The 57,671-nt window shown below is 73.5% G+C and carries 51 protein-coding genes and 1 pseudogene (2 of these 52 only partly in view); 35 read left to right on the top strand and 17 right to left on the bottom strand.

Features of this window, described 5'->3' with window-relative positions:
- The 10 genes from ACFPL3_RS18475 to ACFPL3_RS18430 all read left to right on the top strand — a co-directional run.
- A protein-coding gene (locus ACFPL3_RS18475; RefSeq protein WP_343938796.1) for a dipeptide/oligopeptide/nickel ABC transporter permease/ATP-binding protein crosses the window boundary here: on the top strand, positions 1–702 show its final stretch. The gene continues 1,017 nt to the left of window position 1, outside the view; the window shows 702 of its 1,719 coding nt (coding positions 1,018–1,719); its start codon lies beyond the left edge, outside the window; it ends in the stop codon at positions 700–702.
- On the top strand, positions 699–1,484 hold the full coding sequence (locus tag ACFPL3_RS18470) for an ABC transporter ATP-binding protein (RefSeq protein WP_343938798.1): 786 nt from the start codon (positions 699–701) through the stop codon (positions 1,482–1,484). Before ACFPL3_RS18475 ends, ACFPL3_RS18470 begins: the two co-directional genes overlap by 4 nt.
- A gap of 18 nt (positions 1,485–1,502) precedes the next feature.
- Positions 1,503–2,357 carry an alpha/beta fold hydrolase gene (locus tag ACFPL3_RS18465; protein ID WP_343938800.1) on the top strand — a complete coding sequence of 285 codons (855 nt, stop codon included), beginning with the start codon at positions 1,503–1,505 and terminating at the stop codon, positions 2,355–2,357.
- A gap of 86 nt (positions 2,358–2,443) precedes the next feature.
- A complete protein-coding gene (locus tag ACFPL3_RS18460; RefSeq protein WP_343938802.1) occupies positions 2,444–3,553 on the top strand; it encodes a sensor histidine kinase in 1,110 nt (369 codons plus the stop codon).
- A complete protein-coding gene (locus ACFPL3_RS18455; protein ID WP_343938804.1) occupies positions 3,553–4,239 on the top strand; it encodes a response regulator transcription factor in 687 nt (228 codons plus the stop codon). The genes ACFPL3_RS18460 and ACFPL3_RS18455 overlap by 1 nt, the downstream gene beginning before the upstream one ends.
- A gap of 138 nt (positions 4,240–4,377) precedes the next feature.
- A complete protein-coding gene (locus ACFPL3_RS18450; protein ID WP_343938806.1) occupies positions 4,378–5,610 on the top strand; it encodes a branched-chain amino acid ABC transporter substrate-binding protein in 1,233 nt (410 codons plus the stop codon).
- A gap of 6 nt (positions 5,611–5,616) precedes the next feature.
- Entirely contained in the window at positions 5,617–6,543 is a 927-nt protein-coding gene (locus ACFPL3_RS18445) for a branched-chain amino acid ABC transporter permease (protein ID WP_343938808.1), read from the top strand.
- Entirely contained in the window at positions 6,540–8,219 is a 1,680-nt protein-coding gene (locus ACFPL3_RS18440) for a branched-chain amino acid ABC transporter permease (protein WP_343938810.1), read from the top strand. The genes ACFPL3_RS18445 and ACFPL3_RS18440 overlap by 4 nt, the downstream gene beginning before the upstream one ends.
- On the top strand, positions 8,220–9,062 hold the full coding sequence (locus tag ACFPL3_RS18435; RefSeq protein WP_343938811.1) for an ABC transporter ATP-binding protein: 843 nt from the start codon (positions 8,220–8,222) through the stop codon (positions 9,060–9,062).
- Complete coding sequence (locus tag ACFPL3_RS18430) at positions 9,059–9,778, top strand: ABC transporter ATP-binding protein (RefSeq protein ID WP_343938813.1); 720 nt, start codon at positions 9,059–9,061, stop codon at positions 9,776–9,778. The genes ACFPL3_RS18435 and ACFPL3_RS18430 overlap by 4 nt, the downstream gene beginning before the upstream one ends.
- Here the strand turns inward: ACFPL3_RS18430 and ACFPL3_RS18425 are convergent.
- The gene (locus ACFPL3_RS18425) at positions 9,771–10,358 is read right to left on the bottom strand and encodes a LysR substrate-binding domain-containing protein (protein WP_379589439.1); all 588 of its coding nucleotides are present in this window, start codon (positions 10,356–10,358) and stop codon (positions 9,771–9,773) included. The two genes, ACFPL3_RS18430 and ACFPL3_RS18425, sit on opposite strands and share 8 nt — an antisense overlap.
- Here ACFPL3_RS18425 and ACFPL3_RS18420 point away from each other — a divergent pair.
- On the top strand, positions 10,290–10,484 hold the full coding sequence (locus ACFPL3_RS18420; RefSeq protein ID WP_343938849.1) for a hypothetical protein: 195 nt from the start codon (positions 10,290–10,292) through the stop codon (positions 10,482–10,484). The two genes, ACFPL3_RS18425 and ACFPL3_RS18420, sit on opposite strands and share 69 nt — an antisense overlap.
- Positions 10,485–10,540: 56 nt before the next feature.
- Here ACFPL3_RS18420 and ACFPL3_RS18415 read toward each other — a convergent pair.
- Positions 10,541–10,807: pseudogene (locus ACFPL3_RS18415) on the bottom strand (hypothetical protein); the annotation flags it as partial.
- On the opposite strand from ACFPL3_RS18415, the gene ACFPL3_RS18410 reads away from it, so the two are divergent.
- Positions 10,791–11,531: an isocitrate/isopropylmalate family dehydrogenase gene (locus tag ACFPL3_RS18410; RefSeq protein WP_343938815.1), complete on the top strand. Its 741-nt coding sequence runs from the start codon at positions 10,791–10,793 to the stop codon at positions 11,529–11,531. The pseudogene ACFPL3_RS18415 and the gene ACFPL3_RS18410 overlap by 17 nt on opposite strands.
- 106 nt (positions 11,532–11,637) lie before the next feature.
- Complete coding sequence (locus tag ACFPL3_RS18405) at positions 11,638–12,432, top strand: helix-turn-helix domain-containing protein (protein WP_343938817.1); 795 nt, start codon at positions 11,638–11,640, stop codon at positions 12,430–12,432.
- A gap of 9 nt (positions 12,433–12,441) precedes the next feature.
- Here ACFPL3_RS18405 and ACFPL3_RS18400 read toward each other — a convergent pair whose 3' ends face one another.
- Both ACFPL3_RS18400 and ACFPL3_RS18395 read right to left on the bottom strand, forming a co-directional pair.
- On the bottom strand, positions 12,442–13,782 hold the full coding sequence (locus ACFPL3_RS18400; protein ID WP_343938819.1) for an MFS transporter: 1,341 nt from the start codon (positions 13,780–13,782) through the stop codon (positions 12,442–12,444).
- Positions 13,775–14,821 (bottom strand): carbon-nitrogen hydrolase family protein, encoded by a 1,047-nt coding sequence (locus ACFPL3_RS18395; protein ID WP_343938821.1) that lies wholly within the window; start codon positions 14,819–14,821, stop codon positions 13,775–13,777. Before ACFPL3_RS18395 ends, ACFPL3_RS18400 begins: the two co-directional genes overlap by 8 nt.
- 387 nt (positions 14,822–15,208) lie before the next feature.
- On the opposite strand from ACFPL3_RS18395, the gene ACFPL3_RS18390 reads away from it, so the two are divergent.
- Genes ACFPL3_RS18390 through ACFPL3_RS18375 form a run of 4 tightly spaced genes read left to right on the top strand, consistent with a single transcriptional unit; the run spans position 15,209 to position 18,383 of the window.
- Complete coding sequence (locus tag ACFPL3_RS18390; protein ID WP_343938843.1) at positions 15,209–15,892, top strand: response regulator transcription factor; 684 nt, start codon at positions 15,209–15,211, stop codon at positions 15,890–15,892.
- Positions 15,889–17,070, top strand: a complete 1,182-nt coding sequence (locus ACFPL3_RS18385; protein ID WP_379589395.1) for a sensor histidine kinase — start codon at positions 15,889–15,891, stop codon at positions 17,068–17,070. Before ACFPL3_RS18390 ends, ACFPL3_RS18385 begins: the two co-directional genes overlap by 4 nt.
- Before the next feature lie 3 nt (positions 17,071–17,073).
- A complete protein-coding gene (locus ACFPL3_RS18380) occupies positions 17,074–17,343 on the top strand; it encodes an ATP-binding protein (protein ID WP_343938825.1) in 270 nt (89 codons plus the stop codon).
- Between the two features lie 32 nt (positions 17,344–17,375).
- A complete protein-coding gene (locus ACFPL3_RS18375) occupies positions 17,376–18,383 on the top strand; it encodes an amidohydrolase family protein (protein ID WP_343938826.1) in 1,008 nt (335 codons plus the stop codon).
- A gap of 87 nt (positions 18,384–18,470) precedes the next feature.
- Here ACFPL3_RS18375 and ACFPL3_RS18370 read toward each other — a convergent pair whose 3' ends face one another.
- On the bottom strand, positions 18,471–19,898 hold the full coding sequence (locus ACFPL3_RS18370) for an RNA polymerase sigma factor (protein ID WP_343938845.1): 1,428 nt from the start codon (positions 19,896–19,898) through the stop codon (positions 18,471–18,473).
- A 281-nt stretch (positions 19,899–20,179) separates the two neighbouring features.
- Between ACFPL3_RS18370 and ACFPL3_RS18365 the strand changes: the two genes are divergently transcribed.
- Entirely contained in the window at positions 20,180–20,995 is an 816-nt protein-coding gene (locus ACFPL3_RS18365; RefSeq protein WP_379589436.1) for an inositol monophosphatase family protein, read from the top strand.
- Between the two features lie 922 nt (positions 20,996–21,917).
- On the opposite strand, the gene cei is transcribed toward ACFPL3_RS18365, so the two are convergent.
- Together cei and ACFPL3_RS18355 are read right to left on the bottom strand one after the other, a co-directional pair.
- Entirely contained in the window at positions 21,918–22,580 is a 663-nt protein-coding gene (gene cei / locus ACFPL3_RS18360) for an envelope integrity protein Cei (protein ID WP_343938830.1), read from the bottom strand.
- Positions 22,577–23,686 carry a phosphotransferase family protein gene (locus ACFPL3_RS18355; RefSeq protein WP_343938832.1) on the bottom strand — a complete coding sequence of 370 codons (1,110 nt, stop codon included), beginning with the start codon at positions 23,684–23,686 and terminating at the stop codon, positions 22,577–22,579. The genes cei and ACFPL3_RS18355 overlap by 4 nt, the downstream gene beginning before the upstream one ends.
- Positions 23,687–23,934: 248 nt before the next feature.
- On the opposite strand from ACFPL3_RS18355, the gene ACFPL3_RS18350 reads away from it, so the two are divergent.
- On the top strand, positions 23,935–24,237 hold the full coding sequence (locus tag ACFPL3_RS18350) for a DUF4193 domain-containing protein (protein WP_075949968.1): 303 nt from the start codon (positions 23,935–23,937) through the stop codon (positions 24,235–24,237).
- 85 nt (positions 24,238–24,322) lie between these two features.
- Here the strand turns inward: ACFPL3_RS18350 and ACFPL3_RS18345 are convergent, their stop codons facing one another.
- Positions 24,323–24,802 (bottom strand): DUF3093 domain-containing protein, encoded by a 480-nt coding sequence (locus ACFPL3_RS18345; RefSeq protein WP_343938837.1) that lies wholly within the window; start codon positions 24,800–24,802, stop codon positions 24,323–24,325.
- A gap of 98 nt (positions 24,803–24,900) precedes the next feature.
- On the opposite strand from ACFPL3_RS18345, the gene dut reads away from it, so the two are divergent.
- From dut to ACFPL3_RS18325, 4 genes are all read left to right on the top strand, one after another.
- Positions 24,901–25,356: a dUTP diphosphatase gene (dut, locus tag ACFPL3_RS18340; RefSeq protein WP_343938847.1), complete on the top strand. Its 456-nt coding sequence runs from the start codon at positions 24,901–24,903 to the stop codon at positions 25,354–25,356.
- Positions 25,356–28,679 (top strand): DUF3710 domain-containing protein, encoded by a 3,324-nt coding sequence (locus tag ACFPL3_RS18335; RefSeq protein ID WP_379589393.1) that lies wholly within the window; start codon positions 25,356–25,358, stop codon positions 28,677–28,679. The genes dut and ACFPL3_RS18335 overlap by 1 nt, the downstream gene beginning before the upstream one ends.
- A 320-nt stretch (positions 28,680–28,999) precedes the next feature.
- Complete coding sequence (locus ACFPL3_RS18330) at positions 29,000–29,383, top strand: OB-fold nucleic acid binding domain-containing protein (protein ID WP_343945592.1); 384 nt, start codon at positions 29,000–29,002, stop codon at positions 29,381–29,383.
- A 91-nt stretch (positions 29,384–29,474) separates the two neighbouring features.
- Positions 29,475–30,068 carry a DUF3159 domain-containing protein gene (locus ACFPL3_RS18325; RefSeq protein WP_343945593.1) on the top strand — a complete coding sequence of 198 codons (594 nt, stop codon included), beginning with the start codon at positions 29,475–29,477 and terminating at the stop codon, positions 30,066–30,068.
- A gap of 11 nt (positions 30,069–30,079) precedes the next feature.
- Here ACFPL3_RS18325 and ACFPL3_RS18320 read toward each other — a convergent pair whose 3' ends face one another.
- Positions 30,080–30,736 carry a potassium channel family protein gene (locus tag ACFPL3_RS18320; protein ID WP_343945594.1) on the bottom strand — a complete coding sequence of 219 codons (657 nt, stop codon included), beginning with the start codon at positions 30,734–30,736 and terminating at the stop codon, positions 30,080–30,082.
- Between the two features lie 3 nt (positions 30,737–30,739).
- Positions 30,740–31,402, bottom strand: a complete 663-nt coding sequence (locus ACFPL3_RS18315; protein WP_343945595.1) for a potassium channel family protein — start codon at positions 31,400–31,402, stop codon at positions 30,740–30,742.
- Between the two features lie 69 nt (positions 31,403–31,471).
- On the opposite strand from ACFPL3_RS18315, the gene ACFPL3_RS18310 reads away from it, so the two are divergent.
- Both ACFPL3_RS18310 and ACFPL3_RS18305 read left to right on the top strand, forming a co-directional pair.
- Positions 31,472–33,523, top strand: a complete 2,052-nt coding sequence (locus ACFPL3_RS18310) for an APC family permease (RefSeq protein ID WP_343945596.1) — start codon at positions 31,472–31,474, stop codon at positions 33,521–33,523.
- The gene (locus ACFPL3_RS18305) at positions 33,520–34,680 is read left to right on the top strand and encodes a class I SAM-dependent RNA methyltransferase (RefSeq protein ID WP_379589390.1); all 1,161 of its coding nucleotides are present in this window, start codon (positions 33,520–33,522) and stop codon (positions 34,678–34,680) included. Before ACFPL3_RS18310 ends, ACFPL3_RS18305 begins: the two co-directional genes overlap by 4 nt.
- Here the strand turns inward: ACFPL3_RS18305 and ACFPL3_RS18300 are convergent.
- Entirely contained in the window at positions 34,670–35,866 is a 1,197-nt protein-coding gene (locus ACFPL3_RS18300) for an ROK family transcriptional regulator (protein ID WP_343945598.1), read from the bottom strand. The genes ACFPL3_RS18305 and ACFPL3_RS18300 overlap by 11 nt on opposite strands.
- Before the next feature lie 9 nt (positions 35,867–35,875).
- Positions 35,876–36,475: a TetR/AcrR family transcriptional regulator gene (locus ACFPL3_RS18295; protein ID WP_343945599.1), complete on the bottom strand. Its 600-nt coding sequence runs from the start codon at positions 36,473–36,475 to the stop codon at positions 35,876–35,878.
- 63 nt (positions 36,476–36,538) lie between these two features.
- On the opposite strand from ACFPL3_RS18295, the gene ACFPL3_RS18290 reads away from it, so the two are divergent.
- Together ACFPL3_RS18290 and ACFPL3_RS18285 are read left to right on the top strand one after the other, a co-directional pair.
- Positions 36,539–37,759: a macrolide family glycosyltransferase gene (locus ACFPL3_RS18290; RefSeq protein WP_425564229.1), complete on the top strand. Its 1,221-nt coding sequence runs from the start codon at positions 36,539–36,541 to the stop codon at positions 37,757–37,759.
- A gap of 49 nt (positions 37,760–37,808) precedes the next feature.
- A complete protein-coding gene (locus tag ACFPL3_RS18285; RefSeq protein ID WP_379589388.1) occupies positions 37,809–40,283 on the top strand; it encodes a Tex family protein in 2,475 nt (824 codons plus the stop codon).
- A gap of 87 nt (positions 40,284–40,370) precedes the next feature.
- Here ACFPL3_RS18285 and ACFPL3_RS18280 read toward each other — a convergent pair whose 3' ends face one another.
- Entirely contained in the window at positions 40,371–43,598 is a 3,228-nt protein-coding gene (locus tag ACFPL3_RS18280; RefSeq protein WP_343945601.1) for a bifunctional cytochrome P450/NADPH--P450 reductase, read from the bottom strand.
- A 244-nt stretch (positions 43,599–43,842) separates the two neighbouring features.
- On the opposite strand from ACFPL3_RS18280, the gene ACFPL3_RS18275 reads away from it, so the two are divergent.
- The 3 genes from ACFPL3_RS18275 (at position 43,843) to ACFPL3_RS18265 (ending at position 48,846) form a co-directional block, all read left to right on the top strand.
- The gene (locus tag ACFPL3_RS18275) at positions 43,843–44,796 is read left to right on the top strand and encodes a TIGR03557 family F420-dependent LLM class oxidoreductase (protein ID WP_343945602.1); all 954 of its coding nucleotides are present in this window, start codon (positions 43,843–43,845) and stop codon (positions 44,794–44,796) included.
- 168 nt (positions 44,797–44,964) lie between these two features.
- Positions 44,965–46,689, top strand: a complete 1,725-nt coding sequence (locus tag ACFPL3_RS18270) for a DEAD/DEAH box helicase (protein ID WP_343945603.1) — start codon at positions 44,965–44,967, stop codon at positions 46,687–46,689.
- Positions 46,690–47,496: 807 nt separating this feature from the next.
- Positions 47,497–48,846 (top strand): MFS transporter, encoded by a 1,350-nt coding sequence (locus ACFPL3_RS18265; protein WP_343945604.1) that lies wholly within the window; start codon positions 47,497–47,499, stop codon positions 48,844–48,846.
- 13 nt (positions 48,847–48,859) lie between these two features.
- Here the strand turns inward: ACFPL3_RS18265 and ACFPL3_RS18260 are convergent, their stop codons facing one another.
- Both ACFPL3_RS18260 and ACFPL3_RS18255 read right to left on the bottom strand, forming a co-directional pair.
- Entirely contained in the window at positions 48,860–49,567 is a 708-nt protein-coding gene (locus ACFPL3_RS18260; RefSeq protein ID WP_343945605.1) for a DsbA family oxidoreductase, read from the bottom strand.
- Positions 49,564–50,232, bottom strand: a complete 669-nt coding sequence (locus ACFPL3_RS18255) for a hypothetical protein (protein WP_343945606.1) — start codon at positions 50,230–50,232, stop codon at positions 49,564–49,566. Before ACFPL3_RS18255 ends, ACFPL3_RS18260 begins: the two co-directional genes overlap by 4 nt.
- Positions 50,233–50,305: 73 nt before the next feature.
- On the opposite strand from ACFPL3_RS18255, the gene ACFPL3_RS18250 reads away from it, so the two are divergent.
- Positions 50,306–50,905: a class I SAM-dependent methyltransferase gene (locus ACFPL3_RS18250; RefSeq protein ID WP_343945607.1), complete on the top strand. Its 600-nt coding sequence runs from the start codon at positions 50,306–50,308 to the stop codon at positions 50,903–50,905.
- Here ACFPL3_RS18250 and ACFPL3_RS18245 read toward each other — a convergent pair.
- Complete coding sequence (locus ACFPL3_RS18245) at positions 50,884–52,143, bottom strand: ROK family transcriptional regulator (protein WP_343945608.1); 1,260 nt, start codon at positions 52,141–52,143, stop codon at positions 50,884–50,886. The two genes, ACFPL3_RS18250 and ACFPL3_RS18245, sit on opposite strands and share 22 nt — an antisense overlap.
- Positions 52,144–52,159: 16 nt before the next feature.
- Positions 52,160–52,981 carry a shikimate dehydrogenase gene (locus tag ACFPL3_RS18240; protein ID WP_379589385.1) on the bottom strand — a complete coding sequence of 274 codons (822 nt, stop codon included), beginning with the start codon at positions 52,979–52,981 and terminating at the stop codon, positions 52,160–52,162.
- 36 nt (positions 52,982–53,017) lie between these two features.
- Between ACFPL3_RS18240 and ACFPL3_RS18235 the strand changes: the two genes are divergently transcribed.
- The 4 genes from ACFPL3_RS18235 to ACFPL3_RS18220 form a co-directional block, all read left to right on the top strand.
- A complete protein-coding gene (locus ACFPL3_RS18235; protein ID WP_343940145.1) occupies positions 53,018–53,755 on the top strand; it encodes an SDR family NAD(P)-dependent oxidoreductase in 738 nt (245 codons plus the stop codon).
- Positions 53,756–53,890: 135 nt separating this feature from the next.
- A complete protein-coding gene (locus ACFPL3_RS18230) occupies positions 53,891–55,174 on the top strand; it encodes a glycosyltransferase family 4 protein (RefSeq protein WP_343940147.1) in 1,284 nt (427 codons plus the stop codon).
- A complete protein-coding gene (locus ACFPL3_RS18225) occupies positions 55,171–57,300 on the top strand; it encodes an amylo-alpha-1,6-glucosidase (protein WP_343940149.1) in 2,130 nt (709 codons plus the stop codon). The genes ACFPL3_RS18230 and ACFPL3_RS18225 overlap by 4 nt, the downstream gene beginning before the upstream one ends.
- Before the next feature lie 99 nt (positions 57,301–57,399).
- On the top strand, positions 57,400–57,671 hold the start of the coding sequence (locus tag ACFPL3_RS18220; protein WP_343940151.1) for an ABC transporter permease. 598 nt of this gene lie beyond the right edge of the window; 272 of the gene's 870 nt are visible here — the first part of the coding sequence; the start codon lies at positions 57,400–57,402; its stop codon lies off the right edge, out of view.

Raw genomic sequence — 57,671 nt, 5'->3', positions numbered from 1 at the left:
ATGGCGATCGCCGGGTTGCTGGGGCCGGACGCGCTGGTCACGAGCGAGCGCCTGCACTTCAGCGGCATCGACATGACGCGCCCGCCGGGCCCCGCTGAGCGCCGCACGCTGGGCCTCGAGCAGGCGATGATCTTCCAGGACCCGCAGAGCTCGCTGAACCCGGCGCTGTCGGTCGGGCTCCAGCTGCGCGAGGCGAGCGAGACGCACGCGGGCACGTCCCGCCAGGACGCCGCCCGCCGCGCCGTCGAGAAGCTGCGGCTGGTGCGGATCCCCGAGCCGGAACGGCGGGTGCGCCAGCTGCCGCACGAGTTCTCCGGCGGCATGCGGCAGCGGGCGATGATCGCAATGGGCCTGATGGGCTCGCCGCGGCTGATCGTCGCCGACGAGCCGACCACCGCGCTCGACGTCACGGTGCAGCGCCAGGTGCTGCGGGCGCTGCGCGACGCGCAGCGCGCCACCGGCGCCGCGATCCTGCTGATCTCGCACGACATCGCGCTGGTCAGCGGGTTCTGCGACCGGGTGGTGGTGATGCGCGGTGGTGTGGTGGTCGAGGAGCTCGCCGCCGACCGGCTCCACGAGGCCCGCCACCCGTACACGCGGGGACTGATCGCGTGCGTGCCGGACCTCACCACCGACCGGGCGCGGCCGTTGCCGGTGTTGGAGGCGGCGGACGAGGAGCTGCTCGAGGGGGTGAAGGCGTGAGCGAGCTGGCGTTCCGCGGGGTGCGGGTGGCCTACGGCCGCGGCCGGGCGGCGCGGTTCGCCGTGGACGGCGTCGACCTCACCGTGCGGTCCGGCACCACGCACGGGCTCGTCGGCGAGTCGGGGTCGGGCAAGTCGACGCTCGCGCGGGCGGCGGTCGGCATGGCCCGCGTGGCGGACGGGACGATCACGCTCGACGGCACCGACCTCACCCGGCGCACACCGGTCCGGCGCCGGGTGCAGATGGTGTTCCAGGACCCCTTGGCCGCGCTCGACCCGCGGATGCCGGTGGGGGCGTCGGTCGCCGAGGGGTTGCTCGCCACCGGGAAGCGGCTCTCCCGGGCCGACCGCGAGGAGCGGGTGCGCGGGCTGTTCCACCGGGTGCACGTCGACCCCGGCCGGGCGGGGGAGCTGCCCGCGTCGTTCTCCGGTGGCCAGCGCCAGCGCATCACGATCGCCCGGGCCCTCGCCGCCGAACCGGCGGTGCTGATCGCCGACGAGATCACCTCAGCGCTGGACGTGTCGGTGCAGGGGGTGGTGCTCAACCTGCTGCGCGAGCTGAAGGAGGAGCTCGCGCTCACGATGCTGTTCATCTCGCACAACCTCGCCGTGGTGCGGTACGTCAGCGACGAGGTGAGCGTGATGCGCGCCGGGCGCATCGTCGAGCAGGGGCCCACCGGGACGGTGCTCGCCGACCCCGCCGACGAGTACACGCGGGAGCTGCTGCGCTCGGTGCCCCTGCTGGGGCAGGCACTCGACCTGGAGCCGTCCGATGCGGGATGACGTAGGAGGACCCACCCCATGCCGTACGCGAGAGCCGACGGGATCGAGATCTTCTACGACGTGGCCGGTGCCGCGGGCAACCCCGTCGTCGTGCTCGTCCCGGGTGGGGGTGCGCAGCTGATCGCCTGGCCGGACGGCTTCGTGGCGCTGCTGGTGGCCGCGGGTCTCCGGGTGGTGCGGGTGGACAACCGCGACACCGGCCGGTCGCAGCGGTTCGGCGGGCCCGAGGACCTGGACGGCGGCTACGAGCTGTCGGACATGGGCGACGACGTCGTGCGGGTGCTCGACCACCTCGGGGTGGCTGCCGGCCACCTCGTGGGTCACTCGATGGGCGGGATGATCGCGCAGGTGGTGGCGCTCGACCACCCCGGGCGGGTGCGCAGCCTCGGGCTGCTGTCCACGATCCCGGGGCGCGCGGGCGGCTACGTCCTGCACGGCGAGCGGCCGGAGCTCATGACGGTGCCGCGGCGGCGCACCCGCGAGGAGGTGGTGGCCGCCGCGGCGGACGCCTTCCGGCCGGCCGGGCCGCAGCGCTACCGCGTGCAGGAGGAGTGGATGCGGTGGGCGGCGGGCGAGGCCTACGACCGCGGCTACGCGCCCGAGGGGTTCGTGCGGCAGTGGGCGGCGCTGCGCCGCGCGCCGGAACGGCTGGAGCGGCTGCGCGGCGTGACCGTGCCGGCGCTCGTGCTGCACGGCCGCGACGACGACGTGCTGCACTGGCGTGCGGCGGTGGACACGGCCGAGGCGATCCCGGGCTCCGAGCTGCAGATCCACCCGGACATGGGGCACCTGGTCCCGTGGGAGCTGTGGCCCGACGTCGTCGCGGGGATCGCGCGCACCGCGCGGCGCGGTGAGGAGCTCGCGGCGCGGTGACCGGGCACGGAGTACCCCGCTCGGGGTAGGCCGGGATACCCCCGGCAGGCGGCGAGGCCGTGATCATCGCGCCCTAACGTTCATCCGTGCGCATCCACCAGACGGTTCTCACGGACGTCCTGTTCGCCGTGGTGCTGTCTGCGCTCGCCGTGGACAACGCGTCCCGCTCCGGTGCGCAGGGCTGGCTCGTGTACCTGGTGGCGGTGCTCGCGACGGCGCCGATCGCCGCGCGCAGGAGCATCCCCGTGCTCGCGACGTTGATCATGGGCGCGGCGCTGGCGGGGTACGGCCTGCTCGGCTACAGCAACGGGGAGGCCCCGGCGGGCGGGTTCGGGATCCTCGTCGGGATGTTCACCGTGGCCATGGTGCGGTCCCCGCGCGCGGCCCTGCTCACGTTCCTGCCCTCGGTGGCGGGGATGGCGGTCTTCCTCGGAACCGCGGGCGTGGTCAGCTGGTCGCTGCTGGTGCTGCCCACGCTGGTGCTGCTGGGCACGTGGGGGCTGGGCGACGCCACCCGGCGGTGGGCGCTGCGCACGCAGCTGATCGCCGCGCGGGCGGCGCGGGCCGTGGCCGACGAGCGGGTGCGCATCGCGCGGGAGCTGCACGACATCGTGACCCACCACATGTCGGTGGTGTCGTTGCAGGCCGGCCTGGCGCAGTACGTGCTGGACACGGACCCCGCGACGGCCAAGGTCGCGATCGGCGCGGCGGGGGACGCCGGCCGCCAGGCGCTGGCCGAGATGCGCCGCCTGCTCGACGTGCTGCGGGTCGACGACCTGCACGCCGAGTCGGGCTACCACCCGCAGCCGGGGCTGGCCGACCTCGACCGCCTGGTGGAGCACACCCGCAACGCCGGGCTCCCGGTCGAGGTCGTGGTGACCGGGCGGGCCCGCCCCCTGCCGCCGGGGCCGGACCTGTGCGCGTACCGGGTGGCGCAGGAGTCGCTCACCAACATCCTCAAGCACGCGGGCCCCGCGACGGCGCGGATCACGCTCGACTACGGTGACCAGACCTTCACCCTCTCCGTCAACGACGACGGCGCCCCGGCGCCCGCCAAGGCCCCGTCACCGCAGTCGCACGGCATCCGCGGCATGCGGGAGCGGGCCGAGCTCTACGGCGGGGTCCTCATCGCGGGGCCACGGGACCCACGCGGGTTCGGCGTGACCCTGCGCCTGCCGATCACCGAGGACGGTTGATGATTCGCGTACTCGTCGTCGACGACCAGGCTCTGATGCGCGGCGGGCTCGTCGCGCTGTTCCGGGCGGCGCCCGGGCTGGAGGTCGTCGGCGAGGCGGCCGACGGCGCCGAGGCCGTGACGCTCGCGGCGCAGACCCGCCCGGACGTGGTGCTCATGGACATCCGGATGCCGGTGCTCGACGGGATCGCGGCGATGCGCCGCATCCTGGCGGCCCCGGGGGACGCGCCGCGGATCATCGTGCTCACCACGTTCGACCTCGACGAGTACGTGTACACCGCGCTCGGCGAGGGCGCGTCGGGCTTCCTGCTCAAGGACACGCCGCCGGACCGGATCATCTCCGCCGTGCAGACGGTCGCGGCGGGCGACGTCCTGATCTCGCCGCGGATCACCTACCGGCTGGTCGAGGCGTTCGCCCAGCACCACCGCAACGCGGCCGCGGCCGAGGCCCACCTCGGCGAGCTGACCCCGCGCGAGACGGAGATCCTGCGCCTCGTGGCCAACGGCCTCACCAACGCCCAGATCGCGCAACGTCTGGTGCTCAGCGAGGCCACCGTGAAGACGCACGTCAAGCACACGATGGCGAAGCTGCACCTGACGAGCCGCGCGCAGGCCGTTGTCGTGGCGTACGAGACCGGCCTGGTCCTGCCCACATCACGCGGACGCGGCCTCCCCCGTTCGGGGTAGCGGCTCCACGAGTCCTACCTCGTTCGGGGTAGTGGATGTTCCCGTCTGGGTGGGGAGACCGCCACCGTTCACCCCTTTAGCGTCCTCGCCGCATCGGGCCGTACGCCCGGTCGGACAGATCGAGGGGACACAACTGCGATGAGTCGGACAAGAGGGGTCGCTGCCACCGGGGTGGTCCTGGTGGGGGCGATGCTGCTCGCCGCGTGTGGGACGAACCGGTCGGAGGGGGACGCCGGGGGTTCGTCGTGCGACACCAGCAAGGGCACGCTGGTGATCGGGATGATCGCGCCGATGTCGGGGGGACTGTCGGCGATCGGCCTCGGGATGCGCAACTCGGCCGACCTGGCCGTCGACGAGGCCAACGAGAAGTGCACCGTGCCGGGCTACCAGCTGGCCTTCCAGCCCGAGGACGACCAGAGCCTCCCGCAGATCGCGGCGCAGGCGGCCACCAAGCTCGCCTCCGACCCGGCGGTGGCGGCCGTGGTGGGCACGTACAACTCGTCCACCGCGCAGGCGGCGGCGCCGATCCTGGCCCAGCGGTCGATCGTGCAGATCTCGCCGGGCAACACCGGGCCCGCGCTGACCCGGGGCGAGCAGGCCGCCACCGACCCGAAGCGGCCGTTCCCGACGTACTTCCGGGTGGCGGCGAACGACCTCGTGCAGGGCCCGTTCGGTGCGCGGTACCTCGTGCAGGAGGCGGGCAAGAAGCGGATCGCGGTCATCGACGACGGCAAGACCTACGGCGTCGGGCTGGTCGAGAACTTCGTGACCGAGGCGGAGCGCCTGGGGGCGCGCATCGTCGCCCGGGAGAAGGTGGGGGAGAAGGACACCGACTTCTCGTCGACGATCGCCGCGATCCGCTCGAGCAGGCCGGACGCGGTCTACTACGGCGGGGAGTACCCCGCGGCGGGCCCGCTGTCCAAGCAGCTCGCGGAGGCCGGCCTGGACATCCCGTTGATGGGCGGCGACGGCATCGCCGACCCGCAGTACATCGAGCTGGGCGGGCGCCCCGGTGACTTCGCGACGAACATCGGCGCCCCGGTGGAGTCGCTCCCGAGCGCGCGGGCCTTCGTCGACGCGTACGCCGCTGCCGGCTACCCCGAGCCGTCGAGCGCGTACGGGCCGATGACGTACGACGCGACGAACGTGATCATCCAGGCGCTGGCGGGCGTCGTGGAGGACGGCGAGCTCGACGACGCGGCCCGGGCCGGGCTCATCGACGCCGTGCAGCGCACCGACTACTCCGGGGCGAGCGGGAAGGTGGCGTTCGACGAGTTCGGCGACACGACGAACAAGGTCCTCACGGTCTCCACGGTCGAGGAGGACGGGTTCGTCCCGCTGGACACCGGGGTGTTCGAGCCCGCGAGCTGACCGGCGGTGTCGACACTCCTGTCGCAGATCGTGAACGGCCTGGTGCTCGGGTCGCTGATCGGGCTGATCGCACTGGGCTACACGATGGTCTACGGCATCATCCAGCTGATCAACTTCGCCCACGGCGAGGTGTTCATGGTGGGTGCGTACGGCGGGCTCGCCATCTCCACCTACCTGTTGCCCGCCGTCCTGCAGCAGCAGTGGTGGCTCGCGCTGCCACTGCTGCTCGCGGGGGGCGCCGTGATCTCGGGAGCGGCGGCGGTGGCGATGGAGCGGTTCGCCTACCGGCCGCTGCGCAACGCGCCCCGCCTCGCCCCGCTGATCACGGCGCTCGGGGTGTCGGTCGCGTTGCAGGAGGCGGTGCGGGTGTTCTACCCGGGCGCCTTCTCGCCGCTGCCGTTCCCGCGGGTGTTCCTCGAGGGCGCCTACGTCGTGCCGATCGGCGACGGCGTGCCCGTCCGCTACAGCGGACTGCTGATCATCGTGGTGTCGGTGGTGCTGTCGGTGGCGTTGCAGCGGTTCGTCGACCACTCCCGGCAGGGCCGCGCGATGCGCGCGATCGCGCAGGACCGGGACATCGCCCGGCTGATGGGCATCGACCCGGACCGGGTGATCGTCACGACGTTCGCGCTGGGCGGCGTGCTCGCCGGGGTGGCAGGCGTCCTGTACGGGACCGACCTGGGCTTCGTCAACATCGACATCGGCTTCCAGACCGGGATCTTCGCGTTCACCGCCGCCGTGCTCGGCGGAATCGGGAACATCCGGGGCGCGGTGGTCGGCGGGATGGTGATCGGGCTGGTGAAGACGCTCGGCGGGCAGTACCTGCCGGGCGGCACGGCCTACGACTACGTCTGGATCTTCGTGGTGCTGATCGCGGTGCTGGTGTACCGGCCGCAGGGCTTCTTCGGCGAGCCGGAGCGGGTGCGGGCATGATCGCCACCCCGCTGCGGGTCGCGGGCGGCGTGCTCACCGTCGCCGGCACGTACCTGCCCTGGGCCACCTTCGTGCTGAACGACGGGGCGTACCCGGCGAAGGCCACCCTGGAGTTCTTCACCGAGCCGTTCGGCGTCACCGGCTACCGGGCGCACCTGCTGGCCCTCGGGGTCGCCGTGGTGGTGTTCGCGCTGGTGACGGTTCCCGGGCAGGGGCGGATCCTGCGTGCGCTCGGCGTCGGCGTCGTCGCGGTCAGCGCCGTCAACGGCCTGTGGATCACGGTGGCGGGCGGCGGGCTCGGCGCCGTCACCGTGTCCGACGCCGACGTGGCGTTCGGGGCGCCCGTCGCGCTGGCCGGCGGCGTCCTGGTTCTCGTGGCCGGTGGGCGCGGCCCGCAGGAGGCCGTCCCGGCGTGGCGCCGGCGGTTGCCGCCGTGGTGGGAGCGGCTGATCCTGCTGGGCGTCTTCGTCCTCCTGCTGCTGGTGGTCTCGGCCGTGCTCACCAGCGGCGGGCAGGGCGGCGCGGCGAACGTGTACGCGGGCGCGGTGTTCCTGTCGTTCCTCGCCGCGGCCGGCGCGGGGATCGGCGCGCTGCACGCGTCCGGGCTGGCGTCGTGGGTGGCGGCGGTGTCGGAGCGCCACCGCGGGTTCAGCGTCGGGGTGCTGCTGGCGTGCGCGCTCGCCCTGCCGTTCACCGGGGCGGGCACGGAGTACTGGATGACGGTCGCGGCGAACATCGGCGTCTACGCCGCGGCGGCCATCGGGCTGAACATCGTGGTGGGGCTGGCCGGCCTGCTCGACCTGGGCTACATCGCGTTCCTCGGCATCGGGGCGTTCGTCGCGGCGAACCTCTCCGGTGCGGCGGCCGCGCGGGTGGGCGTCGAGCTGCCGTTCCCGCTCGTGATGCTCGTCAGCGCGGTGGTGGCGGGGTTCTTCGGCGCGATCGTGGGGTCGCCGACCCTGCGGGTCCGGGGCGACTACCTCGCGATCGTCACCCTCGCCTTCGGCGAGATCTTCGTGCGGTCCGCCCAGAACGACATCGGCGGCCTGACCGGCGGCTCGAACGCCATCCCCGGCATCCCGCCGCTGTCGCTGTTCGGCCACGGCTTCGACGAGCGGCTGGCGCTCGGCACCGTCGAGGTGGCCGCGGGCGCGGCGTACTACGTGCTCGTCGTGCTCGTCGTCGCCGCGGCGATGCTCGTCTTCGCCAACCTGAAGGACTCCCGGCTGGGCCGGGCGTGGATCGCGATCCGGGAGGACGAGGACGCGGCCCGCGCGATGGGCATCCGCACCGGGCAGGTCAAGATCCTCGCCTTCCTGGTGGGCGCGATGCTCGCCGGGCTGGCCGGGGCCTTCTACGCGCACAAGACGGCCACGGCCTCCTACGAGAGCTTCCGGTTCATCGAGTCGGTCACCCTGCTCGCCGCCGTGATCCTCGGCGGGATGGGGACGATCCCCGGTGCCGTGCTCGGCGCGTCGATCCTGTTCGTGCTCCCGGAGAAGCTGCGGGAGTTCTCCGACTACCGGCTGCTGCTGTTCGGGATCGCGCTGATCCTCATCATGCGGTTCCGGCCGCAGGGCCTGGTGCCCGACGTCCACCGGCGGGCCGAGCTCGTCTCCGACCCGGAACAGCCCACCGTTGCGCTGCCGGCGGTGCCGGTGAAGGCGGGCCGCTGAATGCCGGGGCAGTCGTTGTGGGACCAGCCCACGGTGGAGATCGGCGCGCCGGTCGTGGCAGGTGACCCGGTGCTGGAGGCCGCCGGCGTCTCCATGCGGTTCGGCGGGCTCGCCGCGCTGCAGGACGTGTCGTTCACGCTCGCCGACGGCGAGGTCATCGGGCTGATCGGCCCGAACGGGGCGGGCAAGACCACGCTCTTCAACTGCCTCACCGGCCTGTACCCGCCCACGTCGGGCTCGGTGACGATGCGCGGGGAACCCCTGCCCCAGGACCCCGCGCGGGTCACCGAGCGCGGGGTGGCCAGGACGTTCCAGAACATCCGGCTCTTCCCGAGCATGACCGCGCGGGAGAACGTGCTGGTCGGCAGGCACGTGCGGATGCGGCAGGGCCTGCTGTCGTCGTTGCTGCACGGGCGGGCGTTCCGGCGCAGCGAGGAGGAGGCCGCGCGGCGGGCGGACGAGCTGCTGGCGTTCGTCGGGCTGAGCGGCATCGCCGACGAGCAGGCGCGCGCCCTGTCCTACGGCGACCAGCGCCGGCTCGAGATCGCCCGTGCGCTGGCCACCGATCCCGCGGTACTGCTGCTCGACGAGCCCACGGCAGGCATGAACGCCCGCGAGACCGAGGCCACCCGGCGGCTGATCCTCGCCATCCGCGGGCTCGGGATCGCGGTGGTCGTCATCGAGCACGACACGAAGTTCATCTTCGGCCTCTGCGACCGCGTGGTGGTGCTCGTGCGCGGGCAGGTCCTGACGCAGGGCCGGCCCGACGTGGTCCGGGGTGACCCCCGCGTCGTCGAGGCCTACCTGGGCGCACCGGTGCCCGGGACGGGAGGAGGGCGATGAGCTACCTCGAGGTCCGCGACCTCACGGTGGCCTACGGCGCCATCCAGGCGGTGCGCGGCGTGTCGTTCGCGGTCGGCCGGGGCGAGATCGTCAGCCTCATCGGCAGCAACGGGGCGGGCAAGACCACCACGCTGCGCACGATCTCCGGGCTGCTGCGGCCCGTCGCGGGGGAGATCCTCCTGGACGGCGAGCCGCTGCACCGGTTGCCCGCGCACGAGATCCTCGCCCGCGGGGTGGCGCACAGCCCGGAGGGCAGGCGGCTCTTCGCCCGCATGACGGTGGAGGAGAACCTGCGCCTGGGCGCCCACACCCGCCGCGACGAGCCCGGGATACGGAGCGACCTGGAGCGGGTCTACGCGATGTTCCCGGTGCTCGGCGAGCGCCGCACCGCCAAGGCCGGCCTGTTCTCCGGCGGTGAGCAGCAGATGCTCGCCATCGGCCGGGCCCTCATGTCGCGCCCGCAGCTGCTCATGCTCGACGAGCCGTCGATGGGGCTCTCGCCGATCATGACCGGGCAGATCCTCGAGACGGTCCGCGCGCTGCGGGACGCGGGCACCACCGTGCTGCTCGTGGAGCAGAACGCGCTGGCGGCCCTGTCGCTGGCCGACCAGGCCTACGTGATCGACCTCGGCCGCACCACGCTGTCGGGCACCGGGGCGCAGCTGCTCGCCGACCCGCGCGTGCAGGAGGCCTACCTCGGCGACGGCGTCACGTGATGGCGGGCAGCCGGCGTTCGAGCCCGCGGGCGAGGTGGTCGATCGTGTCGCCGATCCGCCGGTGCAGCGGGCCCGGCTCCGGGAAGACCGCGACGATGTCGGACCGCGGCGTCGGCAGCCCGGGCAGGACCCGCACGAGCGAACCGTCGTCGAGCAGCGGGGCGACCTGCCACAGCGAGCGCATCACCAGGCCGCGACCCGCCCTACACCAGTCGACGGCCACGTCACCGTCGTTGGTGGTCAGCGCACCGTCGACCCGCACGGTGACCGGATCGTCCTCGGTGCCGAAGCGCCACAGCGCGTAGTCGGCGTCGTTCTCGCGCAGCACGATGCAGTCGTGCCGGGCCAGGTCGTCGAGGGTGCGCGGGACGCCCCGGCGGCTCACGTACTGCGGTGACGCGCAGACGACGCGGCGGTTGCGGTGCAGCATCCGCCAGTGCAGGCGCGAGTCGGGCAGCCTGCCGACGCGCACGGAGAAGTCGAAGGCGGACCCCGCGACGTGGACGGGCAGGTGGGAGAGCTCCAGGTCGATCCGCAGGTCCGGGTGCTCGGACTCCAGCTCGCCGAGCAGCGGCGCGATGTGCGCCCGGCCGAGACCGATCGAGGACTGGACGGCGACCCGGCCGCGCAGGCGCGCTGCTGGCGGCCGATCTCGTCCTCGCCGTCCTCGATCTGGCGCAGCACCGAGCCGGCGACGTCGCGGTAGCGCTCGCCCTCCGGGGTGAGCGTCAACCCGCGGGTGCTGCGGTTGACCAGCTGGGCACCCAGCCGCCGTTCCAGCCGGGAGAGCCGCTTGCTCACCGCCGACACCGAGACCCCCACCGGTGCCCCGCCTCGGTGAGGGTGCTCGCCGCGCAGACCCCGGCGAAGAAGCGGAGGTCGTCGATGCCCGGGAGGTCCACGGCGTTCCTTTCTCCTGAGGAAAGGCTGTCTGGTTCGTACCGCGCTTCGCCGGCCTTCCTTGCCGGAGACGCCAGGGGAAATCCAGGGCACACCGACAGGGAGGTCACCCGTGGCCGCGCGTCGCATCGCCGTGATCCCCGGGGACGGGATCGGCACCGAGGTCGTCCCCGAGGGGGTGCGGGTGCTCACCGCGGCCGCCGAGATCTTCGGGTTCGAGCTCGAGCTGGCCGAGTTCGGCTTCGCCGGCGCCGGGCACTACCTGCGCCACGGCACGATGCTCCCGGACGACTGGTTCGAGCAGCTGCGCCACTTCGACGCCCTGTTCTTCGGTGCCGTCGGGTGGCCCGACGTCGTGCCCGACCACGTCTCGCTGTGGGGAAGCCTGCTGCAGTTCCGCCGCCGGTTCGACCAGTACGTCTCGCTGCGGCCCGCGAAGCTGCTGCGCGGGGTGGCGAGCCCGCTGGCCGGCCGCGCCCCGGGCGGCGTCGACCTGCTCGTCGTGCGGGAGAACACCGAGGGCGAGTACTCCAGCATCGGCGGCAGGATCTTCGAGGGCACCGACCGGGAGACCGTGGTGCAGGAGACGGTCATGACCCGCACGGGCGTCGACCGCATCCTGCGCTACGCGTTCGAGCTGGCGCGCAGCCGCCCGCGCAAGCACCTGACGTCGGCCACCAAGAGCAACGGCATCTCGATCTCCATGCCGTACTGGGACGAGCGCGTGGCGGCGATGGCTGTCGAGTACCCCGACGTCGAGGTGGACAAGTTCCACATCGACATCCTCACGGCCCACTTCGTGCTGCACCCGGGCGGCGCCGTCTCCGGTGCGCTCGCGCCGCTGGGGGCGTGAGGCGCTCCGCGACTTCCTCCGCGGCCGCTGACCGCCGTACGAAGGGCACACCCGTACCGCTCTATCGGACGAGAGTGCCGTTCGTACCAGGGGGCGTCGTGAGACAGTGCTGTCGAGTTCCATCGACAGCACCTGGGAGGGCCGGGGGATGTGGCAGCAGCTCGCGGAGCTGGGGCTCGACACCCGGGAGGCCCGCTTCTACGTCGCGGTGCTCTCCCTGGGGCGCACCACCGTCGCGCGGGCCGCACAGGAGGCCGGGGTGAGCCGCACCAGCGGCTACGACCTGGCGCGGCGCCTGCTGGAGCGCGGGCTGCTGCGCACGATCGACTTCGGTGAGGACGGGCGGCGCGAGGACCGCAGCCGCAGCGAGCTGACCGCCGCCGACCCGTCCGGGCTCTACGAGGAGATCGAGCGCAGGCGCGCGCTTCTCGACGACCTGGTGCCCCAGCTGCGGGCGGTGCAGTCCACCGCGCGCGCCCGGCCGAAGGTGCGCTACCTCGAAGGCGTCGCGGGCATCCGGGAGGCGCTGTTCGAGACGCTCGGCTGGCCCTCGCCCATCCGCGGGATCTTCTCCATGAAGGACCTGTTCGTCGTGCCCGGCGAGGACGCCCTCACGGAGTACGTCGCCGGGCGCCGCGAACACGGGTTGACGCTGCGGGTCGTCCGCTCGGCCGAGCGCGACGTCGCGCTGCGGTGGCCGACGAGCGACGCAGACCTCCGGCTCGCCCGCTACGCGCCGGAGGACTACGTCTTCACGATGACCACGATCATCGGCGAGGACCGGGTCGCGGTGATCTCCTCACGCGAGGAGGGGTTCGCCATGATGATCGAGAGCCACGAGTACGCGCAGACCCAGACGAACCTGTTCGAGGTGCTCTGGAAGGTCAGCACGCCTGCCTGAGGAGACGGGTCACATCTCGCGGTGGCGCAGGTCGGCCGACATCCACGCGCCCCCGATCAGGAACAGGCCGCCCAGCGCGAGCAGCACCACCGGCGTGTAGCCGTAGGGCATCAGGCCGGACAGGCCGACCATGAAGTACGGGTAGAACGCCGGGATGACGCTGGGCAGGCTGTAGCAGATCCCGTAGCCCGACGAGCGGACCTCCACGGGGAACATCTCCATGAGGAAGGCCGAGATCACGGCCCAGACCGTGAGCGAGAGCAGCAGCGCGAGCGCCCCGTAGACCAGCACGGGCGCGGCCGCGGGGGCGCCGGACACCGCGAGCGCCAGCAGCACCGGGGAGACGACCAGGTTGACCGCACCGAGGACCATGAACAGCTCGCGCCGCCCGATCCGCTGCCCCCAGGCCCCGATCAGAGGGAACAGCGGCAGCGCCACCAGCGCGGCGATCAGGATCGCGATGTTCACCGGCGCGCTGGGCACGCCGAGCCCCTTGAAGTGGCCGGCGAACACGCCGATCGTGGCGTCGAGGGTCAACCAGGCACCGGTGCCGACCACGAACGCGATCGTCAGGCTGCGCGCGTGCGCCCGCGAGAACAGCGTGCGCAGCGGGCGGTCCTGCTTCGCGACCTTGCTCCACAGCTCCGACTCCGGTACCGAGCGCACGTAGTAGACGACGATCAGCGCCGACAGCACGAACCCGATCGCGAACGGGATCCGCCACCCCCACACCGCGTACGCGGACTCGGGGCCGTCGGAGGGCAGCACGGCGAGCAGGGCGATCGTCAGCACCGTGATGAAGGCGAGCGCACCTGGGTAGCCGACGTTGAGCAGCGAGCCGTACAGGCCACGCTTCTCCCGCGGCGCGTACTCCATCGCGAGCGGGTTCGCCGCGGTGTACTCGCCACCGAGGAACACGCCGTCGAGCAGGCGCAGCAGCACCAGGACGATCGGGGCCGCCACCCCGATCGTCGCGTACCCGGGCAGCAGCGCGATCAGGCCGGTGCAGATCGTGAACCCGATCGCGACGACGATCGTGGTGCGCCTGCGGCCGAGTCGGTCGCCCATCGAGCCGAAGATGAACGAGCCGAGGGGCCTCCCCAGCAGCGACGCCGCGAAGATCGCGCCGGTGAGCGTCGCGTTCTGCACGGTGCTCGACCCGGTGCCGGAGAAGTAGGCGATCGCCGGGGCCAGCGCGATGACCGGCAGGTAGACGTCGTACATGTCGACGAAGAAGCCGAACATCGCCGCACGCAGGGCGTGCCGGCGCGCCCTGCGGGTGCCGGCCGGTTCGCGCTGCGCGGCGGCCGGGCTCGTCTGGACGGTCGAGGGGGCGGCGTGTTCAGCCACGGCGGGCCTCCTCCTCGTCGGTGCCGACGTGCAGGACCGTGCGCGTCTCCTCCGGCTCGCCGCCGTGCGGCCGGATGATGGAGTGGCGACGCGTGTCGACGGAGAGCTGGAAGATGTCGGCGCGGTTGTAGGTGCCGACCACGTCGTGCGCCTGCTTCGCCACCACCTCGCGCTGCAGGTCGACCTCGGCGTGCAGGATCCCCTCCTTGCCCACCAGCGGCCCCGCGACCGGGCGGCCGTCCGGCCCGATCACCATCGAGGCCGTCGGGTGCGCGGTGAGCAGCTTCTCCAGCCGCGAGTCACCGCGCGCCACCGCCTGCAGCGCCTCGTCGTCGAGCGCCGTCGACGCGACGACCGTGAACACCTTGCCCTCGAACGAGTGGGCGCCGCAGCGCAGCCGGATGCTGTCCTCGAGGTCGTAGTCGCGCTCGTCGGGGCGGCCGTCGAAGGGCCACGCGGGCGGGAACGTCGCGACGTGCATGCGCTCGCCCTGCGCGAGCAGCGTGAACCGGGCCAGCGTGTTGGTGTTCTCGCCGCAGATCAGCGCGCCCAGCTTCCAGCCGTCCAGCTCCGCGGGGCGCAGGTCGTGCGCGTCGCCGTGCGACCAGGTGAGCCGCTCGTACCAGGTGGCCACGAGCTTGCGCCGGTGGTTCACCAGCTCCCCGGTGCGGTCGAAGACGAGGTTGGCGTTCCACACCTGGCCGAGGCTGTGCGGGTTGCGCTCGTTCACGCCGATCGACAGCACCACGTCGTGGCGGCGGGCCGTGGCGGCGAGGCGTTCCGCGGCCGGCCCGGGCACCTCGAGGGACTCGGCCACCAGGCGCTCGTGCAGGTCGTGCTGGTCGATCGGGGCGAGGACCCCGTTCCAGACCGGGAACCCGGCGAGGAACGCCTCGCCGAAGACCACGAGCTCGGCGCCGTCGCGGGCAGCCGCGGCGACCAGGTCGTCGACCTTGTCGAGGCTGGCTTGCAGGTCGAGGAACACCGGGGCGGCCTGCACGGCGGCCACCCGGACGCGGGGGAGGGTGAGTGGGGGCATGGATGTCCTTCCCGGTTGTCGTCACATCTCGACGATCGCAGCCACCTGAGGGGCGAACCGGCCGCGTGGTCGGGGACGATAGGTGCTCTACGTGCTAGGGAAGAAGAGCTTGCGAGGGGGGTGGAGTGTCGACGAATTTCGACAACATCCGGTAAGGTGGTTCGCGCTTCGCGTTGCCGCGCGCGTCGTGCCAGGTAGGCGGGCGTCAGAGCGGGCGCGAGCCGTTCCGTGCGGCGTTCTTGGTGACGTCCGTCACATTCGTGCGCGTGAACGGCGATGAGAATCCCGCGGGTCCGCGGCGTTACCGCGGGATTGCGGCGCTTCAACCCTGGCCTCAGGTTGCTCGGGGACGATGAGCCGCACAGCATCGACTGGGGGCGGGCCGGCGTGCGGATCATGATCGCGGATGACGAGGCGGCCATCCGTGAGTCGCTGGAGCGGGTGCTCCAGGTCGAGGGCTACGACACCAGCACCGTCGCCAACGGTCTCGCCGTGCTCGACGGGGTGGGTGATGACCCGCCGGACCTGCTCGTCCTCGACGTGATGATGCCCCGCCTCGGCGGGTTGGAGACCTGCCGGCGGTTGCGGGCGGCGGGCCGGGATCTGCCGGTGCTGATGCTGACCGCCCGGGACCAGGTCTCCGACCGGGTCGCGGGGCTGGACGCGGGCGCTGACGACTACCTGCCCAAGCCGTTCGCCACCGAGGAGTTGCTGGCCCGGGTGCGGGCCCTGCTGCGTCGGCGCACGCCGGGCGACGACGAGTCGCAGATCCTCTCGTTCGCCGACGTCCGGCTCGATCCCGACAGGTTCGAGGCGTGGCGGGGCGCGCGGCCACTGCACCTGACCCGGACCGAGTTCTCCCTGCTGCACGTCCTGATGCGCAACGCGACCCGGGTGTTGACCCGCGCGGCGCTGTTCGAAGCGATCTGGGGCTTCGACATGAGCACCACCGCCAACAACCTCCAGGTGTACGTGAGCTACCTGCGCCGCAAGATGGAGGCCGGGGGAGAGCCGCGATTGATCTACACGCTGCGCGGCCTCGGGTACACGTTGCGCGAGACTCCTCCATGAACAGGAGCGCCGCCCGCTGGGGCTGGCGACGGCCGGCCCGGTGGTGGCGCAGGCGGTCCCTGCGGACCAGGCTGACGGTGATCGCGGCGACGGCCATCGCGGTCAGCGTGTTCGTGGCCTTGCAGGTGGCCATCGAGCTGCTGGACTCGGAGCTGCAGGACACCGCCGAGGAACAGCTGCGCGCCGACTCCCGCGTCCTGGCGACGAGCGCGGAGCGCGCCGGTCTGGCGCAGGTCCAGCTACCGCCGTATCCCGGAGCGGGTCGGCTGGTCCGGGTCGTCCTGCCCGACGGCTCGACCCGGACGCCGGCCGGCCAACCCGCGCTGCCCCCGGTCAGCGAGCACGCCGGGCCGGTGGCGCAGGGCGCGTCGGCCGACCTGGTGGAGTCGAACGGCACCGACGAGGACGGCTACCTCATCTACACGCTCCGGGCGGGCGACGGCGCGGTCCAGGTGGCCGCCCGCGTCGCCGACGACGCCCCGATCGACCGGTTCGGGTGGGGCATGCTGGTGACCGGGCTGCTCTGCGTGGTCGGCGGCGCCCTCGTCGGGCGGACCGTGGCGCGGACCGGGCTGGCACCGATCGACCGGCTGACCGCCGCCGCGGTCCGTGTCGCGCACACCCAGGATCTCGACGCCGACCTCCCGGACGAGGGCGGTGGGGAGATCCGGCGGCTGATCCGGTCGATCAACGACATGCTCGCCGCGCTCCGGGACTCCCGCCGGGCCCAGCGGCTGCTCGCCGAGGACGCCGCCCACGAGCTCAGGACCCCGCTCACCAGCCTGCGTCTCAACGTCGAACTGCTGATCCGGCTCGGCCGGCGCGGCACCCTGGACAGCGCACTGCCGGCCGAGAGCCGGACCCGGCTGCTCAACGACCTCGGCGCCCAGGTGGCCGAGTTGAGCAACCTCGCCGCCGAGCTGACCGACCTGGCGCGCGGTGACGTCAACGACGAGAGCACCGAGCTGCTCGACCTCGCCGACGTCGTGGGGACCGCCACGACCCGCGTGCGTTCCCGCGTGCCCGACATCGAGATCGCGCTCGACGTCGCATCCGTGTGGGTGAGTGGCCGTCCCGCTGCGCTCCAGCGGGCGGTGCTCAACCTCGTCGACAACGCCGGCAAGTTCTCCCCCGCGGACCAGCCGGTCCAGGTCCGGCTCCGTGCCGAAGAGGCGTAGGCGGTGCTCGAGGTCGACGACGCCGGGCCGGGCATCGACGCCGCCGACGTGCCGCGGGTGTTCGACCGCTTCTACCGTGCCGACAGCGCCCGGGCGTTGCCGGGATCCGGTCTGGGGCTGTCGATCGTGCAGCGGGTCGTCGACGCCCACGGCGGCCGGGTCACCGTCGCCCGGTCCGCACGCGGTGGCGCGCTGCTCCGGGTCGACCTTCCGGCTGCCGAGCCGCCCGCCCCGATCGCGCGGCTCACCGCCGGGGAGGACAACGCGTTCTAACGGTCGTTTCAGATTCGGTCGATAGGAAGTCGGTGTCAGATCGCACCACCGGACACCTGAAGAGAGACCGACATGACCAGGACCTGCCCATCATCGGCACGGAAGAGACCTTCTCCACCCATGAGCTGATGGTGCTGAACGACCGGCTGTTCCTCGAGGACACCGGGCTCGCCGAGATCGGCCCGCGCCGCATCGGCGCGATGGATGATGCGGGGATCAACGTGCAGATCCTGTCCGCGCACACGCCAGGTGTGCAGAATGTGCCAGGTCAAGAGGGCATCGACTTCGCGCATCGTCTCAACAAGATGCTCGTCGAGGGGCCGATGGCCACCTATCCCGGGCGGTTCCAGGCATTTGCGACCTTGCCGCTGCAGAGTCCGGAGGCCTCGGCCGACGAACTGGAACGCGCAGTTCGGCAGGATGGCTTCCTGGGATGTCTGACCAATGGCATCATCGGGAAGAAATTCCTCGACCATCCTGACTTCGAGCCTCTTCTGGCGCGAGCCGAATCCCTGGGCAAGCCGATTTACATCCATCCGGGCCTTCCGCCCGACGAGGTGTTCCAGATCTACTACAGCAACATGCGGCCGGAATACCAGGAGGAGTTCCAGGACCAGGTTCTCAGCATCTCCGCATATGGATGGCACCAGGAAGTCGTCACCCAGTGCGTCCGGGTGATCACCTCAGGGGTGTTCGACAGGCATCCCGGGCTCCAGATCATCATCGGTCACATGGGGGAGGGGCTTCCGTTCTTCTACAGGCGCATCCTGGAGAAGATGACCGAAGTGACCGAGCGGAGCCTGGACAAGCCGTTCGAGCAGTACTTCCATGACAACTTCTGGTTCACGACCAGTGCGTTCCCCCAGACTGAACTGCTCGATCTCCTGCTGAGGTACATGAGTGTGGACCGGGTGATGTTCGCAACCGACTACCCGTTTGCGGACATGAAAGTCCAAACCGACTGGTTCCGGGGGTCGATCTGCCACGCGAGGACAAGGAGAAGATCGCGTTCCGAAATGCGGAAAAACTGTTCGGAATGAAAGTCTGACGACCGGGATCGCATCCTGCGCACCGACGAGCCGGTGACCCGCGTTCCCGCTGGTCACCGGCTCGGGGCTAGATCGATCTCAGTCGAGGTAGTCGCGCAGCACCTGCGACCGCGACGGGTGGCGCAGCTTCGACATCGTCTTGGACTCGATCTGCCGGATGCGCTCGCGCGTGACCCCGTAGACCTGGCCGATCTCGTCGAGCGTGCGCGGCTGGCCGTCGGTGAGGCCGAACCGCAGCCGCACGACACCCGCCTCGCGCTCCGACAGGGTGGCCAGCACCGACTGCAGCTGGTCCTGCAGCAGCGTGAAGCTCACCGCGTCGACCGCGACGACCGCCTCGGAGTCCTCGATGAAGTCGCCGAGCTGCGAATCGCCCTCGTCACCGATGGTCTGGTCGAGCGAGATGGGCTCCCTGGCGTACTGCTGGATCTCCAGCACCTTCTCCGGGGTGATGTCCATCTCCTTGGCCAGCTCCTCCGGCGTGGGCTCGCGGCCCAGGTCCTGGAGCAGCTCGCGCTGTATGCGGCCGAGCTTGTTGATGACCTCGACCATGTGCACCGGGATGCGAATGGTGCGGGCCTGGTCGGCCATCGCGCGGGTGATGGCCTGGCGGATCCACCACGTGGCGTAGGTCGAGAACTTGTAGCCCTTGGTGTAGTCGAACTTCTCGACCGCACGGATGAGGCCCAGGTTGCCCTCCTGGATCAGGTCCAGGAACGCCATGCCGCGGCCCGTGTAGCGCTTGGCCAGCGACACGACGAGGCGCAGGTTGGCCTCGAGCAGGTGGTTCTTGGCGCGCTCACCGTCGCGGACGATCCAGCGCAGGTCGCGGCGCAGCTGCGGCGACACCTTCTCGCCTGCGTCGATCGAGCGGCGCATCCGCTCCGCGGCGTAGAGGCCCGCCTCGATCCGTTTGGCGAGCTCGACCTCCTCCTCCGCGTTGAGCAGCGCGACCTTGCCGATCTGCTTCAGGTATGCGCGGACCGAGTCGGCGGAAGCCGTGAGCTCGGCGTCCTTGCGCGCCTGGCGCAGCGCCTCGGACTCCTCCTCGTCCCAGACGAAGTCGGCCGACTGCTTCTGCTGCGAGCTGCGCGTGGTGGGCGCACGACGGTTGGCGCCGGTGTTGGCGACCTCCTCGTCGTCGTCATCGTCGTCGTCATCGTCGTCGTCCACGACCTCGGCGACGTCCTCACCGAGGTCCAGATCGACGTCGACGTCCTCGAGCTCGGCTTCGGCAGCGCCGTCCAGCTCTACCTCGCCGTCGAGGTCGGTGGGCTCGCCGTCGCCGGCCGGGCCCGCCTTCTTCGTGGACTTGCCCGCCGTCTTGGCGGCCCCACCCTTGGTCGCGCCCGTGCGGGACCGGGTGGTGCCGGTCTTGGTGGAGGCACCCGATCGCTTGCCGGATCGGCGAGCGGGGGCGGGACCTGTCGCCGGGTCGACGGTCGGGTCGATTCGGGTTGCGGAGTCTGCGGCTGCCACTAGGCCCTCTCGCTGCGTGCGCTCTATGGTGCGCCGGGAGACGTCGAGCTCCGGCTGCTGGTCGAGAATGTTGTGCTGGTACCTCGGCCGATGGCGCTCGGTCTCTGGTGTTGAGGGCCATCCCGCTCCGGGGTACTGCGCCATTGTAACTGCGTGTGCCGCAGTGGGCTGAAGCTGCGCCCGCTCGGCCCGGCGCGCACACGCGCGCACACCCGTGTGATCGGATGGTGACCGTGAACGAGGCCAGCCCCACCGCTGCGAGCAGTCCCGCCGGCCCGGCCGCTCCCGCCGGAGACGAGCCCGCTGACCTGCGCCGAACCGCCGAGGACATCGTCAAGGGTGCCGCCGAGCACCTCGCCGGGCTGCCCCGCCCGTGGGACGAGCGCGGCGCGGCGGCCGAGGGCGTGGCCACGAAGAGCACCCCCACCGACGTCGTCACCGCCTCCGACCACGCGCTGGAGGTCTTCATCCGCGAGCGCCTCGCCGCGCTGCGCCCCGGCGACGCCGTCGTGGGGGAGGAGCACGGCAGCACCGCGGGCGAGTCGCGCACCATGTGGCTCGTCGACCCCATCGACGGCACGGTCAACTTCCTCTACGGCATGCCCTGGTACGCCATCTCCGTGGCCGCCGTCCGCGACGGCCGGTCGGTGGCGGGCGCCGTCATCGAACCCGCCTCCGGCCGCCTGTGGAGCGCCGCCGTGGGTGCGGGCGCCACCCTCGACGGGCGCCCGCTGCGCGTGTCGGGGGCCACCGAGCTGTCGCTGTCACTGCTCGGCACCGGCTTCTCCTACCGCGCCGAGCGCCGCACCCGTCAGGTCCGCATGATCAGCGGCATGCTGCCGCACGTGCGCGACGTGCGGCGGGCGGGCGCCGCCTCCCTCGACCTCTGCGCCGTCGCCGCCGGCTGGGCCGACGCCTACCTCGAACACGGCTGCAACTGGTGGGACTGGGCCGCCGGCGCGCTCATCGCCGAGGAGGCCGGCGCGCTCGTGCGCACACCCGGCCCCACCGGCAGCGTGCCCCCCGACGACGGCCTCGGCCCCGACGCCCTCTTCGCCGCCACCCCCGCCATCGCCGAGGCCCTCGCCGACCTGGCGCGCAAGCACGGCGCCGCCGAGGTCTGACGGCCCGCGCACGCCCGGTGGCGTCGGCACCGGCGGCCCTCGCACACCGGTTCCGTGGTCGCGCATTGGTTGTGGTGCTGGCACACCGGTTGCAGTCGGTGTGTGGGGCCTACCGGTGGTGTGTGAGCGCGGTGGCGGCCGGCGGCTGGGCGGTCTCGCGCACTGGTTTCGTGGTCGCGCATCGGTTGTGGTGGCGAGACATCGGTTGCAGTTGGTGTGTGGGCGCGTATGTCGGTGTGTGAGGCGGTGCCGGCGGCGGTGGTGGTGTCGCACATCGGTTTCGTGGTCGCGCATTGGTTGTGGTGCTGGCACATCGGTTGCAGTTGGTGTGTGGGGCCTACCGGTGGTGTGTGAGCGCGGTGGCGGCCGGGGCTGGGCGGTCTCGCGCACTGGTTTCGTGGTCGCGCATCGGTTGTGGTGCTGGCACATCGGTTGCAGTCGGTGTGTGGGCGCCACTGGTGGTGTGTGAGGGCGTCGACGATCAGTGGCGGCTTGCGCGCGACCAGTGGCGCCGGTGCATCGGAGCGTCTGCGTCGGCGGCCGCGCGGCGGCGTCGCACATCGATTTCGTGCTCGCGCACCGGTTGTGGTGCTGGCACACCGGTTGCAGTCGGTGTGTGGGGCCTACCGGTGGTGTGTGAGCGCGGTGGCGGCCGGCGGCTGGGCGGTCTCGCGCACTGGTTTCGTGGTCGCGCACCGGTTGTGGTGGCGGGACACCGGTTGCAGTTGGTGTGTGGGGCCTACCGGTGGTGTGTGAGCGCGGTGGCGGCCGGCGGCTGGGCGGTCTCGCGCACCGGTTTCGTGGTCGCACATCGGGTGTGGTGTTCGCACGTCGGTTGCAGTCGGTGTGAGAGCCCCACAGGTGGTGTGCGAGCGGCGGGCGGCCCGCCCGCGCATGCCGGGGGCTGATTGCCCTGCAGGGCTCAGCAGCTGGCGTCGCGCGCCTCTTCGACGAGCTCCGGGTCGACGGTCATGGGGGCGGGGGCGGCCGCGGCGGCGTTCGGGTCGGCGTTGGCCGCGCCGTCGGTGCCGCCGCCCGGCTCGCTGAGCTGGTCGAGCGCGTCGCGCGCCGCGCGGCCCGGGTTGAAGTCGCCGAAGCCCGTGCCCACGGACACGTCCACGCCGGCGTCGGGGCGGCCGTCGCGCACGAGCTCGGCGCACGGCATCACGAGCAGGAGCGTGCTGGCCGTCGCCTCGCCGGCCGCGCCGAAGCGCAGCTGGCCGTAGCACTCCATGTCCTCGTCGGGGAAGAGCGGGTCGTTGTCGGTGCCGGTGACGGAGAACCCGAGGTCGCCGAGCTGCGCGGCCACCAGGCTCGCCTGCCCGCGCTGCCCGCCCGCGTTGAGCACGCGCACCTGCGTGGTGGCGGGCGGGACGGGCGGCACGGCGTCCAGCGCACCGGTGGAGAGCACCTCGCCCGCCGGCTGGGCGGCGGGCGTCGGGCAGGACGTGGCGCTCGCCGCGCCGCCCGCGTTGACGAACACGACGCTCCACGTCGCGATCGCCAGCACCGCCAGCACGCTGACGACGACGATCACCGGCCCCCGCCTGCGGCGCTGGTAGGGGCGGGTACGGGCAGCGGTCATCGGTCGAGTCCCTCCGCGAGCACGTGGTGGCCCAGCGCGACGAGCGGGGCGAGGCTGCCGTCGAGGCCGGCGGCCATGGATGCGGGCACCATCCCGGCCTGCACGCGCGCGAGGATGCCGGCGAGCACGACGCCCAGCTTGAACGCACCGAAGGCGACGTACCACGGCAGCGGGGCGAGGTCGAGCCCGGTGCCCGCGGCGTAGGCGGCCGCCACCTCGTCGCGGCGCAGGAAGCCGGGCAGCCGGGTGGGGCTCGGCAGGTGCTGCGCCGCCCGCCATACCGGGTGCTCGTCGGCCTGGTGCCAGTAGACGAGAAGGAGCCCGAGGTCGGCGAGGGGGTCGCCGAGCGTGGAGAGCTCCCAGTCGAGCACCGCCCGGATGCGGCCGGGGTCGGCGGCGTCGAACAGGCAGTTGTCGATGCGGTAGTCGCCGTGGACGATCGTGTGCCGCTGGGTGGCGGGCACCGCGTCGGCGAGCCGCTCCGCGAGGCGCGACAGCTCGGCCGCGGTGGCGGGGTCGGCGGGTACGCCGTCGCGGGCCTGCTCCCACTGGGCCACCCAGCGCCGCACCTGCCGGGAGAGGAAGCCCTCCGGGCGGCCGAAATCGCCGAGGCCGACGGCGTGCGGGTCGACGGCGTGCAGGGCGACGAGCACGTCGACGAGCGCCGTGCTCGCCGCGCGCCGCTCCTGCTCGGTGGCGGCCCAGCCGGGCGGCAACTCGCCCACCGGGACGACGCCCTCGATGAGTTCCATCACGTAGCAGGGCGCGTCGACCGGTGGTCCGCCCGTGGTGGCGGCGAGCACCGCCGGTACCGGCACGGCGGTGCCTGCGAGGGCCGTGATCACCCGCCGCTCGCGCCCCATGTCGTGGGCCGTGGCCGCGACGCGGCCCACCGGCGGGCGGCGCAGCACCACGGCGCCAGCGGGGCTTTCCACCCGGTAGGTGAGGTTCGACCGGCCGCCCCCGATGGGGTGCAGGGTGCAGTGGAGCCAGCGCTCGTCGCCGAGCTCGTCGGCGAGCCAGCGGCCCACTGCGGAGGGGGCGGCCCCCGGCACCGGCGCGGGGCCGCTGCGCGCGCGCTCGTCGCGCTCGGGAGAGACAGCCACGGCGGGAACCCTAACCGCGCAGACGGACGCCACCTCCGGGCGACACGGGCAGGGGTGTGAACGCCCGCGGCCTGGGTTACCCTTCGGCGCCCCGAGGGGGAGCTCCACCATCGCGGGCGCGATAGCGCATCGCGACCGTGAGTGGGGCTGGGTTGAGACATGCGTCACAGAATTGCCGGGCACAAACCCCGGCCCCAGGGCGTTGTCCAGCCGCACGACGACGACATGTGTGTAAGAGGGTGGGAACGATGGCGACCGACTACGACGCGCCGCGGCGCAACGAGACCGACGACATGGCCGAGGACTCGCTCGACGAGCTGAAGGCCCGTCGCAACGAGGCCCAGTCGTCGGTCGTGGACGTCGACGAGTCGGACACGGCGGAGAGCTTCGAGCTGCCGGGCGCCGACCTGTCCGGCGAGGAGCTCACGGTCAAGGTGCTGCCCAAGCAGGCCGATGAGTTCACCTGCGCGAGCTGCTTCCTCGTCCACCACCGCAGCCGGCTCGCGTCCAGCAGCGGTGGGCAGTTCATCTGCCGCGACTGCGCGGCCTGATCCCCCCGGTCACCGGGGGGCGACGCCCCGAACCGCACGGCGGTTCGGGGCTGTGTCGTATCCGGGTCGTGTCCCGGGGCGCCCGTCAGCGTCCGAGCGCCGCGACCAGTGCGTCCGGGTCCCGCGTGCTGACGATCCAGTACGGCGTGTCGTCGGCCGGGTCGGTGACCTCGATCCGGACGACCGGGCCGATCCACGCGCGGTGCACCAGGTTGGCGGCGGGGTCGAGGTCGGGGCCCAGGGCCTGCTGCTTGTCCTCCCGCCGCACGACGTCCACCTGGCCGACGTAGCGCAGCGGCAGCCGCGCCTCGCCCGCGTGCAGCACGCCGTCGGCCACCCGCACCCGGATGTGCCCCAGCCAGAACAGCGCGCCGATGCAGAGCGGCACCGTGATCGCGTAGCCGATCCACGAGCGCACGCCCGGGTAGCCCATGTGCACCTCTGCGCCCAGCAGCACCGCGAGTCCGATGGCCGGCAGGTACCACCACAGCGGCACCGACAACCGCTCGTCGAACCGAGGGGTGCCGGACGTCGCATCGGGAGTGGTCGCCGGGTTCTCGCTCACAGGACCCGAGGGTAACGTCGCCCGTCGTGCCCGGCCCCGTCGATGCTCCCCACCGCGAGCCGCTCACCGCACCGTTCGTCCCGGCGCCCACCGTCGAGGTGCTCCTCACGCGGCTCGACCCCGAGCTGCCCGCGCCTTCCTACGCGCAGCCCGGCGACGCGGGCGCCGACCTGCGGTGCACCGAGGACGTGGTGCTCGGCCCCGGTGAGCGGGCCGTCGTCGGCACGGGTGTGGCGATCGCCCTCCCGTGGGGCTACGCGGGGTTCGTCCACCCGCGGTCCGGTCTCGCCGCCCGCACCGGGCTGTCGATCGTCAACGCTCCGGGCACCGTCGACGCCGGTTACCGCGGGGAGATCCGCGTCTGCCTGATCAACACCGACCCGCGCACCGAGGTGCGACTGCGCCGGGGTGACCGGATCGCGCAGCTCGTGGTGCAGAAGGTCGAGCACGCCCGGTTCGTCGAGGTGGAGGAACTGCCCCCCTCCGACCGCGGCGCCGGCGGGTACGGCTCCACGGGCGGACATGAGCGGTTGCACGCCGAGGACGGGACGTAGTGGCACGACGCGACCGGAGCGTCCGGCCCGAGGAGACGGCCGACGGGGGCGGGCTCGCGCTCGACACCGTGCACGCGCTCCCGCCCACCGGCCCGCACGACGGCGACGCCCTCGACCCCGAGGTCACCGATGCCGCCGGGCTCGTCGACTTCGGGTCGATCCGCGTGCCCGTGCCGCCCGAGGGCACCGTCACCGTCGAGCCCACGGCCGGCGGCCGGATGCAGGCCGTGCACATCGCCCTGCCCGAGGGGCGGCTGTCGGTGAGCGCGCTCGCCGCGCCGAAGACCTCCAAGCTGTGGCCCGAGCTGGCCGGCGAGATCGACGCGTCGCTGCGCGAGGGCGGTGCGCGGGTGCGGTCGTTCTCCGGCGACTGGGGCCGCGAGCTGCACGCCACCTCGGGCGGTGCCACCTCGGTGTTCATCGGCGTCGACGGCGCCCGCTGGATGCTGTACGGCGTGGCCACCGGGCCCACCGCCGACGCGGCCCCGCTGGACGCCGAGCTGCGCCGCATGCTGCGCGGCACGGTCGTGATGCGGGGCAAGCAGCCCTACCCGGTGCGCACGATCCTGCCGCTCTCCGTGCCGGACCACCTCGCCGCCGAGGCGGCCGCGGCCTCCGCGGTCACGGCGTCGCGGAAGCGGTCGGCCGGGAAGTCGGCACCCGGGAAGGCCGCGCCGGGCAAGACGGCCCCGCCGAAGTCGGACGTCAACACCGCTGCCGCGAAGAAGGCGGCGGCGCGCAGAGCAGCAGCCCGGAAGGCGGCCGCGGCCGCGGCGGTGAAGGCGGCGGCCGAGGCGCTCGTGGAGCAGGCGGCGGAGGAGCGGGCGGCCGCCCTCGGTGCCGACGAGGGTCCCGGTGCCCCCGGCACGATCGCCACCGGCCCCGCCCCGGACGCCCCGCTTCGCGAGCAGGCGCCGTCCGCGCGGCGGGCGGCGGCCGGGGCGTGGCGCACGCGGCCTGCGAAGCCCCGACGCGAGGCGCCGCCGGTGGAGGCGCCCCCGGTCACGGAGGCCCTGCCCGCGGCCGCTGCGGACCTGCCCCCCACGGAGGCGCTGCGTCTGGTCGAGCCGGGCTCGGGCGGCCGGCGGCGGCTGCGCGACGAGCCCCCGTCCCCGCCGGTGCCGCCGGGCGGGCGGCGCCACCTGCCGGAGCCTCCGCTCGGCGAGCCGGCCCCGGGCGGGCGGCGCAGGCTGCCCGAACCAGAGGGTGCGGTGGGGGCCACGGCGCCCTGGCAGGTCACCGAGCGGGACGGCGGCCGGCGGTCTCTGAGGGAGCCGGGCGCCGCGCCGCTCGGCGGGCCCGGGCCGGTCGCGGGCGATCCGCGGGACACCGGCGTCTCCGCCTCGGGCAGGCGGCGCCTGCACGAGCCGTGGGAGCCGGGCGGGGCCGTCGCCGACACCGGGGTCTCCGGCACCGGGCGGCGGCACCTGGGGCAACCGCGCGACGAACCCCCGGCGCCGCCCCGCGAGCAGGGCGGCCGGCGGGCGCTGCGGGAGCCGTGGGACGAGACCGGTGCCGGAGTGGCCGACACGGGCCGCCGGCGCCTGTACGAGCCCCGGGACACCGGGCCGGGCCGGCGCCCGGTCGACCCGATCGAGCCGTACGGGCCGGCCGGCAGCGGTCGGTGGGACGCGGCCGCCGACGCGGGTGTCTCCGCGAGCGGTCGGCGCCGGTTGCCGGAGCCCTTGGACGAGGCTGAGCGGCCCCGCCTGCGCGAGCCGGGTTCGGCGGCGGATTCCGGTGTGTCCGCGTCGGGGCGGCGCCGGCTGCAGGAGCCTTCGGAACGGGCGGAGCGGCCCCGCGTGCGGGAGCCGTTCGGTGAGCCGGGTGCGGCGGCAGACGCCGGTGTCTCCGCCAGCCGCCGGCCGCGGTTGCCGGACCCCTGGGAGAGCGCCCAGGACCCTCGGACTCCGGCTCCCGGTGCGGCGGTGGCGGGTCGGGATCGGTTGTCGGACTCGTGGGACGCCGCCGAGGGGTCCCGGATGCGAGGGCCGGGTCCGGTCGACGCGGCTGCCGGTGTCTCCGCGAGCGGCCGGCGGCACCTGCAGGAGCCCCGGGCCGACCTGTACGGGCAGTACGGTCCGACCGGCGGCGGGCGATGGGACGTGGCCGGCGACACCGGCGTCTCCGCGAGTGGTCGGCGCCGGTTGCAGGAGCCTGCGAACGGAACGGAGCGGCCCCGCGTGCGGGAGTCGTTCGGTGAGCCGGGTCCGGCTGTGTCAGACCCCTGGGACGGCGCCGGTCCGGCGGTGGCGGATTCCGGTGTGTCGGCGTCGGGTCGGCGGCGGTCGCTGGACTCGTGGGACGGGGCCGAGGGGCCTCGGGTGCGGGAGCCCGGTTCGGCGGTGGCCGACGCCGGCATCTCCGCGAGCGGCCGGCGGCGCCTGCAGGAGCCCCGGGACGCCGATCCGGGCCCGCGTTCGCCCGAGCCGGTGGAGCTGTACGGGTTGGCCGGCAACGCCCGGTGGGACGAGGCTGCCGACGCGGGCGTCTCCGCGAGCGGCCGGCGCCGGTTGCACGAGCCTCCGAATGGTGCTGACCGGCCCCGCGTGCGGGAGCCGTTCGGTGATGCGGGTCCGGCTGTGCCGGACACCGGGATCTCCGGGACCGGCCGGCGGCGGGTGCCCGACTCCTGGGAGAGCGCCGAGGGGCCGCGGGTTCCGGGTCCGGGCGGTCGGCGGCGGCTACCGGACCCCTCGGACGTTGCCGAGGCGCCTCGGGTGCGGGAGCCGTTCGCTGGGCCGGGTTCGGCTGTGCCGGACGCCGGTGTCTCCGCGAGCGGCAGGCGGCGGTTGCAGGACCTCTCGGACCGCGCCGAGAGCCCCCGGGCTCCGGGGCCGGCGGTGGCGGACCTCGGTGTGTCGGCGTCGGGTCGGCGGCGGTTGCCGGACCCGTGGGACGGTGCCGGCGAGCCCCGGGGACGCGACGCGTTCGGTGAGCCGGGTGCGGACCGGCAGCCGACCGGGTCGTGGGACCGGCGGGGAGCGGACACCGGTCCGAACCCGCTGGAGGCCGATCGCCCGGCCGCGGACACCGGCGTCTCCGCCTCCGGCAGGCGTCGGCTGCAGGACCCGTGGGACGAGGCGGGACCGGACCCGCAGGCGCCGGGCGGGCGCCGCCGGATGCGCGAGGGCGGGCCGGAGACCCAGCCGTGGCGCTACGGACCGCTCGATGCCGGCGCCGACGCTGACGAGCACGCCGAGCGGCGCGGCCGCGGCAGGCACGCCGGGGCGGGCGACGGGTCGCCCACCGTGCGGCTGGAGGCGCTGCTGGGTGAGCTGGACCCCAACCGCCCCCGGCGGCGCCACCGCCGTTCGAGCTGATCGGCGTCGCACCCCGAGCCGGAAGTTCAGGAAAGCCACATTCAAGGCCGGAGAGGCCCTGAATGTGGCTTTCCTGAACCACGGAGGCGCGGCGCCCGGGCCTGAGCGACCGTTCGTCGCAGCCTGGGCGCGGGCCCCGGCACGGAACGGACGGAACGGTCGATCCGGGCACTCCGACGGGCCCGGACGGCGCGATCGGGCGACCGCTCGGCGTGACCCCTCGACGAAGTGGCCCGTGAGGTCTGCGGAGTGGGTTTCATGCGGGTTACGCTGGGGATGTTCCGGCCTCACATGGAGGCGCCGAGCGAGCTGGGGGAGACATGACCAGCAGCGATGGCGGTGCGTTCCGCCGCATGCTTCGCCGGCTCACCAGTGATGTCGACGAGCTCGATGCCGATGATCTCGAAGCGGGTGCGCAGAAGTCCGGCGCGCAGTGCGCGGCCGAGGCCGCGTGCGGGCAGGAGGTCACGATGCTCGGCCGGTTGCGCAGCGTAGAGTTCCGGCCACAGGACGCCGAGGCGTCGCTGGAGGCCGAGCTGTTCGACGGCACCGACGGTGTCACGTTGATCTGGCTCGGCAGGCGTCGCATCCCCGGTATCGAGCCGGGGCGCACCATGCGGGTGCGCGGGCGGCTCGCCCTTCGGGACGGGCACAAGGTCCTCTACAACCCGTTCTACGAGATCTGCCCGGCCAACACCCCCTAGGAGCACCGTGACCCGAGGCCAGCCCCCAGGTCCCCCTCCTGAGTCCCCGGCCGACGGGTCGCACCCTGACGGCGCTGCGGCGGAGCCCGCGGTGCCCAGCCTGCTCGAGCAGATGGGCGGCGTGCAGGGCGTCGTCGCCTCCACCATCCCGGTCGCGGTCTTCGTCGTGGCGAACGTGGCGTTCGGGCTGCAGGCCGCGGTGATCGCGGCGCTCTCCGCGGGCGTCGCGGTGGCGGTGTGGCGGATCGCGCGCAAGCAGCCGCTGCAGCCGGCCGTGTCGGGCCTCTTCGGCGTGGGTATCGCGGCGTTCATCGCCTACCGCACCGGTGAGGCGCGCGGCTTCTACCTCCCCGGCCTGCTGTTCAGCGCGGGGTGCGGGCTGGCGTTCCTGGTGTCGATGTTCGTGCGGTGGCCGCTCGCCGGCGTGGTGTGGCACGCGGTCAACGGCGACGGGCAGTCGTGGCGCTCCGACCGGCGGCTGCTGCGCGCCTACACCTTCGCCACCGGGCTGTGGACGCTCGTGTTCGCCGCGCGCGTGGTGGTGCAGGGCTGGCTGTACAGCGCCGACGAGGAGACGTGGCTCGGGATCGCCCGGCTGGCGATGGGTTACCCGCTCGTCGGGCTCGCGCTGCTCGGCACGGTGTGGGTCGTGCGCCGGGCCCGTCGCGAGCCCGCCTCGGCCTGACGGGCCGCACGTCAGACGCCCAGCGCGGCCCGGATGTCCTCCTCCACGGCGGAGGTGGCGACGAACAGCAGCTCGTCACCGGGTTCGAGGCCGTCGTCGGCCTGCGGCACGATCACGCGCCCGCCGCGCAGGATCACCACGAGCGCGGAGTCGACGGGCAGTTCCAGCGACTTCACCGGCCGCCCGGCGAGCGGGGTGCCGTCGGGCAGCGTGACCTCCACGAGGTTGGCCTGGCCCTGGCGCAGCGTCAGCAGCCGCACCAGGTCGCCGACCGCCACGGCCTCCTCGACGAGCGCGGCGAGCAGCCGGGGGGTGGACACGGCGACGTCCACGCCCCAGTTCTCGCTGAACAGCCACTCGTTGCGGGGGTCGTTCACCCGGGCGACCACGCGGCGCACCGCGAACTCCGTCTTGGCGAGCAGCGACACGACGAGGTTGACCTTGTCGTCGCCGGTGGCGGCGATGACGACGTCGCAGCTCTCCAGGCCGGCTTCCTCGAGGGAGGCCAGCTCGCAGGCGTCGGCGTGCACCCACTCGGCGCGCTCGACGGCCTCCGGGTCGATGTTGGCGAGCTCGCGCTCGATGAGCATCACCTGGTGGTCGTTCTCCACCAGCTCCAGAGCGATGGACCGGCCGACGGCGCCCGCCCCCGCGATCGCGATGCGCATGCCTCAGCCCTCCTGGGGTGGCGCCGCGGCCGCCGCGGTGACGTCGCTGACGGTGCCGGACACGGCGGCGACGTAGACGGTGTCCTCGGCCTGCACGGCGGTGTCCGGGCCGGGCAGCACGCCGGTGCCGAACCGCACGATGAAGGCCACCCGGCAGCCTGCGGCGGCCTCCAGTTCGGTGACGAGGTGGCCCACCCACTCCTCGTGCACCGGCAGCGGCAGGATCGCGACCGTGCCGGTGGGTTCGCGCCACGCCGAGGCCACACCGTCGGGCAGCAGCATCCGCATCAGCCGATCGGTGCTCCACGGCACCGTGGCGACGGTGGGGATGCCGAGCCGTTCGTAGACGGCGGCGCGCTTGGCGTCGTAGATGCGGGCGACCACGCGCTCCACGCCGAAGGTCTCGCGTGCCACCCGCGCCGAGATGATGTTGGAGTTGTCGCCGCTCGAGACGGCGGCGAACGCCTGGGCGCGCTCGACCCCGGCCTCCACCAGCACCTCGCGGTGGTAGCCCTCGCCGACCACCTGCTTGCCGCGGAAGTCGGGGCTCAGCCTGCGGAACGCCTGCCGGTTGCGGTCGATCACCGCGACCTCGTGGCCGAGGCGGTCGAGCCCGGCGCACAAGGCTGCGCCGACCCGCCCACATCCCATGATCACGACGTACACCGAACTGCCCTCCAGGGATCGCCGGAACGCTATCGCGTGGGCCGTCGACGCACCGCATAGGCTTTCCCCGTGTCCAGGCTCGGCGTTGCGCTCAAACGTGTGCTCGTCGGGCGGCCGCAGCGCAGCGACCGTCTGTCCCAGACCCTGCTCCCGAAGCGGATCGCGTTGCCGGTGTTCGCCTCCGACGCGATGTCCTCTGTCGCCTACGCGCCCGAGGAGATCTTCCTGACGCTCTCGGTGGCGGGGCTGTCGGCGTACGCGTTCTCGCCGTGGGTGGGGCTCGCGGTCGTGGTGGTGCTGCTCACGGTGGTCACGAGCTACCGGCAGAACGTGCAGGCCTACCCGTCGGGTGGCGGCGACTACGAGGTGGTCACGGTCAACCTGGGTCGCCGGGCCGGGCTCACCGTCGCCAGCGCCCTGCTCGTGGACTACACGCTCACCGTGGCCGTGTCGATCTCCGCGGCCGCGGCCAACGTCGGTGCGCTGGTCCCGGTGGTGGCCGACAACAGGGTGTGGTTCTCGGTGGGGGCGATCCTGCTGCTCACCGCGCTGAACCTGCGCGGCGTGCGGGAGTCGGGGGTGGCCTTCGCGGTGCCGACCTACGCCTTCATGCTCGGGATCGGCACGATGATCGTCTGGGGTCTCACCCGGATCGTCGTGCTGGGCGAGGAGTTGCGCGCGCCGAGCGCCGACCTGGAGCTGCTGGCCCACGGCGACGCGCTCACCGGGCTCGCGCTCGCGATGCTGGTGCTGCGCTCGTTCACCCAGGGCTGCGCGGCGCTCACCGGCGTGGAGGCGATCAGCAACGGGGTGCCTGCGTTCCGCAAGCCGAAGGCCCGCAACGCCGCCACCACGCTCCTGATGCTCGGCATCGTGTCGGTGCTGATGTTCTCCGGGCTCATCGCCCTGGCCTTGCTCACCGGGGTGAAGATCGCCGAGCGGCCTGCGGAGCAGATCGTGGGCGCTCCGCCGGGCTACGTGCAGGAGACGTTGGTGGCCCAGCTGGCCGAGGCGGTGTTCGACGACTTCCGGCCCGGCTTCTTCTTCGTGGTGATCTTCACGGCGCTGATCCTCGTGCTGGCCGCCAACACCGCCTACAACGGCTTCCCGGTGCTCGGGTCGATCCTGTCCCAGGACCGCTTCCTGCCCCGGCAGCTGCACACCCGCGGCGACCGGCTGGCGTTCTCCAACGGCATCCTCGTGCTGGCCGCCGTGGCGATCGTGCTGGTGGTCGGCTTCGAGGCCGAGGTCACCCGCCTGATCGCGCTCTACACGGTGGGCGTGTTCACCTCGTTCACGCTCAGCCAGGCCGGCATGCTGCGACACTGGAACCGGCTGCTCGCCACCGAGACCGACCCGGCCGCGCGCAGGCGCATGATGCGCTCGCGGGCCATCAACGGATTCGGCGCGGGGCTGACGGGCACGGTGCTGCTGGTCGTGCTCATCACCAAGTTCACGCGGGGCGCCTGGATCGCGATCGCCGCGATGTTCGTGTTCTACGTGATGATGGAGGCGATCCGGCGCCACTACGACCGGGTGGCCGTCGAGCTCGTGGCGGGGGAGACCGACGCCGTGCTGCCCTCGCGCAACCACGCGATCGTGCTGGTCTCCACGCTGCACAAACCCACGCTGCGTGCGCTCGCGTACGCCCGGGCCACCCGCCCGGACCGGTTGGAGGCGGTCACGGTCAACGTCGACGACGCCGACACCAAGCGCCTGATGCGCGAGTGGGACAAGCGCAAGCTGCCGGTGCCGCTCAAGGTGATCGAGTCGCCGTACCGGGAGATCACCAAGCCGGTGCTGGACTACGTCAAGCGGATCCGCGGCGACAACCCGCGCGACGTGGTCACCGTGTTCATCCCGGAGTACGTCGTGGGCCACTGGTGGGAGCAGATCCTGCACAACCAGAGCGCGTTGCGGCTCAAGGGGCGGCTGCTGTTCCAGCCGGGGGTGATGGTCACGAGCGTGCCGTGGCAGCTGCGTTCGTCCGAGCGGGTCGTCACCCGCAAGCGGCGCCCGGAGAACGCGCCCGGTTCGTCGCGGCGCGGCTACGAACCGGTGGCCCGCGACGACGGCGCGTCGACACCGCCGAAGGCGGGGACGGGGCCGAGGCGACCGTGAAGACCGTGAAGGAACTCGACTGGACCGACCGGGTGCTCGAGCTCGAGGTCGGCCCGGTGGCGCACGGCGGCCACTGCGTGGCCCGGCACGAGGGCCGGGTGGTGTTCGTGCGGCACGCGCTGCCGGGGGAGCGGGTGCTCGCCGTGGTGGTGGAGGACGGCGGTGGCGGGTTCTGCCGCGCCGATGTCGTGGCGGTGCGGGAGGCGGCGCCGGGCCGGGTGCAGCCGCCGTGCGCGTGGGCGCGGGCGGGTGGGTGCGGCGGCTGCGACTTCCAGCACGCCGACCCCGCCGTCACGCGCGAGCTCAAGGCGGCGGTGCTCGCCGAGCAGCTGCGCAGGCTCGCCGGGATCGAGCGGGCGGTGGAGGTCGAGGAGCTGCCCGGCGGTGCGCTCGGCTGGCGCCACCGGGTGCGGCTCGCCGTCGACGAGCTGGGCAGGCCCGGCCTGCGCGCGCACCGCAGCCACGACGTCCTGCCCATCGCCGACTGCCCGATCGCGCCGGCCGGCGTGCTGCCCCCGGTGCTGGAGCACCGGTTCACCCCCGGTGCCGAGGTCGAGGTCGTCGTCGACGCCGACGGCGCCGTGCACGTCGGGGACGGGCCGGCCGTGCAGCGGGCCGCCGGGCGGGAGTGGCTGCTGTCCCCGGGGGTGTTCTGGCAGGTCCACCCGGCGCTGGCGGACGCGCTGGCCGCGGTCGTCGCCGAGTGGGCGGCCGCGCCGGCGGGCGGCACCGCGTGGGACCTCTACGGCGGGGTGGGCCTGTTCGCGTCGGTGCTCGCGGGGCTGGTGGGCCCGGACGGGGAGGTCGTCGTGGTCGAGTCCGCGGCCCGTGCCGTGGCGGACGGGCGGGCGGCGCTGGCCGACCTGCCGCAGGTGGGCTGGCGCACCGGGCGGGTCGAGCACGTGCTCCCGGGCCTGACCGGGCGCCCGGACGTCGTCGTGGCAGACCCGCCGCGGCGCGGGCTGGGCCGCGAGCTCGTGGACGCGCTCTGCGCGCGGGAGCCGGAACGCGTGGTGCACGTGGCGTGCGATCCGGCGGCGCTGGCCCGTGACGTAGCGCTCTTCGAGGCGCGGGGCTACCGGCTCGCCGAGCTGCGCGCCTTCGACGCGTTCCCGATGACCCACCACTTCGAGAGCGTCGCGCTCCTCATGCCGTGAGCACGGGCTCGAGCGCGTGCTCACGCACGTGGTCGAGGCTGCGCCGGACGGCCCCGAGCGCCACGGCGTCCCCGCCGAGCGTGGAGGCCAGCACGTGCGGGGGCGGGTCGCCGTGGGCGGCCAGGCGTTCCTCGAGCGTGGCGAGCAGCGGGCCGCAGGACGCCGCCACCCGGCCCGCGATGATCACCCGCTCGGTGTCGACCAGGCTGGCCAGCGTGGCGATCACCCGGGCCATCCGCTCGGCGATCCGGTCCACCACGTCCGCGGCGAGGGCGTCGCCCGCGGTGGCCGCGGCGAACACGTCGGCCGCCCCGGCGCCGGTGGCCAGCGTGGACCGGGCGCCCGGCGAGGCGAGTGCGTCGCGGGCCCACTCGCGGGCGATCCGCTCGATGCCGTCGGGCGACCCGACGCCGTCGACCAGGTCGAGGAAGCGCATCTCGCCCGCCCCGCCCCGCGCGCCTCGTACGAGCCGTCCGTCCTCGACGATGCCTGCGCCGAGCCGCTCGCCCGCCAGCAGCGCCACGAAGTGCCGCACGTCGCGGCCGTGGCCGCGCCAGCCCTCGGCGAGCGCGGCGAGATTGGCGTCGTTGTCGACGATCGCCTGCCAGCCGTGCCGGGCACGCAGCCGGACGGCGAGGTCCGGGTTCATCGACTCCCAGTACGGGTTGCCCCGGAACGCCGTGCGGCCGCCGGCGTCGACGGGCGCGGGAACGCCGACGGTGACGGCCAGCACCCGCTCGGAGGGCACGCCCGCCGCGCCGAGCGCGGCCGTGATCGCGCCGGCCACGGCGGCGATCCGCTCGGCGGGGTCGCCGCGCCCGCTGCGGGGCCTGCCGCTGTGCCTGCCCAGCTCGACACCGCGCAGGTCGGTGACGAGCGCGTCGACGCGGTGCTGGTCGGCGTCGATGCCGACGACCACGCCGGCGAGCGGGTCGAAGGCGTAACGGCGGGCGGGGCGGCCCTTGCGGTAGCCGCCGTGCTCGCGCTGGTTGGCGATCTCGCGTACCCAGCCGCGGGCGATGAGCTCCTCGCAGACGTCGTGGACGGTGGCGCGCGACAGGCCGGTGGCGGCCATCAGGTCGGAGCCGGTGACCGGCGGCGATTGCCACATGTGGTGCAGCACGAGCCGGGCGCTCGCCTCCCGCACCATCCGCGAGGACGGCGCGGTCGTCCGCTGCGGCTCCACCGGCCCAGCCTAGGTTCGGGCCGGCTGCGGGCCGAGCGCACGCAGCGCGAGGTCGGTGACGGTGTCGGCGTAGGCCTCGGTGAGCGGGGCGGTGCGCAGCAGCCACCGGTGGTAGAGCGGTCCGACGAGCAGCTCGACGGCCACGGCGAGGTCCAGGTCGGCGCGCAGCTGGCCGGCGTCCTGGGCGGCGCGCAGGCGGTCGGCGATGGCCCGCATCTGCGGCGCGAGGATCCGGTCGCGAGCGGTGTCGGCGAGCTCGACGTCCTCCTGCATCTCGATCATCAGGGCGCGCGAGACCCCCGAGAGGTCCGGATCGGCGAGCTCGGCGACGATCGCGCGGACGACGCCGCGCAGGTCGGCGGCGACATCGCCGGTGTCGGGCAGCGAGAGGTCGTCCGGGTCCTCGTTCACCGCGGCGAGGAAGCCGTCGAGCACCACGGCGCCCTTCGACGGCCACCACCGGTAGATCGTCTGCTTGCCGACGCCCGCGCGGGCGGCGATCGCCTCGATCGTCAGCTTCCGGTAGCCGACCTCGCGCAGCAGGTCCACGGCCGCGGTGAGGATCGCCTGGCGCGAGCGCTCGCTGCGCCGGGAGGGGTCAGGTGGCACGGGTCGATCATAGGGGTCAACGAGACGAGACGCACCGTCTTGACAGAGGCGCGACAATCCTGCATGCTCAGATCGGCGAGACGAACCGTCTCGTCACGGTACGACGAGAGGGGCCCGATGGCGCACATCGCCATGGTCAGCATCCCGGCACCCGGGCACGTCAACCCCAGCCTGGAGCTGATCCGGGAGCTGGTGGCGCGCGGCCACCGCGTCACCTACGCCAACGACGCGGCGTGGGCCGACACCGTGCGCGAGGTCGGAGCCGAGCTCGTGCCGTACCGGTCGACGCTGCCGTTCCACCAGGAGGAGGCCTGGGACGGCGACGCCATCGACGCGCTGCGGCTCTTCCTCGACGACGCGATCGCGATGCTCCCGCAGCTGCGTGCGGCGTACGAGCACGACCGGCCCGACCTGTTCCTCTACGACATCGCAGGCGGACCCGCCCGCATCCTCGGTGCGCAGTGGGGCGTCCCGACCGTGCAGCTCTCGCCCACCTACGTGGCCTGGAAGGGCTACGAGGACGACATGCGGGCGATGACCGACGAGTGGAAGGCCGACCCGCGCGGGGCCGACTACTACCGCACGCTGCTGGACTGGCTCACCGAGAACGGGGTGCCGGCCGACGAGACGTGGATGGGGCGGCCCGAGCGCGGCCTCGTGCTGATCCCGCGGGTGCTGCAGCCCAACGCCGACCGCGTGGGCCCGGAGTTCACGTTCGTGGGCCCGTGCCTCGCCCCGCGCCCGGCGCAGGGGGAGTGGGCCCGGCCCGCGGACGCGGAGAAGGTGCTCCTGGTGTCGCTCGGTTCGGCGTTCACCGATCAGCCGGACTTCTACCGCCGCTGCGTCGCCGCCTTCGGCGACCTGCCCGGCTGGCACGTCGTCCTGCAGATCGGCAAGCACGTCGACCCGGCCGTGCTCGGGGACGTCCCGGCGTCGGTGGAACTGCACCCCTGGGTGCCGCAGCTGGCCATCCTCGAGCAGGCCGACGCGTTCCTCACCCACGCCGGGATGGGCGGCTCGGTCGAGGGGCTGTGGACGGGCACGCCGATGATCGCGGCCCCGCAGGCCGTGGACCAGTTCGGCAACGCCGACGCGCTCGTGGCGGCCGGGGTGGCCCGGCGCGTCGACTCCGACACGGTCACCGCCGAGGAGCTGCGTGCCGCGCTGCTGGAGCTCACCGGCTCGGCCGAGGTGGCCGCGCGCTGCGCGGAGATCCGCCGGGAGCTGCGCGAGGAGGGCGGCACGGCGGGCGCGGCGGACCTGGTGGAGCGTGAGCTCGGCTGAGGACCCACCCCTCGGCGCGGCGCCGCGGGCCTACCGGGACGATGTGCGGGTGACCAGCACGTCGCTCTCGACCCCGCAGCAGTCCGGGCCGCCCGCGCCCCACTCGATCCCGAACCGCATCGCCGACGAGCTCGGCGTGCGACCGCACCAGGTGACGGCCGCGGTCGACCTGCTGGACGGTGGCGCCACGGTGCCGTTCATCGCCCGGTACCGCAAGGAGGCCACCGGCGCCCTCGACGACGCCCAGCTGCGCACGCTCGAGGAGCGGTTGCGCTACCTGCGCGAGCTGGAGGAGCGGCGCACCGTCGTCCTCGAGGAGATCCGCAAGCAGGGCAAGCTGGACGAGGCCCTCGAGGCGCGGATCCTGGCCGCGGAGTCGAAGGCGCGGCTGGAGGACATCTACCTGCCCTACAAGCCGAAGCGCCGCACCAAGGCGATGATCGCGCGGGAGAACGGCCTCGAGCCGCTCGCCGACACGCTGCTCGCCGACCCGGCGCAGGACCCGGACGCGGTCGCGGAGGGGTACCTGAACGAGCAGGTCGCCGACGTCGCGGCCGCGCTGGAGGGCGCCCGCGCGATCCTCGTCGAGCGGTTCGCGGAGGACGCCGACCTCATCGGCGGGCTGCGCGAGCGGATGTGGACGCGCGGGCGGCTCGTCACGAAGGTCCGGGAGGGGAAGGAGACGGAGGGCGCGAAGTTCGCCGACTACTTCGACTTCTCCGAGCCGTTCACGAAGCTGCCCAGCCACCGGATCCTCGCGGCGTTCCGCGGGGAGAAGGAGGAGGTGCTCGACGTCGCGCTGGAGCCCGACACCGAGCCGGCGGAGCCGGGCGTCGTCACCGACTACGAGCGCACGATCGCCGCGGCCTTCGGCATCGCCGACCAGGGCCGGCCCGCCGACAAGTGGCTCTCCGACACGGTGCGGTGGGCATGGCGCACCCGGATCCTCATGCACCTGTCGATCGACATCCGGGTGCGGCTTCGCACGGTGGCCGAGGAGGGCGCCATCGGCGTCTTCGCCGCCAACCTGCGTGACCTGCTGCTCGCGGCGCCCGCGGGCACCCGCACGACGATGGGCCTCGACCCTGGCCTGCGCACCGGCGTGAAGGTCGCGATCGTCGACGCCACCGGCAAGGTCGTCGCCACCGACACGATCTACCCGCACGCCCCGCGCAACGACTGGGAGGGCGCGCTCGCGAAGCTCACGAAGCTGGCCACCGCCCACGACGTCGAGCTGATCGCGATCGGCAACGGCACCGCGTCGCGCGAGACCGACAAGCTCGCGGGTGAGCTGGTGTCCCGCAACCCCGGGCTCAAGCTCACCAAGGTGATGGTCAGCGAAGCCGGGGCATCGGTGTACTCGGCGTCGGCGTTCGCCTCGGCCGAGCTGCCGGAGCTCGACGTGTCGCTGCGCGGCGCGGTCTCGATCGCCCGGCGGCTCCAGGACCCGCTCGCCGAGCTGGTGAAGATCGACCCGAAGTCGATCGGTGTGGGCCAGTACCAGCACGACCTCGCCGAGTCGGCGCTGAGCCGCTCGCTGGACGCCGTGGTCGAGGACTGCGTGAACGCGGTCGGCGTCGACGTCAACACCGCGTCGGTGCCGCTGCTGCGCCGCGTCTCGGGCATCACCGAGGGCCTCGCCACCCAGATCGTGCAGCACCGCGACGCCAACGGCCCGTTCCGCACCCGCACCGCCCTCGCGGACGTCCCGCGGCTCGGCCCGAAGGCGTTCGAGCAGTGCGCGGGCTTCCTGCGCATCCGCGGCGGCGAGAACCCGCTCGACGTCTCCGGCGTGCACCCGGAGTCCTACCCGGTCGTGCACCGGATCCTGGACCGCGCGAAGACCGACATCGGGTCGCTGATCGGCAACACCCAGAAGATCAAGTCGCTCAAGCCGCACGAGTTCGTCGACGCGCAGTTCGGGCTGCCCACCGTCACCGACATCCTCGCCGAGCTGGAGAAGCCCGGCCGCGACCCGCGCCCGGCGTTCCGCACCGCCACGTTCGCCGAGGGGGTCCACAAGGTCTCGGACCTGAAGCCGGGCATGCTGCTGGAGGGCGTGGTCACCAACGTGGCCGCCTTCGGCGCGTTCGTCGACGTCGGCGTGCACCAGGACGGCCTCGTGCACGTCTCGGCGATGTCGAACCAGTTCGTGTCCGACCCGCGCGACGTCGTGAAGTCCGGCGACGTGGTGCGCGTCAAGGTCCTCGAGGTCGACGAGGCGCGCAAGCGCATCTCGCTCACGCTGCGCCTCGACGACGAGCCGGGCGCGGGGAAGAACCGCGGCGGGCCGCGCGAGGACCGCAAGGGTGCCCCGCGCGACCGCAAGGGCGGCGGCGGGCAGCAGCGCGCCCAGAACCAGCGGGGCGGGGACAGCCGTGGTGGGGACAAGCGTGGTGGGGACAAGCGCGGTGGGGACAAGCGCGGTGGGGACAGGCGGGGCGGCGGCCAGCGCCAGGGCGCCCCGGCCCCGACGAACAGCGCGATGGCTGACGCCCTGCGCCGGGCCGGCTTGACCCGCTAGGGGACGAGCGAATGCCAGCAAGGTGGCTTTACTGGCGTAATACGCCAGTAGAGCCACCTTGCTGGCGCGCCGAAGCAGCGAGTGGCCTCAGCCGCCCCAGATGTCCTCCACGAATCGACCGGCGCCGCGCAGGCCCGTGAGCCAGGCGGCGGCGTCGGCCTCGCTCGTGCCGGTCCGGTCGCGGAAGATCTTGTGGAGCGCGTCCCGCGTGGCCGGCGCCATGGTGTTGGCGTTGCCGCACACCAGCACCACGCCGTCGGCCTGCAGGAGCTCCCACACCTCGTCGGCGCTGTCGAGGATCGCGTCCTGCACGTAGCGGCAGCGCGCGTCGGAGCGGGAGAACGCGTTCTCCACCCGCACGACGCCCCGCTCCTCGTAGCCTCGCAGTTCGTCGGCGTAGAGGTAGTCGCTGTCGGGGTGGCGGCAGCCGAAGAACAGCAGCGAGCGGGCCACGGGCACGCCCTGGGCCTGCTGCGCCGCCCGTTCCTGTAGGAACCCCCGGAACGGGGCGAGCCCGGTCCCCGCCCCGACCATGATCATCGGGACGTGCGGGTTGTCCGGCGGCCGGAACGGGATCGTGGGCTTGCGCACGAACACGAACAGCGTGCCGTCCTCGGGCACGAGCGGCAGGTAGCCGGAGCAGACGCCGGTGAACGTGCCCACCCCGGACCGCGCGGGGCCGCGCAGCACCCCGGCGGTGATGCTGCAGGCACCCGGGCCCACCAGCGGTGACGACGAGATCGAGTAGTAGCGCGGGCGCAGCGGCGGCAGCATCTCGAGGAACACCTCGAACGGCACGGCGCAGGCCGGGAACTCCTCGAGCAGGTCCAGCACCGAGCGGTTGGCCCGCCCCACCTGCTCGGCGTACCGGGCGCGCGACGCGTCGTCGTCCCCGATGAGGGACTCGAGCAGCTCCTTCTGGCCCGGGTCGTCGGTGTGGCGGGCGAGGATGGCGATGTTCGACCGTGTGGCCGTGTCCTGCAGCTCCACGCAGCAGCCCAGCACGCCCAGCAGCGGCGTGGGCTCGTCGATCGGCAGGTGGGTGGGCCCGCCCCGGCGCGGGATGATCGTCGCGTACTGCCCCGCGTCGAGGCCGAAGCGCCGCATCACGCGGCTGATCTGGTCGATGCTGTTGCGCGGCAGCACGCCCAGGTGGTCGCCTGCGGCATAGCTGGTGTCGGCGGGCAGCGCGATCTCGATGTGCCGGGTGGACCGCTCGGGCGGCTTGCCGTTGCTGCCTGCGATCAGCTCGCGGTTGGCCGTGACCCGGGCCGGCCGGGCCTGGTAGGAGACGATCACCGGGTTGGTCAGCTGCCGGTTGGTGAGCGTGACCGACAGCTGCGGCCCGGTGTCGACCGCGGCGCCGACCTCGGCCGGCAGCCCCATCGCCGCCGCGAGATCCGGCCACAGGCCGGCGTGCCAGTCGCGGTACGCCGCGTCGAAGTCCCCGGCGGCGTCGCCCGCCCCGCGCGGGTGCACCCGCCGCCCGCCGTGCGCCTCGAGCTCGGTGTCGAGCAGCGTGGGCACGGCCTGGTAGGTGCTCGCCCACTCGGTGCTGCCGCACCCGAACACCGTGTAGGCCACGCCGTCGGCGGCCTTCGGGTCGGCCGCGGCGATCCACCGGCAGAACGCAGCGGCGTTGTCGGGCGGCGTGCCGTTGTACGACGACGACACGACGATCGCGGCACTGTCGGGCAGGTCGTCGACGTGGTCGTCGAGCGCGCCGAGCGTGACGCTGAAGCCGCGTTCGGTGCCCTCCTGGGCGAGCTGCGTGGCGATGGACTCGGCAGCGCCGAGGTTGGAGCCGAACAGCACCGACAGCGGGGTGCCGTGGGCGGCGACGAGCGGTGCGCCCGTGTCCTGTGGGAGCGCTCGGGCCGGCGCCTCGGTCGCCGGCGCCGGCGCCGCGGCGTCGAGCTGGAAGCCGGCGCGCGGCCGGACCTGGATCCGGAACGCGTCGGGCTTGATCGTCAGCGTCGTCTTCGTCTTCAGCTGGTAGTCGAGGTGGTCGACGAAGTCGAAGCGCTGCACGAGCATGCCGAGCACGAGCGTGGCCTCCTGCAGCGCGAACTGCCTGCCGATGCAGGCGCGCTGCCCCGTGCCGAACGGCTTGTAGGCGTTCGGCGGCAGCGCCGCGACGCGCTCGGCTGCCATGTGGTCGGGGTTGAACTCGGCGGCGTCGGGCCCCCACACGGACGTCTGCCGGTGCAGCGCCTGGATCAGCACGGTGACCGGGGTGCGGGCGGGGATCGCGTAGCGTCCGCCGATCACGGTGTCCTCGAACGGGTAGCGGGTGAACCCCGGCGCCGTCGGCCACAGCCGCAGCGCCTCGTCGAGCACCTGGCGGACGTAGCGCAAGCGGTGCACCTGCTCGAACGTCGGCGTCGCCGTGCTGCCGAACACCTCGTCGACCTCGGCCCGGGCCCGCGCCATGACCTCGGGGTTCTTCAGCAGGTAGTAGATGGCGAACGACAGCAGGCCCGACGTCGTCTCGTGCCCGGCGATGAGGAACGTGACGCACTGGGCACGGATGTTGTCATCGGGCAGCTGCTCGCCGGTCTGCTTGTCGACACCGGTGACCATGCGCCCGAGCAGGTCGGAGTTGTCGGCGGCGTCGCCCTGCGCGCGCCGCTCCTCCACCAGCTTGCCGACCAGGCCGTCCATGAACGCCTGGTCCGCCTCCACCTGCCGCTGCGCGCGGATGTCGAGGCGGTTGCGGATCGGCAACCTCCGGGCCTGCGCCTGCGCCGCCACCAGCGTCCGCACCATCGCCTCGACGAACGGGTGCGGCGTCTCGCGGTAGAACGAGTTGAACCGGTACCCGAACCCGCAGAGCGCGATCGTGTCGAGCGTCAGCCGGGTCATGTCCGCGGGCACGTCGACGTCCTCGTCCGGGTTGAGCCGCGACCACTTCTCCACGAGCTGCTCGGCGACGTCGAGCATCTTCGGCACGTAGTCGCGCATCGACTGCAGGCTGAACGGCGCCATCAGGATGTTGTGGGCGCGGTGCCACAGCGGGTCGTCGGTGTCGGCGGTGAAGAGCCCGACGCTGAGCGCGCTCCCGCGCAGGTTCGACAGCCCGCCGCTGACGAGCTTGTCGAACCGGGCGTCGTCGCACACCTCGTCGACGAGGTCGGGGCCGGACACGAGCAGCCGCGTCCCGCTGGGCATCGTGATCCGGTAGATCGGCCCGTACTCCTCGGCCATCTGGGCCAGGTGCTCCAACGGGTGGTGCACGTCGATGTCGAAGACGTTCCCCACGAGCGGCAGACCCCGCGGTCCGGGGAGTTCGTCGATGCCGATGGGCGCGTTCATGGGTGACCTCCCTTGTCGCTGGGGTTCCAGCGGGATCGAGGGGGCACCGGCGCGCTGGGGACGCGTCGTCCCCCGCCGTTCCTAGGACGGGGGCGGTTTCGGGTCAACGGCCCGCCGGGGAAGTTGCGCCGTCGGGCGGCGGGCGGGTGGCGACGGACGTCGCAGCGGGGCGGCCCGACTGCCGGGCGGCGGTCGCGCGGGCGGCTGCGCGCATGCGGGTCGGGATCGCGGGTAGTGAAGCGGTATGGCGAGCATCGGCTACTTCCTGTCCTGCGAGCAGTTCGGCCCGAAGGAGCTCATCGACCAGGCCAAGCGCGCCGAGGCGGCGGGGTTCGAGCGGCTCTGGATCTCCGACCACTTCCACCCCTGGAACGACGAGCAGGGCCAGAGCCCCTTCGTGTGGGGTGTGATCGGCGCGTTGTCGGAGGCGGCGTCACTGCCCGTCACGACGGCGGTGACCTGCCCGACGTTCCGCATCCACCCCGCGATCATCGCCCAGGCCGCCGCGACGGCCGCCGTGCAGCTGAACGGGAGGTTCGTGCTCGGCGTCGGCAGCGGCGAGGCGCTCAACGAGCACGTGCTGGCCGACCACTGGCCCTCCGTCGGCGTGCGGCTGGAGATGCTGGAGGAGGCGGTCGAGCTGATCCGGAAGCTGCACGCGGGCGAGGAGATCAGCTTCCACGGCACCTATTACGAGGTGCAGGAGGCGCGGATCTACACCCTGCCCGCCGAGACCGTGCCGATCTACGTGTCCGGGTTCGGCCCGCAGGCCACCGAGCTGGCCGGCCGCATCGGCGACGGCTACATCACGACGACGCCCGACGCCGACCTCATCCGGGTGTTCCGGGAAGCGGGTGGTGAGGGCAAGCCGGTTCAGGCGGGCACCAAGGTGTGCTGGGACCGCGACGCCGAGCGCGCCCTCGACATCGCCCACCGCACCTGGGGCAACCAGGGCCTGCCCGGCCAGCTCGCCCAGACGCTTCCCCGGCCGCGCGACTTCATGGACGCCCAGACGCTCGTCCCCCGCGAGAGCACGGCGAAGGCCGTGGCGTGCGGCGACGACGTCGACGCGCAGGTGGCGCAGGCGCGCTCGTACCTGGAGGCCGGGGTCGACGAGCTCTACGTCTCCCAGATGGGCCACGACATGGAGGGATTCTTCACCGCGTGGGAGAAGGACGTGCTCCCGGCGCTGCGCTGAGGGCCCCCGGTTCCGGCGTGACCGCGATCACCTGGGACTATGTGTGATCGGTGGTGTGTTGAACCACCTGAGACCGCACCGGCCAGGTAGTAGTTGTGCCGAAGGCCCCGCGGGCTCATCCCGCGGGAGCGCCGTCCGTGCTCCCGTCCCTGCGACGGAAGACGATTCTTGATCCACAACGAGCAACCGCTCGACCAGCCCCACTTCTCCGACCTGCCGCTGCGCGCCGAGCTGCTGCGGGAGGTCGAGGAGCTGGGCTATGAGAACCCCAGCCCCATCCAGGCCCAGTCGATCACCCCGTTGGTCGAGGGCCGCGACCTGCTCGGGCAGGCCGCCACCGGCACCGGCAAGACCGCCGCGTTCGCCCTGCCGATCCTGGAGCGCCTTGCCGCGCAGCGGCCCGAGCGCACCAAGGGCGACGCCCCGTTCGGGCTCGTCCTCGCCCCGACCCGCGAGCTCGCCCTCCAGGTGGCCGAGGCCGTCACCCGCTACGGGCGCGGTCTCGGCGCGCGCGTCGTCACCGTGTACGGCGGTGCGCCGGTCGGCCCGCAGTGGCGGGCGCTGCAGCAGGGCGTCGACGTGGTCGTGGCCACCCCGGGCCGCGCGATCGACCTGCTCAACCGCGGCGCCCTGCGCCTCGACGAGCTCGAGACCGTCGTGCTCGACGAGGCCGACGAGATGCTCGACATGGGCTTCGTCGAGGACATCGAGACGCTGCTCGACGCCACCCCGGACACCCGGCAGGCCGTGCTGTTCTCGGCCACCATGCCGCGGCGCATCGAGACGCTCGCGCAGAAGTACCTGCGGGAGCCGGTCACGGTCCGGATCCGGCGCGAGGCCGTGCCGGAGGGCGAGGCCCCGAAGGTGCGCCAGACCGCGTACCTGGTGCCGCGCAGCCACACCACCGCCGCCCTCGGGCGCGTGCTGGAGGCGGAGCGGCCCACGGCGGCCATCGTGTTCTGCCGCACCCGGCTCGACGTCGACGCCGTCACCGAGACGCTCACCGCCCGCGGCCTGCGCGCCGAGGCGCTGCACGGCGGCATGGACCAGGAGCACCGCACGCGCGTGGTCGAGCGGCTGCGCAGCGGGCGCACCGAGCTGCTCGTCGCCACCGACGTGGCGGCCCGCGGCCTGGACATCGACCTGCTCACCCACGTGGTCAACCACGACGTGCCCCAGTCGTCGGAGGCGTACGTGCACCGGATCGGCCGCGTCGGCCGGGCCGGGCGCGAGGGCGTGGCGATCACGCTCGTGCCGCCGTCGAAGGTCCACGCGATGCGGGCCGTGGAGCGGCTCACCGGGCAGCCGATCGAGTTCGCCCCCGTGCCCACGGCGGCCGACCTGCGTGCGGCCCGGCTGGAGCGCACCTCCCTCGCCCTGCACGAGCGGATCGTGGGGGACCTGCGCGACGAGGAGTCCGGCGACGGCGTCCGGGAGATGCTCGCCGGGCTCACGTCCGAGTTCGACCCGCTCGACGTCGCCGCGGCGGCGGTCCGGCTCCTGCAGGCGGCCACCGGTGCCCCGGACGACGCCGAGGACATCCCGGTCGTGTCGCCGCGTGCCGCCGAACGTCGCGAGCCCCGCGGCCGCGGCGGTGCTGCCGGCACCCGGCCGCCGAAGGCGGGCACCACGCGCCTGTTCGTCAACGCGGGCCGCTCCAACGGCGTGCGCCCGCAGGACATCGTGGGCGCGCTGGCCAACGAGTCGAGCCTGTCCGGGCGCGACATCGGCGCCATCCAGATCCACGAGCGCCACGCGTTGGTGGAGATCCCCGAGCACGCCGCCGACGACGTGCTGCGCAGCCTCCGCGGCGGCACCACGCTCAAGGGCAGGCGCACCAACATCCGCCGCGACCGGGGCTTCGCCACGGCGGGCCGCGGGCGTCGCGACTGATCCACCTGCACGAACGGCACCCTCGTACCGCTCTATCGGACGAGGGTGCCGTTCGTACTTCGGGGTAGCCGCGGGTTGGCGGGGTTGGCGCGGTTCTCGGGCGCGCCTCGCGTCGGCCTGGCGGAGACGGGCTGCAGCTGGCCTCGGCGCACCGTCGGGCCCGTCACGGAGACATCCGTTGGCATGTGGCGCGTTGCGCGGTGCGGTGATCGACGGGGCCGGGTCGAGGGGTACGGATCCTGTGGGCGCTCTGCGAGATGCTCGGCTCGCCTCCCGGACCTGGGTATGAGCCTTCACCTCGGGGAGCGGGTCGACTCGCTGCATGATCGCTGCGAGATCCTACGGAGCGCCGTTGTGGGGGCTGGGTCGCGCATCTGGGAACGATCAGCGGGTCCGTCCGGGGTCGGGGCCCGGCGAGCGCACCCGTCGGACGAGCGGCACACTCGTCCCGCTCTATCGGACGAGGGTGCCGTTCGTACGGGTCAGGTCAGGTGCTCCAGAGACATGATCGCTGCGAGACCACGCTGAGCGCCCTCGCGAGGGCGCATCTCCTCATCTCGGATGGATCATGGGGCTTGATCGCTGCGAGATCCCGCGGCGCGCCCTTGTGGGGGCTGGGTCGCGCATTTGGGAACGATCAGCGGGTCCGTCCGGGGTCGGGGCCCGGCGAGCGCACCCGTCGGACGAGCGGCACACTCGTCCCGCTCTATCGGACGAGAGTGCCGTTCGTCGCATTGCGGTCCTGATCTTGATCGGACGCGCGCGGCCGGGTTAGCTCTGGTCCTCAGATGAGCTCGAGGAGGAGCGATGGCGGACGCGCCGCAGGACGAGGTCGTGTCGGGGGCCGTGCGCAGGGCCATGTGGCGACTGCTGCCGTTCCTCGGGTTGTGCTACCTGCTCAACTACCTCGACCGCGTCAACGTCGGGTTCGCCGCGCTCACGATGAACGCCGACCTCGGCCTCTCCGCGGCCGCGTACGGCCTTGGCGCGGGGTTGTTCTTCATCGGCTACTTCTTCTTCGAGGTGCCGAGCAACGTCATCCTGCACAAGGTCGGCGCCCGGCTCTGGATCGCGCGGATCATGGTCACGTGGGGGGTCGTCGCTTCGGCCACCGCGTTCGTGCAGGGTGAGATCAGCTTCTACATCGTGCGGTTCCTGCTGGGTGTGGCCGAGGCCGGCTTCTTTCCCGGGATCATCCTGTACCTGACGTACTGGTTCCCGCGGGTGCAGCGGGCCAAGGTCGTGGCGCTGTTCTTCCTGGCCGTCCCGGTCTCGTCCGTGCTGGGCTCGCCGATCTCCACGCTGCTGCTCCAGTACGGCGGGGGAGCCCTCGGTTTCGACGCCTCGTGGCGGTTCATGTTCTTCGTGGAGGGCCTGCCGTCGATCGTCGTCGGCCTCCTGGTGCTCGTGCTGCTCCCGGACCGGCCGACGAAGGCGAAGTGGCTCTCGGCCACCGAGGGGGAGGCCCTCGAGAGCCGCATCGCGTCGGAGGACGCGGCGCAGGTGCCGCACGGCACCGGGCTGCGCGAGGGCCTGCGCGACTCGCGCGTTGTGGGGTTGGCCTTCGTGTACTTCGGGATCGTGTTCGGCCTGTACGTGCTGGCGTTCTTCCTGCCGCAGGTCATCTCGGACCTGCAGGAGCGGTTCGGGGTGGAGTTCTCGATCGCCCAGATCGGCCTGATCAACGCGATCCCGTACGTCTTCGCGTGCGTCGTGATGGTGCTCAACGCCCGGCACTCGGACCGCACCGGCGAGCGCAGGTGGCATGTGGCGATCCCGTCGTTCGTGGGCGCGGCCGGCGTCGCCGTGGCGCTGTTCATGGAGTCGCCCTACCTCGTGATCGCCGCCATGGCGCTCTGCGCGATCGGGGTCAACTCGGCGATCCCGGTGTTCTGGCAGCTGCCCAGCACGTTCCTCACGGGCGTGGGCGCGGCGGCCGGGATCGCGCTGATCAACTCGTTCGGCAACATCGGCGGCTTCGCCGGGCCGTACCTGACGGGTTGGCTGCTCGACCTCACGGGCAGCAACAAGGCAGGCATGTTCGTGGTGGCCGCGTTCATGGTGATGGCCGGGATCGTGGTGCTGGTCGTCGGGCGCGACCGGGAGCGCGTGAGCGACCCGGCCGTGCCTGGCGTCGCCCAGCAGGAACCGCGCTGACGCGCCGCCGGGATCAGACGCTGCAGGAGCCGTCGGCGCAGCCGTCCGCGTCGCCCGCGGGGGTGAGGACCTGCAGCGGGTGGGCCTCGGCCCACGCCTTGTCCAGCACCTGAAGCAGCGTCTCCGGCGGCTGGGCGCCCGGCACGCCGTACTTGCGGTCGACCACGAAGAACGGCACGGCGCTGATCCCGTAGGCCCGGGCCTGCTGCTCGTCGGCGCGCACCGCGTCGGCGTACCGGTCGGACGCCAGCACCGCGGCGGCCTCCTCGGCGTCGAGCCCTGCCTCGGCGCCCAGCCGGACGAGCGTGGCGTGGTCGGCGATGTGCTCGCCCTCGGTGAAGTAGCCGCGGAACAGGCGTTCCTTCACCGCCTCCTGAACGCCCCGCTCGGCCGCGAGGTGCAACAGGCGGTGGGCGTCGAACGTGTTGCCGCGGCGGGCGCGCTCGAAGTGGAAGTCCCAGCCGTCGGCGGCGGCCATCTCGGTCATCTGCTGGTGCCGTGCCTCCGCCTCGGCCCGGGACATGCCGTACTTCGACGCGAGGTGGTCGTGCAGGTCGCCCTCCTGCTCGTGGGGTGCCTCCGGGTCGAGTTCGAAGCTGTGGAAGCTCACCTCGACCTCGTCGCGGTGGTCGAACCGGGAGAGGGCCTTCTCGAACCGGCGCTTGCCGACCGCGCACCACGGACACACGACGTCGGACCAGATCTCCACCTTCACGATCACGACAACCGCGGGCGCCGGCGCCGTGTTCCCGGGGTCTGCCCGCCGAACAGGAGCGAACCGGCCCGCTGCCCGCGCCACAGGTGCGGCCGCCACCGCTGCACGGCCTCGCCGACCGGCACGTCCTGCCCCTGCCCGTCCCCGAGGGGCACGACCCACCGCCGCTCTTCCGTTGGGGCCCGCAGCTGCCCGAGGTCCCAGGCCCACCTCAGCTCCGGGTGCCGCGCCACGGCCGCGGCGTCCGCCGGGAACAGCTCCAGCCAGATCGGCGCCAGGACGACCCGGCGGCTCACCCAGGGCACGGGGTCGGCGTCCGCCTGCCGCGTCCGGCGCGAGCGAGCGACCTCGTTCGTCATCAGCCCCACGCCGGACAGCTCCGTCCACGCCAGGCGCACGACGACCTTCCCGCGCCCGTCCCACACCCGGATGCCCTCGTGGTCCACCAGGAGCCGGTGGGGTCGCCTGCGACGGCTGGGCACGGCCCCCGCGTAGACGAGCACGATCAGCAGCCCGACGGCCCCGGCGATGAACCGGACGGCCGTGGTCTCCGGCCCCGCGACGAGGGAGGCGAGGCAGGCCGCGGCCACCAACAGGGTGACCGTGTGCACGATCGCCCGCGCGACGTGCGTCGACCGGGTGCGGGCGGTCAGGTCGATCGGGTCCCTCATGTCCGGGGAGCCTGGCAGCCGGGAGGGCGGCCGGGGGAGGAAGAGTTCTTCCGGATCGGCATAGCCTGGCTGCGTGCCCGACCTACCCGACGACTGGAGCAGCTGGCGCGCGCAGGAGGGCCCGGCGCAGTACGACGAGCGCTTCCGGCGCCTCGCCGCGGCCGGCGGGAACCCGCACGGGGAGGCCGACCTCGTGGCCTCCTACGCCCCGGCCACGGTGCTCGACGCGGGCTGCGGCACGGGGCGCGTCGCGATCGAGCTGGCGCGGCGGGGGATCGCGGTGCTGGGGGTGGACTCGGACGCCGACATGACCGCCGCCGCCCGCGCCAAGGCGCCCGGGCTGGAGTGGGTCACCGCGGACCTCGCCGACCTCGACCGCCCGGAGCGGTTCGACGTGGTGGTGCTCGCGGGCAACGTCGTGCCGTACGTGGTGCCCGAGCGCCGTGCGGCGGCGGTGGCGGCGTGCGCGGGGCACCTCGCGCCGGGCGGCCGGCTCGTCGCGGGCTTCCGGTTGCGGCCGGGCTGGCCCACGCCGGACGACTACGACGGGTGGTGCACCGCGGCCGGGCTCGTGGCCGAGGACCGGTTCGCCGGCTGGGACCGCGCCCCGTACGACGGAGGGGACTACGTGGTGGCGGTGCACCGGCGTGCTCAGGGCACGGCGGCGACCTGATCGTCGCGCGGCCCGAGCAGCAGGGTGGACGGCCGCGTGGAGAAGGAGTGCTCGAGCACGAGGCACCCGGCGCCGATCGCGCCGACGTCCGGCCCCAGCGAGCTGCTCAGCGCGGTGACCGGGTGCACGTGGCGGGCCTCGGTGGTGGTGAGCAGCGTGTCGCGCAGGAGCGGGAGGAAGACGCCTGCGATCCGGTCCCAGATCGGGCCGCCGAACACGACCGCGCGCACGTCGAGCAGGTTCGCGATCGTGGCGGCGCCGCGGGCCAGCCGCGACGCGCTCCGCTCCAGGATCGCCCGGGCCGCGCCGTCGTGGGCGGCCCGCGCGCACAGCCGGGTGAACAGCTCGTCGATCTCGCGGTCGGCCGCTCCCGGCGTGGGCCGGGGGAGCAGGCCGGCGTCGGCGGCCTCGGTCACCAGCTCCCGCGGGGAGCAGGCCACCCCGACGCACCCGCGCTGGCCGCACCGGCAGGCCGGCCCGTCGGCGTCGACGATGAGGTGGCCGATCTCGCCCGCGTTGTGCGTGCTCCCGCCGAGCAGTTCGCCGCCGGTGACGAGACCCGCGCCGATCCCGGTGCCCAGGTAGAGGAAGACGAAGTCGCGCAGGCTGGTGGCCGCCCCGCGCCACAGCTCGGCGAGCGCGCCCGCGGCCGCGTCCTTGTGCAGCACCACCGGGTGGCCGGTGGCCTCGTGCACCAGTTCGCGCAGCCGCACCCGGTTCCACTCCGGCAGCAGCGGCGGCTCCAGCACCACGCCGGTGCCCGGGTCGAACGGGCCCGGGGCGGCGATGCCCAGGCCCAGCACGCGGCCCGCGTCGACCCCGGTGGACGCGATCAGCCCCGCGGCGGCGTCGGTGATCGCGTCGACCAGCTCCGGGGGAGTGGTCGCCGACGCGGGCAGGGTGCGGACCGACGCCACGACGTCGCCCACGAGGTCGAGCAGCGCCACCGTGGTGACCGTCGGGTCGACGTGCACGCCGACGGCGAAGTGCCCGGTGCGGTGCAGCCGCAGCAGCGTGCGCGGCTTGCCCCGGCCGGCCGGGAGCGTGCCCGCCTCGGTGATGAGCTCGCGGTCGAGCAGGCGGCGGGTGATGTTGGAGACGGCCTGTGCCGACAGGCCGGTGAGCTCGGCGAGCTCCACCCGGGACAACCCGTCGGGGGCGTGCCGGACGGCGTCGAGGATGACGGCCTGGTTGAAGTCGGCCACGCGCGGCAGGTTGGTGCCGCGCCTGCCCTCCATGGGCGGAATCGTAGTCTCAGGCGCGGGCCGCGACGGCGGCGTCGAGGGCCTCTCGCATGGCCGCGACCGGCGGCGTCAGCCCCGTCATCAGCTCCACCTGCGCCACCGCCTGGTGCAGCAGCATCTCCAGCCCGCTGACGACGCGCGCGCCCGCCGCCTCGGCGCCCGCGGCGAACGCGGTGGGCCACGGCGCGTAGACCACGTCGAGCACCACGGCGCCGGGCCGGACCCCGGTGAGGCCGTCGGCAGCGCCCTTCGGGAGCGTGGACACCACCACGTCGGCCCGGGCGAGCGCGGCCCGGGCGCGCGCCGGGTCGAGCAGGGCGTCGGTGACGTCGGGCGCGACGCCGAGCCGGTCGGCCGCGGCGCGCAGCTCGCCCGCCCGTGCCGTGGAGCGCACGAGCACGTCGACGTCGCGGATCCCGAGCCGGGGCAGCGCGGCGAGCGTGGCCTGCGCCGTGCCGCCCGCGCCGAGCACGACCGCGCGCCCCGCGGGCGGCGCCCCGGCACCCCGCAGCGCCTCGACGATGCCCGCGACGTCGGTGTTGTCGGCGTAGCGCCTGCCACCCGTGAGCACGAGCGTGTTGGCCGCCCCGGTGGCGGTGACCAGCGGGGAGACCTCACGCGCGACGTCGAGCGCCACCCGCTTCAACGGCATCGTCAGCGACAGGCCCGCCCACTCCGGCCCCAGCCCGTCGACGAACCGGGCCAGGCCGGCCTCGTCGCACTCGCGCGCGTCGTAGTGCCAGTCGCCGAGCCCGAGCGCGGCGTAGGCGGCGGAGTGCAGAACCGGGGACAGCGAGTGGGCAACCGGACTCCCCAGCACCGCGGCACGCATGCCGACCAGTATGGATCCTGTGCGAGTCTTCCCCGCATGGGGGAGACGGTGCTGGTGCTCGGCGGCCGCAGCGAGATCGGGCTGGCGGTGGCCCGCCGCCTCGCCGCGGGCAACACGCTGGTGCTCGCAGCGAGGCGCAAGGACGAGCTCGATGCCGAGGAGGAGTCGCTGCGCGCGGCCGGGGCCGCTGCCGTGGACCGCGTCGAGTTCGACGCCGACGCCCTCGACGCCCACCGCGCCGTGCTGCTGGACGTGGTGCGCCGCCACGGCCGCCTCGACGTCGTGGTGGTCGCGTTCGGGGTGCTCGGCGACCAGGCCCGCGCCGAGCGCGACCCGGCGCACGCCGTGCAGATCGTGCACACCGACTACGTCGCGCACGTCGCGGTGCTCCTGCACCTCGCCGCGATCCTGCGCGAGCAGGGCAGCGGCACCCTGGTGGTGTTCTCCTCCGTGGCCGGGGCGCGGGTGCGGCGCGCCAACTTCGTCTACGGCTCGGCGAAGGCGGGCCTCGACGGGTTCGCGAGCGGGCTCGCCGATTCCCTGCACGGCAGCGGCGTGCGGTTGCTGCTGGTCCGCCCGGGTTTCGTGATCGGCCGGATGACCGAGGGCATGTCGCCTGCGCCGTTCTCGTCCACCCCGGACCAGGTCGCCGACGCCACGGTCGCCGCCCTGCGCTCCGGGCGGGGCGAGGTGTGGGTGCCGTGGGTGTTGCGGCCGGTCTTCGCGGTGCTGCGCCACGCCCCCCGGGCCCTGTGGCGGCGCATGCCCCGGTGACCAGTCCCGGTGATCAGCGCCGGCGATCAGTGTCCTGGATCACCTTGCCCGAGGCGGCCTCCGCGGATTAGCACTCTTAGGTAGAGAGTGCCAACCGATCCGGTTCCGACGATTCGGGAGGAAGCCTTGAACCGGGTGCCGTCCGCAGGTACCGCCATCGATCGTCCTCTCTCCACCGCCCGGCCCCTCCGGGTCGCGCTGATCGCACCGCCCTACTTCGACGTCCCGCCTGCCGCCTACGGCGGGGTCGAGGCCGTGGTCGGCGACCTGGCGGATGCCCTCGTCGCGCGCGGGCACACCGTCACCGTGGTCGGCGCGGGGACGCCGGGCACCGCCGCCCGCTTCGTGCCGCTGTGGGAACGCACCGTGCCCGAACGCCTCGGTGAGCCCTACCCCGAGGTCATGCACGCGGTGGCCACCCGCAGGGCCGTGGAGCGCCTCGCCCTCACCGGTTCCGTCGACGTCGTGCACGACCACACGCTCGCGGGCCCGCTCAACGCGCCCGCTTACGCGGCGCTCGGGCTGCCCACCGTCGTCACCGTCCACGGCCCCGTCGACGACGACCTGCGCCGCTACTACCGGGAGCTGGGCGACGACGTGCACCTCGTGGCCATCAGCGACCGCCAGCGCGCGCTCGCCCCCGAGCTGAACTGGACGGCCACGGTGCACAACGCGCTGCGCCTCGACGACTGGCCGTTCCAGGAGCAGAAGTGCGACTACGCGCTCTTCCTCGGGCGGTTCCACCCGGACAAGGCGCCGCACCTCGCCCTGGACGCCGCCCACGCGGCGGGGCTGCGCCTCGTGCTGGCGGGCAAGTGCGCGGAGCCGATCGAGAAGGAGTACTTCGAGCGGGAGGTCCGGCCCCGGCTCACCGACCGCGACCACGTGTACGGGGTGGCCGACGCCACCGCCAAGCGCGAACTGCTCGCCGGCGCGCGCTGCCTGCTGTTCCCGGTGCGGTGGGAGGAGCCGTTCGGGATGGTCATGATCGAGGCGATGGCCTGCGGCACGCCGGTGGTGGCCCTGCGCGGCGGCGCCGTGCCCGAGGTGGTCGTCGACGGCGTCACCGGCATCGTGCGCGACGACCCCGCCGACCTGGCCCAGGCCCTGGAGGACGTGCGGGCGATCTCCCCGGCGGACTGTAGGCGCCACGTCGCCCAGCACTTCGACGTCGACCGGCTCGCCGCCGGGTACGAGAACGCCTACCGCACGGCGCTGGGTGCCGAGCGACCGGCCGCGGCCGGGGTGCGCAACTCCCTCGACCTGCTGCGCCGCGACTACGCCGGGCTCGACTCCGCGCTCGACTCGACGCTGGACTCGACGCTGGACTCGGCGCTGGACTCGGCCTTCGACCAGGACACACCCGACCGCGGTGACCACGACGGGCCCGCGGTCCCGGTCTCCGGGGGCCGGACGTGACCGAGGCACCCGCGCCCCTCAACGCGGGCGAACCCGCGACCGTCGCCACGGCGGGCGGCACCGTCGCCCTCGTCGAGGGCAGCACGTTCTGCCTCTCCGACAGCTCGGGCGACGTCCGCTCCGGCACCACGCACGGCTTCTTCTTCCGCGACGCGCGCATGCTGTCGCGCTGGGAGCTGCGGCTGGACGGGCGGGCGCCGCACGCGCTGTCGGTGATCACCCCGGAGGCGTTCACGGCGCGGTTCGTCCTGCGCAGGCCCCCGAAGGCGGGCCACGCCGACAGCACGCTGCTCGTGGTGCGCGAACGGCTGGTCGGCGACGGCCTGCGGGAGACGATCACGCTGGAGAACATGGGCCGGGAGGCCACGGCCGTCGGCCTCGAGCTGCTCGTCGAGGCCGACTTCGCCGACCTGTTCGCCGTGAAGGAGGGGCGGGCCGCACCCGGCGGCGTGGACGCGACGGTGGCGGGCACCGATCTGCTGCTGCGCGACCGTTCCGACGGGGTCCGGGGCCTGTCGATCAGCGCGTCCGCGGAGCCCGCGGTGGTGCCGGGCGTGCTGAGCTGGCGCGTGGTCGTGCCGGCCGGCGGGCGGTGGACCACCGAGATCATGGTGCAGCCGACCCTCGCGGGGCGTCTCGTCCAGCCGCAGTTCCACCGCGGGGAGCTGGCCGCGAGCACCGGCCCGGCGCGCAAGATCGAGGCGTGGCGCAGCGCGAGCACCGAGGTGGAGGTCGACGACGTGCCCCTCACCGCGGTGCTGCGGCGCACCGAGAGCGACCTCGGCGCGCTGCAGATCCACGACCCCGCCCGCGGTGGCCGGCCGTTCGTCGCCGCGGGCGCCCCGTGGTTCATGACGCTCTTCGGGCGCGACAGCCTGCTCACGGCGTGGATGGCCCTGCCGCTGGACGTCGGGCTCGCCCTCGGCACCCTGCAGACCCTCGCCGAGCTGCAGGGCCGGGAGGTCGACCCGCTCACGGAGGAGGAGCCGGGCCGGATCCTGCACGAGCTGCGCATGGGCCCGGACAGCGCACGCGTGCTCGGCGGCAACCACTACTACGGCACCGCCGATGCCACCCCGCTGTTCGTGATGCTGCTCGCCGAGTGCTGGCGCTGGGGTGCCGACGAGGCCACCGTGCGGGGGCTGCTGCCCGCGGCCGAGGCGGCGGTGCGCTGGATCGACGAGTACGGCGACCGCGACGGCGACGGGTTCGTCGAGTACCGGCGGGCCACCGACCGCGGCCTGGTCAACCAGGGGTGGAAGGACAGCTTCGACGGGATCAACGACGCCCGCGGCCGCCTCGCCGAGGGCCCGATCGCGCTCTGCGAGGTGCAGGGGTACGCCTACGCGGCCCGGCTCGCGCTCGCCGAGCTCACCGAGGCGTTCGGCGACCCGGCCGCCGCGCAGCGCCACCGCTCCCGCGCCGAGGAGCTGCGCGCCCGGTTCGACGAGGCGTTCTGGCTGCCCGACCGGGGCTGGTACGCGGTGGCGCTCGACGGGAGCAAGACCCCGGTCGACGCGCTCACCAGCAACGCGGCGCACTGCCTGTGGGCCGGCATCGCCGCCGACGAGCGCGTCGCCACGCTGGTGGAGCGGCTCGGCTCGCCCGAGATGGACAGCGGGTTCGGCCTGCGCACGCTCGCCGCCTCGATGGGGGCCTACAACCCGATGAGCTACCACAACGGGTCCGTCTGGCCCCACGACACCGCGATCGCGGTGGCCGGTCTGCTGCGCTACGCCCACGTCCCGGGAGCGGTGGAGCTCGCCCAGCGGCTCGCGGGCGGGCTGCTCGACGCCGCGGCCGCGTTCGGCGGCAGGCTGCCCGAGCTGTTCTGCGGCTTCGGGCGGGCCGACTTCGACCCGCCGGTGCCCTACCCGACCTCCTGCTCGCCGCAGGCCTGGGCGGCCGCGGCCCCGCTGCTGCTGGTGCGGGCGTTCCTCGGCCTCCAGCCGCACGTGCCGCACCGCACCCTCACGGTGGCGCCGCACCTGCCCGCGCACTGGGGACAGTTGCGGCTGCGGCAGCTGCGTCTCGGACCGGTGACCGCGGACGTCACCGCCACGGGCGCCGAGGCCGAGGTCGAGGGGCTCCCGGAGGACTGGACGTGGTCGGGCAAGGCGGGCTGAGGCCGCCACCGGACCCGGCGCATCCCCTATTGGGAACGCGCTCGTAACGCTACCGTCATGCCCTGCTCAGAGGATCACCCGGTCTGAGGGGAGCACGGGATGGTCGGTCGGGCGCGGGGGGTCGTCACCGCAGTGGTGGCGTTCGCGCTGCTGGTGCTCCTGTGGGAGCTGGCGAAGCTCGTGCTGCCCGACGACGGCGTGCTGGTGGGCGGCACCCGCGTGCTGCCCCGCACCGACGACGCGGCCATGCCGCACGTCTGGACGGTCCTCGGGCGGCTCGTCGAGCCGGAGGTGGCCGGGGCGGCCACCACGCGCACGGTGGGGGCTGCCGTCGCCTCCGGCGCGCTGTTCACGCTCGGCCTCGCGCTGGG

Origin of the sequence: Pseudonocardia zijingensis (genome assembly GCF_042657305.1) — a bacterium.
Classification (GTDB): domain Bacteria; phylum Actinomycetota; class Actinomycetes; order Mycobacteriales; family Pseudonocardiaceae; genus Pseudonocardia; species Pseudonocardia zijingensis.
This window is presented reverse-complemented; position numbering and strand designations above follow the sequence as displayed.

Bases quoted from the DNA above. Each gene is read 5' to 3' on its own strand.
- ACFPL3_RS18290 (WP_425564229.1), top strand. From the start codon at position 36,539: ATGCTCAGATCGGCGAGACGAACCGTCTCGTCACGGTACGACGAGAGG.
- ACFPL3_RS18455 (WP_343938804.1), top strand. From the start codon at position 3,553: ATGATTCGCGTACTCGTCGTCGACGACCAGGCTCTGATGCGCGGCGGG.
- ACFPL3_RS18450 (WP_343938806.1), top strand. From the start codon at position 4,378: ATGAGTCGGACAAGAGGGGTCGCTGCCACCGGGGTGGTCCTGGTGGGG.
- cei (WP_343938830.1), bottom strand. From the start codon at position 22,580: ATGACCGCTGCCCGTACCCGCCCCTACCAGCGCCGCAGGCGGGGGCCG.
- ACFPL3_RS18320 (WP_343945594.1), bottom strand. From the start codon at position 30,736: ATGCGCATCGCGATCGCGGGGGCGGGCGCCGTCGGCCGGTCCATCGCT.
- ACFPL3_RS18235 (WP_343940145.1), top strand. From the start codon at position 53,018: ATGGGGGAGACGGTGCTGGTGCTCGGCGGCCGCAGCGAGATCGGGCTG.
- ACFPL3_RS18280 (WP_343945601.1), bottom strand. From the start codon at position 43,598: ATGAACGCGCCCATCGGCATCGACGAACTCCCCGGACCGCGGGGTCTG.
- ACFPL3_RS18265 (WP_343945604.1), top strand. From the start codon at position 47,497: ATGGCGGACGCGCCGCAGGACGAGGTCGTGTCGGGGGCCGTGCGCAGG.
- ACFPL3_RS18465 (WP_343938800.1), top strand. From the start codon at position 1,503: ATGCCGTACGCGAGAGCCGACGGGATCGAGATCTTCTACGACGTGGCC.
- ACFPL3_RS18245 (WP_343945608.1), bottom strand. From the start codon at position 52,143: ATGGAGGGCAGGCGCGGCACCAACCTGCCGCGCGTGGCCGACTTCAAC.
- ACFPL3_RS18395 (WP_343938821.1), bottom strand. From the start codon at position 14,821: ATGCCCCCACTCACCCTCCCCCGCGTCCGGGTGGCCGCCGTGCAGGCC.
- ACFPL3_RS18430 (WP_343938813.1), top strand. From the start codon at position 9,059: ATGAGCTACCTCGAGGTCCGCGACCTCACGGTGGCCTACGGCGCCATC.
- ACFPL3_RS18385 (WP_379589395.1), top strand. From the start codon at position 15,889: ATGAACAGGAGCGCCGCCCGCTGGGGCTGGCGACGGCCGGCCCGGTGG.
- ACFPL3_RS18435 (WP_343938811.1), top strand. From the start codon at position 8,220: ATGCCGGGGCAGTCGTTGTGGGACCAGCCCACGGTGGAGATCGGCGCG.
- ACFPL3_RS18240 (WP_379589385.1), bottom strand. From the start codon at position 52,981: ATGCGTGCCGCGGTGCTGGGGAGTCCGGTTGCCCACTCGCTGTCCCCG.
- ACFPL3_RS18350 (WP_075949968.1), top strand. From the start codon at position 23,935: ATGGCGACCGACTACGACGCGCCGCGGCGCAACGAGACCGACGACATG.
- ACFPL3_RS18440 (WP_343938810.1), top strand. From the start codon at position 6,540: ATGATCGCCACCCCGCTGCGGGTCGCGGGCGGCGTGCTCACCGTCGCC.
- ACFPL3_RS18330 (WP_343945592.1), top strand. From the start codon at position 29,000: ATGACCAGCAGCGATGGCGGTGCGTTCCGCCGCATGCTTCGCCGGCTC.
- ACFPL3_RS18255 (WP_343945606.1), bottom strand. From the start codon at position 50,232: ATGAGGGACCCGATCGACCTGACCGCCCGCACCCGGTCGACGCACGTC.
- ACFPL3_RS18275 (WP_343945602.1), top strand. From the start codon at position 43,843: ATGGCGAGCATCGGCTACTTCCTGTCCTGCGAGCAGTTCGGCCCGAAG.